48 protein-coding genes and 2 pseudogenes (2 of these 50 cut by a window edge) are annotated in these 57,671 nt (G+C 57.3%); 45 read left to right on the top strand and 5 right to left on the bottom strand.

Annotated features, from left to right (window positions below; translation table 11 throughout):
- The 7 genes from A6070_RS08740 to A6070_RS08715 form a co-directional block, all read left to right on the top strand.
- Positions 1-699, top strand: the 3' portion of a protein-coding gene (locus tag A6070_RS08740; RefSeq protein WP_072285406.1) for a polyprenyl synthetase family protein. Its footprint begins 270 nt before the window's first position; the window shows 699 of its 969 coding nt (coding positions 271-969); its start codon lies off the left edge, out of view; it ends in the stop codon at positions 697-699.
- Positions 700-1,028: 329 nt separating this feature from the next.
- Complete coding sequence (lon, locus tag A6070_RS08735; protein WP_072285405.1) at positions 1,029-3,419, top strand: endopeptidase La; 2,391 nt, start codon at positions 1,029-1,031, stop codon at positions 3,417-3,419.
- A gap of 110 nt (positions 3,420-3,529) precedes the next feature.
- Entirely contained in the window at positions 3,530-5,026 is a 1,497-nt protein-coding gene (locus A6070_RS08730) for a M16 family metallopeptidase (protein WP_072285404.1), read from the top strand.
- Positions 5,023-6,441: a M16 family metallopeptidase gene (locus A6070_RS08725; protein ID WP_072285403.1), complete on the top strand. Its 1,419-nt coding sequence runs from the start codon at positions 5,023-5,025 to the stop codon at positions 6,439-6,441. The genes A6070_RS08730 and A6070_RS08725 overlap by 4 nt, the downstream gene beginning before the upstream one ends.
- A 45-nt stretch (positions 6,442-6,486) precedes the next feature.
- Complete coding sequence (locus A6070_RS16095) at positions 6,487-6,711, top strand: hypothetical protein (RefSeq protein ID WP_083568958.1); 225 nt, start codon at positions 6,487-6,489, stop codon at positions 6,709-6,711.
- Positions 6,712-6,890: 179 nt separating this feature from the next.
- On the top strand, positions 6,891-7,022 hold the full coding sequence (locus A6070_RS16340) for a hypothetical protein (RefSeq protein ID WP_269085273.1): 132 nt from the start codon (positions 6,891-6,893) through the stop codon (positions 7,020-7,022).
- Between the two features lie 90 nt (positions 7,023-7,112).
- A complete protein-coding gene (locus A6070_RS08715) occupies positions 7,113-8,480 on the top strand; it encodes a YihY/virulence factor BrkB family protein (RefSeq protein WP_072285401.1) in 1,368 nt (455 codons plus the stop codon).
- Here A6070_RS08715 and A6070_RS08710 read toward each other — a convergent pair.
- Positions 8,468-9,178: a UDP-2,3-diacylglucosamine diphosphatase gene (locus A6070_RS08710; RefSeq protein ID WP_072285400.1), complete on the bottom strand. Its 711-nt coding sequence runs from the start codon at positions 9,176-9,178 to the stop codon at positions 8,468-8,470. The genes A6070_RS08715 and A6070_RS08710 overlap by 13 nt on opposite strands.
- 152 nt (positions 9,179-9,330) lie before the next feature.
- Between A6070_RS08710 and A6070_RS08705 the strand changes: the two genes are divergently transcribed.
- The 4 genes from A6070_RS08705 (at position 9,331) to A6070_RS08690 (ending at position 13,433) form a co-directional block, all read left to right on the top strand.
- Positions 9,331-10,140, top strand: a complete 810-nt coding sequence (locus tag A6070_RS08705) for a ZIP family metal transporter (RefSeq protein ID WP_407058535.1) — start codon at positions 9,331-9,333, stop codon at positions 10,138-10,140.
- Positions 10,141-10,231: 91 nt separating this feature from the next.
- Positions 10,232-11,539, top strand: coding sequence for a hypothetical protein (locus A6070_RS08700; protein ID WP_145926317.1), 1,308 nt, complete (start codon positions 10,232-10,234; stop codon positions 11,537-11,539).
- A 333-nt stretch (positions 11,540-11,872) separates the two neighbouring features.
- The gene (locus tag A6070_RS08695; protein ID WP_072285397.1) at positions 11,873-12,634 is read left to right on the top strand and encodes a DUF364 domain-containing protein; all 762 of its coding nucleotides are present in this window, start codon (positions 11,873-11,875) and stop codon (positions 12,632-12,634) included.
- Between the two features lie 160 nt (positions 12,635-12,794).
- Positions 12,795-13,433 (top strand): hypothetical protein, encoded by a 639-nt coding sequence (locus A6070_RS08690; RefSeq protein WP_072502066.1) that lies wholly within the window; start codon positions 12,795-12,797, stop codon positions 13,431-13,433.
- A 117-nt stretch (positions 13,434-13,550) separates the two neighbouring features.
- Here the strand turns inward: A6070_RS08690 and A6070_RS08685 are convergent, their stop codons facing one another.
- A complete protein-coding gene (locus A6070_RS08685; RefSeq protein ID WP_072287934.1) occupies positions 13,551-14,456 on the bottom strand; it encodes an OmpA/MotB family protein in 906 nt (301 codons plus the stop codon).
- Between the two features lie 192 nt (positions 14,457-14,648).
- Between A6070_RS08685 and nadC the strand changes: the two genes are divergently transcribed.
- The 10 genes and pseudogenes from nadC to A6070_RS08635 all read left to right on the top strand — a co-directional run bounded on the left by nadC (position 14,649) and on the right by A6070_RS08635 (position 25,520).
- Positions 14,649-15,473, top strand: coding sequence for a carboxylating nicotinate-nucleotide diphosphorylase (gene nadC, locus A6070_RS08680; protein ID WP_072287933.1), 825 nt, complete (start codon positions 14,649-14,651; stop codon positions 15,471-15,473).
- A 9-nt stretch (positions 15,474-15,482) separates the two neighbouring features.
- Positions 15,483-16,468, top strand: a pseudogene (locus A6070_RS16715) (biotin--[acetyl-CoA-carboxylase] ligase).
- 18 nt (positions 16,469-16,486) lie between these two features.
- Positions 16,487-17,254, top strand: coding sequence for a type III pantothenate kinase (locus A6070_RS08670; RefSeq protein ID WP_072287931.1), 768 nt, complete (start codon positions 16,487-16,489; stop codon positions 17,252-17,254).
- A 181-nt stretch (positions 17,255-17,435) separates the two neighbouring features.
- A complete protein-coding gene (fusA, locus tag A6070_RS08665) occupies positions 17,436-19,514 on the top strand; it encodes an elongation factor G (RefSeq protein ID WP_072287930.1) in 2,079 nt (692 codons plus the stop codon).
- Between the two features lie 98 nt (positions 19,515-19,612).
- Complete coding sequence (locus A6070_RS08660; protein ID WP_072287929.1) at positions 19,613-20,548, top strand: hypothetical protein; 936 nt, start codon at positions 19,613-19,615, stop codon at positions 20,546-20,548.
- Positions 20,549-20,687: 139 nt separating this feature from the next.
- Positions 20,688-21,149, top strand: coding sequence for an MOSC domain-containing protein (locus A6070_RS08655; protein WP_072287928.1), 462 nt, complete (start codon positions 20,688-20,690; stop codon positions 21,147-21,149).
- The gene (locus A6070_RS08650) at positions 21,146-21,643 is read left to right on the top strand and encodes a MogA/MoaB family molybdenum cofactor biosynthesis protein (RefSeq protein ID WP_072287927.1); all 498 of its coding nucleotides are present in this window, start codon (positions 21,146-21,148) and stop codon (positions 21,641-21,643) included. The genes A6070_RS08655 and A6070_RS08650 overlap by 4 nt, the downstream gene beginning before the upstream one ends.
- Positions 21,644-21,653: 10 nt before the next feature.
- On the top strand, positions 21,654-22,355 hold the full coding sequence (locus A6070_RS08645; protein WP_083558836.1) for an MgtC/SapB family protein: 702 nt from the start codon (positions 21,654-21,656) through the stop codon (positions 22,353-22,355).
- Between the two features lie 286 nt (positions 22,356-22,641).
- Positions 22,642-24,306, top strand: coding sequence for an AMP-binding protein (locus A6070_RS08640; protein WP_072287926.1), 1,665 nt, complete (start codon positions 22,642-22,644; stop codon positions 24,304-24,306).
- A gap of 8 nt (positions 24,307-24,314) precedes the next feature.
- Complete coding sequence (locus A6070_RS08635; RefSeq protein ID WP_072287925.1) at positions 24,315-25,520, top strand: M24 family metallopeptidase; 1,206 nt, start codon at positions 24,315-24,317, stop codon at positions 25,518-25,520.
- A gap of 236 nt (positions 25,521-25,756) precedes the next feature.
- Here A6070_RS08635 and A6070_RS08630 read toward each other — a convergent pair whose 3' ends face one another.
- Positions 25,757-27,139, bottom strand: coding sequence for a sigma-54-dependent transcriptional regulator (locus A6070_RS08630; protein ID WP_072287924.1), 1,383 nt, complete (start codon positions 27,137-27,139; stop codon positions 25,757-25,759).
- Positions 27,140-27,267: 128 nt separating this feature from the next.
- Between A6070_RS08630 and A6070_RS08625 the strand changes: the two genes are divergently transcribed.
- The 3 genes from A6070_RS08625 to A6070_RS08615 all read left to right on the top strand — a co-directional run bounded on the left by A6070_RS08625 (position 27,268) and on the right by A6070_RS08615 (position 33,060).
- Positions 27,268-28,674, top strand: a complete 1,407-nt coding sequence (locus tag A6070_RS08625; RefSeq protein ID WP_083558872.1) for an NfeD family protein — start codon at positions 27,268-27,270, stop codon at positions 28,672-28,674.
- Positions 28,671-29,420 (top strand): slipin family protein, encoded by a 750-nt coding sequence (locus A6070_RS08620; protein WP_072287923.1) that lies wholly within the window; start codon positions 28,671-28,673, stop codon positions 29,418-29,420. Before A6070_RS08625 ends, A6070_RS08620 begins: the two co-directional genes overlap by 4 nt.
- A 193-nt stretch (positions 29,421-29,613) precedes the next feature.
- Positions 29,614-33,060, top strand: coding sequence for a pyruvate carboxylase (locus tag A6070_RS08615; protein ID WP_072287922.1), 3,447 nt, complete (start codon positions 29,614-29,616; stop codon positions 33,058-33,060).
- 91 nt (positions 33,061-33,151) lie between these two features.
- Here A6070_RS08615 and A6070_RS08610 read toward each other — a convergent pair whose 3' ends face one another.
- On the bottom strand, positions 33,152-34,108 hold the full coding sequence (locus tag A6070_RS08610) for an AEC family transporter (RefSeq protein ID WP_072287921.1): 957 nt from the start codon (positions 34,106-34,108) through the stop codon (positions 33,152-33,154).
- 82 nt (positions 34,109-34,190) lie between these two features.
- Here A6070_RS08610 and A6070_RS08605 point away from each other — a divergent pair, with 82 nt between their 5' ends.
- The 7 genes from A6070_RS08605 to A6070_RS08570 all read left to right on the top strand — a co-directional run bounded on the left by A6070_RS08605 (position 34,191) and on the right by A6070_RS08570 (position 43,672).
- Positions 34,191-34,703: a PaaI family thioesterase gene (locus tag A6070_RS08605; protein ID WP_072287920.1), complete on the top strand. Its 513-nt coding sequence runs from the start codon at positions 34,191-34,193 to the stop codon at positions 34,701-34,703.
- A complete protein-coding gene (locus tag A6070_RS08600) occupies positions 34,703-35,437 on the top strand; it encodes a cytochrome c biogenesis CcdA family protein (RefSeq protein ID WP_072287919.1) in 735 nt (244 codons plus the stop codon). Before A6070_RS08605 ends, A6070_RS08600 begins: the two co-directional genes overlap by 1 nt.
- Before the next feature lie 88 nt (positions 35,438-35,525).
- A complete protein-coding gene (locus A6070_RS08595) occupies positions 35,526-35,957 on the top strand; it encodes a Fur family transcriptional regulator (RefSeq protein ID WP_072287918.1) in 432 nt (143 codons plus the stop codon).
- A 67-nt stretch (positions 35,958-36,024) separates the two neighbouring features.
- Positions 36,025-37,992, top strand: a complete 1,968-nt coding sequence (gene feoB, locus A6070_RS08590) for a ferrous iron transport protein B (RefSeq protein ID WP_072287917.1) — start codon at positions 36,025-36,027, stop codon at positions 37,990-37,992.
- Between the two features lie 178 nt (positions 37,993-38,170).
- The gene (locus tag A6070_RS08580) at positions 38,171-38,827 is read left to right on the top strand and encodes a metal-dependent transcriptional regulator (RefSeq protein WP_072287915.1); all 657 of its coding nucleotides are present in this window, start codon (positions 38,171-38,173) and stop codon (positions 38,825-38,827) included.
- 179 nt (positions 38,828-39,006) lie between these two features.
- On the top strand, positions 39,007-41,547 hold the full coding sequence (locus A6070_RS08575) for an ATP-binding protein (RefSeq protein ID WP_072287914.1): 2,541 nt from the start codon (positions 39,007-39,009) through the stop codon (positions 41,545-41,547).
- The gene (locus tag A6070_RS08570) at positions 41,531-43,672 is read left to right on the top strand and encodes an LVIVD repeat-containing protein (protein WP_072287913.1); all 2,142 of its coding nucleotides are present in this window, start codon (positions 41,531-41,533) and stop codon (positions 43,670-43,672) included. Before A6070_RS08575 ends, A6070_RS08570 begins: the two co-directional genes overlap by 17 nt.
- Before the next feature lie 16 nt (positions 43,673-43,688).
- Here the strand turns inward: A6070_RS08570 and A6070_RS08565 are convergent, their stop codons facing one another.
- Positions 43,689-45,977: a TonB-dependent receptor gene (locus tag A6070_RS08565; RefSeq protein WP_072287912.1), complete on the bottom strand. Its 2,289-nt coding sequence runs from the start codon at positions 45,975-45,977 to the stop codon at positions 43,689-43,691.
- 540 nt (positions 45,978-46,517) lie between these two features.
- Here A6070_RS08565 and kdsB point away from each other — a divergent pair.
- The 14 genes and pseudogenes from kdsB to A6070_RS08490 form a co-directional block, all read left to right on the top strand.
- Positions 46,518-47,270, top strand: coding sequence for a 3-deoxy-manno-octulosonate cytidylyltransferase (kdsB, locus tag A6070_RS08555; RefSeq protein WP_072287910.1), 753 nt, complete (start codon positions 46,518-46,520; stop codon positions 47,268-47,270).
- A 129-nt stretch (positions 47,271-47,399) separates the two neighbouring features.
- A pseudogene (locus A6070_RS08550) lies at positions 47,400-49,003 on the top strand (CTP synthase).
- Between the two features lies 1 nt (position 49,004).
- Positions 49,005-49,838: a 3-deoxy-8-phosphooctulonate synthase gene (gene kdsA, locus A6070_RS08545; RefSeq protein ID WP_072287908.1), complete on the top strand. Its 834-nt coding sequence runs from the start codon at positions 49,005-49,007 to the stop codon at positions 49,836-49,838.
- Positions 49,839-49,843: 5 nt separating this feature from the next.
- Complete coding sequence (locus tag A6070_RS08540; RefSeq protein ID WP_072288209.1) at positions 49,844-50,806, top strand: KpsF/GutQ family sugar-phosphate isomerase; 963 nt, start codon at positions 49,844-49,846, stop codon at positions 50,804-50,806.
- A complete protein-coding gene (locus tag A6070_RS08535) occupies positions 50,806-51,336 on the top strand; it encodes a KdsC family phosphatase (protein ID WP_072287907.1) in 531 nt (176 codons plus the stop codon). The genes A6070_RS08540 and A6070_RS08535 overlap by 1 nt, the downstream gene beginning before the upstream one ends.
- A 72-nt stretch (positions 51,337-51,408) precedes the next feature.
- Complete coding sequence (gene lptC, locus A6070_RS08530; RefSeq protein ID WP_083558835.1) at positions 51,409-51,984, top strand: LPS export ABC transporter periplasmic protein LptC; 576 nt, start codon at positions 51,409-51,411, stop codon at positions 51,982-51,984.
- A gap of 1 nt (position 51,985) precedes the next feature.
- Positions 51,986-52,483, top strand: coding sequence for a lipopolysaccharide transport periplasmic protein LptA (gene lptA, locus A6070_RS08525; protein ID WP_083558834.1), 498 nt, complete (start codon positions 51,986-51,988; stop codon positions 52,481-52,483).
- Positions 52,473-53,198: an LPS export ABC transporter ATP-binding protein gene (gene lptB / locus A6070_RS08520; protein WP_072287905.1), complete on the top strand. Its 726-nt coding sequence runs from the start codon at positions 52,473-52,475 to the stop codon at positions 53,196-53,198. Before lptA ends, lptB begins: the two co-directional genes overlap by 11 nt.
- A gap of 57 nt (positions 53,199-53,255) precedes the next feature.
- Positions 53,256-54,713, top strand: coding sequence for an RNA polymerase factor sigma-54 (gene rpoN, locus A6070_RS08515; protein ID WP_072287904.1), 1,458 nt, complete (start codon positions 53,256-53,258; stop codon positions 54,711-54,713).
- 94 nt (positions 54,714-54,807) lie between these two features.
- Entirely contained in the window at positions 54,808-55,353 is a 546-nt protein-coding gene (gene hpf / locus A6070_RS08510) for a ribosome hibernation-promoting factor, HPF/YfiA family (RefSeq protein ID WP_072287903.1), read from the top strand.
- Positions 55,354-55,437: 84 nt separating this feature from the next.
- Positions 55,438-55,899 (top strand): PTS sugar transporter subunit IIA, encoded by a 462-nt coding sequence (locus A6070_RS08505; protein WP_072287902.1) that lies wholly within the window; start codon positions 55,438-55,440, stop codon positions 55,897-55,899.
- Positions 55,900-56,095: 196 nt separating this feature from the next.
- Entirely contained in the window at positions 56,096-56,962 is an 867-nt protein-coding gene (rapZ, locus tag A6070_RS08500) for an RNase adapter RapZ (protein WP_072287901.1), read from the top strand.
- A gap of 6 nt (positions 56,963-56,968) precedes the next feature.
- Positions 56,969-57,370: a PTS sugar transporter subunit IIA gene (locus tag A6070_RS08495; protein ID WP_072288207.1), complete on the top strand. Its 402-nt coding sequence runs from the start codon at positions 56,969-56,971 to the stop codon at positions 57,368-57,370.
- A gap of 167 nt (positions 57,371-57,537) precedes the next feature.
- A protein-coding gene (locus A6070_RS08490; protein WP_072287900.1) for a PTS system mannose/fructose/N-acetylgalactosamine-transporter subunit IIB crosses the window boundary here: on the top strand, positions 57,538-57,671 show its 5' end (the start). It continues 349 nt past the right edge of the window; the window shows 134 of its 483 coding nt (coding positions 1-134); it begins with the start codon at positions 57,538-57,540; its stop codon lies off the right edge, out of view.

Raw genomic sequence — 57,671 nt, 5'->3', positions numbered from 1 at the left:
CGTCGCGGGCGGATTTCCGCCAATATCGCCTGGGGCAACCAGGCAGCGGTCCTGGTTGGTGATTATCTGTTCGCACGATGTTTCGAGATGATGGTTGATTTCTGTGACCGCCGTATTATGCGGGTGTTGGCGGAAACGACCTCGCTGATGGCTCAGGGCGAGGTAATCCAGCTTATGAACAGCGGCGATCTGATGCTGGACGAGGGGCGTTATCTGAGGGTAGTGCGCAGCAAAACAGCGGCGCTGTTTTCCACAACTTGCCGATGCGCGGCGATCCTCGGTCAGCTCGATTCCGACCGGGAAAAAAACCTGGCTGCTTTTGGCATGCATCTCGGCGTGGCCTTTCAGCTGGTGGACGATGCCCTTGATTATATTGCCGATCCGGATGAATCCGGCAAGGTTGTCGGCCGTGATCTTGCCGAGGGGAAAATGACCCTGCCATTGATTCACGCGCTGCGCTACTGCGATGAAAGCGAGCGGCGCATGCTCCAGCGGATATTTGTCGGAAAAGATCCGATCGAGGCGGATCTCGGTTTTGTTCAGGGCCTTCTTTCCCGATATGGAAGTATCGATTACACCCGGCGGCAGGCGGATCTCTCTGTGCGGCAAGCCTGTGCGCAGCTGGAATATTTCCCGGACGGCACGGCTCGAAAAGAGCTTGTCGCGCTGGCCCGGTCCGCTGTCCGGCGCCGTTGCTGAGTGCTGCTCCCGTGTTTCCCACGGTTTTCCCGAAATTCACAACTCCCCGGAATGATAAGCTATTCCCTGCCTTGACAGTCCATTAGCGGTTGCTATCATATAGTCAGTGCCTCTGAATCAAACCGTGCGCATAGCCGCCATGATCCGTGCCCGGCCATGACGTCTCGCGCAGGCAATCAATTCAACCTGTCTGCCTGGACTGTCTGTAACTACCCGCGGAACGAGATCCACAAAGGGGCCACATTACAAACAAGTCCGCTGATCGGCGCCGTTACGGTGGCAAGCCCGTGTGTGGATGATAACCGGTTCGCGCCGAAGGAGACATATCTATGAGCGGATCGCCTTTCGATAGCCTGCCTCCGGAACTGCCTGTTTACCCGTTGCATGAGCAGGTGATTTTTCCCCACATGACGTTTCCGCTGTTTGTCGGCAGGGAGCACATGGGGATTGTCGAAGAGGCTTTGCGCAAAAACCATCTACTGGTGATTCTGACGGTGCTGGCCGTGGATCCGATCACCGGGCGCGAACAGTATGCCCGGGTCGGCACCCTGTGCAGCATCAGTCAGATTCTGCGGTTTCCTGAAGGGGGCTGCAAGATTATGCTGGAGGGACGCAACCGGGTTCGCCTGATCAATACCCGTCAACTGACGCCCTTTGTCATGGCTTCGGTCAGCCTGATTCCCGATCGGGAAAACCGCAATTCCATAGCTCAGGCTCTGATGCAGAGCATCATCGCACTGCTGCGGGTGGCCCAGTCCCTCGGGCAGGCCATGCCTGACGATGTGAACAGTATGGTTGGCCGTCTCGATGAAGCCGGCCAGCTTGCCGATATTCTGGCTGTCTACCTGAATATGGAAGTCAAGGATCAGCAACGCCTGCTGGAAACCCTCGATCCCCTGGAGCGATTGAAGGAGGTTTATCTTTTTCTGACTTCCGAGATTCAGAAAATGCAGTCCCGTGGGCAGGGGGAAGGCGAAGTCTCCAGGAAGGCGGCTCGCAGTCAGAAAGAAAACCTGCTGCGCGAACAGCTCAAGCAGATCCAGAACCAGCTTGGAGAAGATGATCCGCAACAGGCCGAAATCCGTCAGTTCCGAAAGATTGTGGAAAATGGTGAAATGCCCAAGGTGGTGCGCTCGGTGGCCGAAAAGGAACTGGCCCGTCTTGAACGCATCAATCCTTCCTCGCCCGAATACACGGTGGCGCGCACTTATGTCGAGTATCTCTGCAACATGCCCTGGCAGCGAGGTACCGCGGATGTCCTCGACATCGATCGTGCCCAGAGAGTCCTCGATGAGGACCACTACGATCTGGTGGAAATCAAGGAACGGATTCTGGAGTTTCTGGCCGTCCACACCCTCAAGGCTTCTCTAAAGGGCCCGATCCTCTGCCTGGTAGGGCCACCCGGCGTAGGGAAGACCTCTCTGGGACGTTCCATTGCCCGCTCGCTGGGACGGAAATTCATCCGCATCTCCCTTGGGGGGATGAAGGATGAAGCGGAAATCCGTGGACATCGCCGCACCTATATCGGTGCCCTGCCCGGGCGCATTATTCAGGAAATCTGCCGTGCCGGTGCCAATAATCCGGTATTCATGCTTGATGAAGTGGATAAGATCGGCCAGGATTTTCGTGGCGATCCCGCCGCGGCTCTGCTGGAAGTCCTCGACCCGGAACAGAACGACACTTTTACCGATCACTACCTTGACGTACCTTTCGATTTGTCGCATGTGATGTTCATTACCACGGCCAACGTGATCGACACGGTTCCCCCGCCTTTGCGGGATCGCATGGAGGTGTTGCGCCTGCCCGGGTACAGTGACGAGGAAAAACTGCAGATCGCATTCAAATACCTGATCCCCAAGCAGAAGGCCGAAAACGGCCTGCAGGCGCATCCCCTGGAGTTCGAGGAAGATGCGGTGCTTAAAATCATAAAGGATTATACCCGCGAGGCCGGAGTGCGCGGCATCGACCGCAAGATTGCCTCCGTGTGCCGCAAGGTCGCCAAGGATGTCGCCCGGGGCGCTGCTGCCGCGGTTGTCATCAGCGCCGGGCAGGTAGAGGAAATGCTGGGGCCGCGCCGGTATTTTTCGGATGTGGCGGCAGAGGAGGACCGCATCGGTGTCGTGACCGGCCTGGCCTGGACCGAGTCGGGAGGGGACATCATATTTATCGAGGCCGCAGCCATGGCCGGCCGTAAGGAGCTGATCCTGACCGGCAGTCTCGGCGGCGTCATGCAGGAGTCGGCAAAAACGGCACTCTCTTACGTACGGGCCAATCATGCCGCCTTCGGCATCGATGCCAAAGTCTTCGAGCACAGCGATATCCATATCCATGTGCCGTCCGGGGCCATTCCCAAGGATGGCCCGTCGGCCGGGGTCACCATCGCGGCGTCACTCATTTCCCTGCTGACCGGTCGCCCGGCCCGGCGCAATGTCGCCATGACGGGAGAATTGACCCTGACTGGCCGGATCCTGCCAGTTGGTGGCGTGAAGGAAAAGGTGCTGGCGGCCAGACGGGCCGGGGTAACTACCGTCCTGCTCCCGGAACGCAACCGGGAAAATCTCAAGGAACTTGACGATCAGATTCTTTGTGAAATGACTATCATTCCGGTCGGCAGCATGACGGATGTCATGGCTCATATTCTGATCGCCGAGACGGAACACAAACCACATCTGTTTGTGGAGCATCCTTCCGTCCTGCTTGACCCGCGGCCCGGTTCATGATCTGTACGGCATGGTCTCGAAGTGTTGAATCTTGCTTTAGCTTCGGGGCTTCGGTATAGTCACGGGGAGGCCTTACTAAATCAGATCACCAGAGTCCGGGAGAGTTGGTTGTGTCGATCCTGAGCGGATGGCGGCGGGTGGCCGCCTTTTTTTTGTGTTTTCTGTGGGTATCCGTCGGCCAGGCTCAGCCCCTGGCTGAAAAGGTGCGGGAACATGTATTTGCCAACGGTTTGCGTTTGCTGGTGGTCGAGCGGAGCAACGCGCCGATCTTTACGGCGCATCTGACTGTGGGGGTCGGGTCGGTTGACGAAACCAACGGCAACCGCGGCGTGGCCCATTTTCTCGAACATTTGCGTTTCAAGGGCACCAAAACTCTCGGAACGCGCAATTATGCCGCCGAAAAGCCCCTGCTGGAAGCCATTGAAGAAACAGGCGAGACCCTCGATCGCCTGCGACGCGACCCACGGGCCGACCAACAGCAGATAGCCGCACTGGAAACCCGCCTGGCGGAGCTTCAGCACAAACACCAGGCCTTTGTGGTTTCGGATGAGGCCTCGAATATCTATGCCCGCAACGGCGGTGTCGGTTACAATGCCTTTACCAGCAAGGATTTGACAAGTTATGTCGTTTCCCTGCCGTCCAACAAACTCGAGCTTTGGGCGGCGGTTGAATCCGACCGCATGGCCAATACGGTGCTGCGGGAGTTCTATACGGAGCGCCAGGTGATTCTGGAAGAGCGGCGCCGGTCCTATGACGGCAATCCCCGCGGTTTGCTCTACGAGCATCTGCTGGCGACCGCTTTTATTGCCCATCCCTACCGGCATCCCATTATCGGCTGGTCCTCCGACATCGAAAATCTCAGTCCAGCGGATGTTCGCGGTTTCATGGATAAATATTACGCTCCCGCCAATACGGTCATTGCTTTGGTGGGTGATGTCGATTTCGACGCTTGCGTGGATACGGTTGGCAGGTATTTCGGGCATTTGCCCGCCGGCACTGTGGTGCCGCCGGTAGCGACTATCGAGCCTGTGCAGCGTGGCGAAAGGCGCGTCGAGGTGGTATTCGATGCACAGCCGATGCTGGCAATCGCGTACCATAAGCCGACCTTGCCGGCGGCGGATGATTACGTTTTCGATGTCATCGATCTGCTTCTGGGGTATGGCAGGACCTCACAGCTTTACCAACGTCTGGTGGTTGAAAAGCAGCTGGCTGCCGATGTCGCCACCTACGGGGCCCCCGGGGCACGTTATCCGAATCTGTTTGTCATTTCTGTTGTGCCGCGCTATCCGCATACGGTCGAAGAGCTGGAAAAGGCCGTCTATCAGGAGCTTGAACGCTTTGGCCGTGAGCCGGTCAGCGAGACGGACCTCGATCGGATTCGCCGGCGCCTGCAGGTGGATCAGTTGCGTTCATTGCAGGACAACGACGGTCTGGCGCGCACTCTGACGCACTTTCAGACCATTGTCGGCGACTGGCGTTATCTGACCGAATACGACCGCAGGATTGCGGCCATTACCCCCGCCGATGTCTCTGATGTCGTCAGAAGATATCTGACCGCCGAAAACCGCACGGTGGCAGTCCTCAAGCCAAAAGGGCAAACGCCATGATGACAGGGTTTCGCATGTTGTTCGTGGCAGGGCTTGTTCTGCTGTGCGGGTGTGTCGCCGGGCACGCCCCGCCGCATCCGAATACCCTGGAATTTGCAGAACTCGGCTTCGATCTGCCGAAAATCGACAGATTTCGTCTGGATAGCGGCGTCCGGTTTTTTTTGCAGGAGGACCAGGAATTGCCGCTGGTGACCATCACCATTATGTTCGAGGGCGGCAGTATTTGCGACCCGCAGGGTAAAAGCGGTCTGGCGTCGCTTCACGCCAGTGCATTGCGCGGAGGCGGTGCCGGTGACCGCCGTGCCTTGGATGTCGATCAAGCGCTGGAGGGCATCGCTGCCGATCTGTCGATAACGGCCGATACCTACGCGACGCTGCTGCGTTTTTCCGTCCAGAGTTCCGATCTGGCGGAAGGTATGGGCATTATTGCGGACGTGCTGCGTCATCCGCGCTTTGACGCCGATGGGGTCGCGCTGGCGCGTGAGCGTTTTCTGGAAAATTTGCGGCGCGAGCACGATCAACCCGCGTTGGTGGCGCGCAAGGCGCTGATTTCCACCCTTTATCAGGGGCACGTGTTGGGCGAGCTGCCCTCTTCTAAGTCCGTCTCGGCGATTCGACGCGAGGATCTCCTGGCCTACCATCAAAACGTCTTTATGCCAGGCAATATGTGGATGGCTGTTTCCGGGGATATTGACCGAACCTCGCTGTCAGCTCTGCTGAGCCCTCTTCTTGAGGATTGGCGTAACCACGCAAAACCACCGCTTTTTGCGGTCGAGCCACTTCCTGCCGCGCCTTCGCCATGCGTGATGCTGGTTCCCAAGGATCTTCCCCAGACTACCGTAGTGCTTGGGCAACGGGGGATCGACAAGGGCGATCCGGATCTTTACGCCCTGCGGGTTGCCGACTTTATTCTGGGAAGCGGCAACTTCAACTCGCGCCTCATGCAGGAAATCCGTACCCGGCGCGGGCTTGCCTACTCGGTTTATTCCCAATTCCAGGTCGGGCGTCGCCTGCCCGGATTGTTTGTGGCCGGCGCCGAAACCAGGAATGCCTCGGTCGCCGAAGTGGTCCGCCTGATGCGTCGCGAAATGGAAAGCCTGCGCAAAGAACGGGTGAGCGCAGATGAACTGGCTCTGGCCAAGGAGAGCCTGATCAACTCTTTTGTGTTCGGCTTTGCGGATTCCCACGAGGTGGTCAGCCAGAGCATGCGCTTGGCGTTTTACGGATATCCCGAAGATTATCTGGTCCGCTACCGCGACCGGATCGCCGCGGTTGATGCCGATGCCGTGCTGGAGGTGGCGCAACGTCGGCTGTTGCCTGGGCAGCAGACCTTGTTTCTGGTAGGAAACCCCGATCGGCCCGACCTTTTGTCGGACCAGCTCGGGATGCCGCTCAAGACGATATCTCCGCCGTGAACAGCATGATATGGGGCGCTTCGCAACAGCGGAGCGATTCGACGGATGCCAGAAACCAAAAATCTGCAAAATTATCATGATCTGCTGACTCGTGTGGATCAATTGTGCGCTGCTATAACCGCGCGACTAAAAGGGCACCTGGTCTGCCATAAAGGCTGCGACCTTTGCTGCCGGCATCTGAGCCTGTTCCCGGTGGAGGCCGAAGCGATGGCCGGGGCTGTCGCGGCGTTACCCGCCCCCAGCAAGAGACGCTGCGACTGCGTGCCCTGAATGCAGAACCCGATGGTCCATGCCCGCTGCTTGAGAATCATGCCTGCCTGATTTACCATGCGCGTCCCATCATTTGTCGCACCCACGGGTTACCTGTTCTCTCACGTATCAACGGGCAGGCGATGGTCGATTTCTGCCCGCAAAATTGCCAAAATCTCGATACTCTGTCCGGTGACAGAATGATCGATATCGACCGGCTCAATGCCGCTCTGGCGGCGGTTAATGCCGTTTTTCTCAAACAGGCCGATGATGTTCGGGTGGATCGGTGGCAACGCCTGACCATAGCTCGAATGATTCTAGATGTAACGTGATATCATACTTATTTTACATGCTTTTTTATTGTTTAAGATATTGTGAATTGGTGCGTTCGGTCGAGAAGGGTATTTTGGAAGGAGACTCAGGTGGCAAATCGGTTACGGGAAAAACTGCGTGTCTTCCTGCTGCATGATCTGTGGCATTTCGACCCCCGCGGCCTGACCCATTGGCGACTGTTTTTCCTGCGTCAGCTGCAGGTTGCCGCTATTGTCGCGCGTGGCTTCTTCTCGGATGGCTGCATGTTGCGGGCGTCGGCGCTGACTTACGCGACGATGCTGTCCATCGTCCCTTTGCTGGCTCTGATGTTTTCCCTGATCAAGGGCTTTGGCGGGCAGAACCTGCTGGAGCCGTTTCTCTTCAAACTGTTTACGCATGGCTCCGAGGAAGTGATCGCGGAAATCCTTTCTTATATTGAAAATACAAATTTCCGGCGTCTGGGTACTGTCGGGCTAGTGATTCTGATGGCAACCGTTCTGACCCTTTTGTCGAATATCGAAAAAAGCTTCAACCACATCTGGGGTGTGGCGGAAACCCGCTCTTTGGCTCGCCGTTTTGCGGACTATTTTTCCGTCGTACTGCTAAGTCCGCTGCTGATTGTCGCGGCCCTGTCCCTGACAACCAGCCTGCGTAGCCAGGCATTGGTGCAGCGGTTGCTGGAGACAGCGGTGGTCGGAGAGGCTTTGCTGCTGGCATTCAATATTCTTCCTTACCTGGCGGTCTGGGCGGCTTTTACCTTCATGTACCTGTTTATGCCCAATACGCGGGTTCGTCTGGGGCCGGCACTGGTTGGCGGCGTTTTCGGAGGGACTCTCTGGCAGTTGGCGCAATGGGCCTATGTCAATTTTCAGATCGGTGTTTCGCGCTATAATGCCATCTACGGAACCATGGCGGCCCTGCCTATTTTGATTGTGTGGCTGTATGTTTCATGGATGATTGTTCTGCTGGGGCTGGAGATGACCTACGCGACGCAGAATGTGACCATCCTTCGGGAAAAATACGGCGAGGAGAGGGTAAGTTTTGCCAGCCGGGAGCGCGTCGCGCTTACAATTTTGCTGCTCTGTTGCGAATCTTTCCAGGACGACGGCTCTGCGTGGTCCCATGCACGCTTCTGCGAGGATCTCAAATTGCCGCCGCGGTTGGTGCGCGCTGTGCTCAATGACCTGGTCAGGATCGGGCTGCTCGCCAGGGTGGAAAATCCTCCCGAGGACGATTTCGTCTACCATCCCGGGAGGGCACCCGAAACGATGGTTATTCGGGGTGTGCTCCGAATGCTGCGTGAAGACGGGGCGACCCAGCCGCGCAATTTTCGCATGCCGGGCCGGGAAATCATCCGCGAACTGGAAGAAACCCTTCGAAAGGCGGAAAATGTGGCACTGGGAAATCTGAACTATCGCGATCTTGTTCGGGAAAAACAGGCTGCCGCTTCCAGGACGACGAATGTTCAGCAGGAATAGAGAGTGAAATCGCCGTTTTCCAGAATGGCGTAGGATGGCTTTGTGCTCCAGTCTCCCAGGGCGATCAGGGTGTGCCGCTTCTCCCGATGCATCAGGGGAACATGGAAATGGCCGGTAATGACGGTGTCGTACCCTTCGGAAAACCGGCTCCGCGCAAAAGCCAACAAGTCCTCGCGGGGCAGGCGGTGGCGGTCGCGGCCGCCGTTTTTGCGGGCGCTTTTGGCGCTGGCCCAGCGGGCGATGCGCCACGCCGAATCGGGGGGGATCATCATCATCAGATGGCGGGTCCAGTTGTGGCGCAGGAAACGACGCAACAGCCGATACCCTTGGTCCCGCGGATTGATCAGGTCACCATGCGCGATGAAGATCTTGCGTCCATCGCGCTCCAGGCAGCCTCCATCAGGCAGGATGCGGCAGCCGAGCGTGTCGCGAAAGTAGGGGCCAAGATGAAAGTCGTGGTTGCCTTCGACGAAAACAAGTTCAGTGCCCGCCTCGGACAGGCGACGCAGGCTTTCGAGCAAGGGGATGTAAGCGGAAAAAACGCAGTGGCGATAGCCGATCCAGAAATCAAAGATGTCGCCAAGCATCACCAGACTGCGCAACTGCCCGCGGTTTTCGTCGAGAAACGTCAGCAGGCGGCTGTAGCGTTCATCGCGCGGATCGACCAGATGCGTGTCGGCCAGGAAAAGGTCTTTCATCGTATCTTGGCTTCCCAAGCAGGAATCGGCAGAGGGGGAATGTCAGGGGGCAATACGGCTTCCATTCGGAGTTTCCGAATGGGAAGCAACTATAAAATCCGCACTCGTGAAAGTCAAGTCGCACAACAATCGCAATTGGGGAGGGACGGATGCTGAACCTGTTTGGCAATATGCACCCTGTGGTACAAGCCTTGCTCGCGACATGTTTTACCTGGGGCGTCACATCCCTGGGGGCTGCTGCGGTTTTTCTTTCCCGCCAGCCCAGCCGCAAGACCCTCGACGGGATGCTCGGATTTGCGGGCGGGGTCATGATTGCCGCCAGTTACTGGTCCTTGCTGGCGCCGGCCATTGAATTGTCTCAAGGCCAGGCGCTGCCATCCTGGCTGCCTCCCGCTATAGGTTTTCTGCTTGGCGGATTGTTTTTGCGCGGACTCGATTTGCTCTTGCCCCATCTTCACAGAGACTTGCCGCGCAGTCGGGCCGAGGGGATCAAAACCCATTGGCCACGCAGTACCTTGTTTGTATTGGCCGTAACGTTACATAACATACCGGAAGGTTTGGCGGTCGGGGTCGCTTTTGGCGCCGCCGGTGCCGGGCTCGAGGCGACCGGTCTTGCGGCTGCCATCGCACTGGCCCTGGGGATAGGCCTGCAGAATTTCCCCGAAGGGGTGGCCGTGTCCATGCCTCTGCGAAGGGATGGTTTGTCGCGAAGGAAAAGTTTTTGGTATGGTCAGCTCTCCGGTTTCGTTGAGGTTGTCGCCGGGGTGATCGGCGCTGCTGCCGTTCTGCATGCGCGCCCCATATTGCCTTATGCGCTTGCTTTTGCCGCCGGTGCCATGATTTTCGTGGTGATCGAGGAGGTGGTGCCCGAGACGCAGCAGGGCGATTTTGGCGACTTCGCTACCTTGTGCGCCATGTTGGGGTTTGTGGCCATGATGACCCTGGATGTCGGATTGGGCTAGGCCAATCGGTTAACGTAGCGGCGGAATGTGTCGCCGGACAAGGATTTATTGCATGGATGGAGCATGAATATGAATCGGGAGGGAAAATAACTTGTTGGGTAACACATCGCCGGCATGGGTCCGGTTCGGGGTGGGGCGATTATCAGGCGCCCTGCTCGTAGTGGTGATGAGTGTTTCAGTTGTTCTGGCGGATGGTTATCGTACACCGAGGGCGGGGGACGGTTTTTCGACGGTGGTGCTTGGCGAGGCGGTGACGGTACCGCCCCGCGATCGCTGCAACGTTACGGCTCTCAACCTTGGTGTGCAATGGGTCGAAGATGCGCCGAGTGATTATGAGGTTTTGCCCTTCGGTGCGCTGTTTTTGTGGCGGAACAAGGACGGTGGTCGCCAGAGGTTGCGCGCGGTGCTGGCGGGATTTTACAATGAAGTGCGATATCATCTGAGTCCCGACCGACTCGGCAAGACTGAACTGGTCGTGACGCTGGACAGCATGACCGTTCCCATGGCGCGCCAGGAGTTTGTCGAGGGGCGTCGAATCGATCAGGAAGAACTGGAATGGCATCGCCTGCATTTCGGTTTCGGGTTTGGCTGGCGGACCCCGCTGGCTCCCGGACATCAGGACAATGCCCTGGAGGTCGCGCTGACCTACGAGCCGGGGTTTTTGTGGTTCAGCGACGGCGGCGATACGGCGGGAGATTTCCGTCAGCCCCGGGATACCTATGAGGGCAGGGTGCATTTTCGACTGCGCGCCGATGCATTGGAACGCAATGTCATGGAACTGCCTCATGCCGGGTGGGCCGCCGGAGTCGATGGTTTTTACGGCCACCGTGCCCGCTGGGACGATTGGGGAGGCGGGCGGTTTTCCGCTTGGCAGAGCGGGGCGGATCATGACACCTGGATTGCGGGGCGGTTTCACGCGCTCGCCGCCCTGCCTTTGCCCTGGACCAGCAGTGAGCGTCACCGCCTGGTGGCTTCGGTTTTCGCCGGCATGGGCGAGGATCTGGACCGCTTCAGCGCCTTTCGGCTTGGCGGCGAACCTGGCGGCGGCGAATGGGAGGCGCTTTCCAGGCCTAACCTGCTGGGTGCCATGTTCGATGAATTTTACAGCCGCGGTTATGCCATCGCCAATCTGGAATACCGGAGCGAACTGCTGTTTTTCTGCTATCTGCATCTGCGCGGGCAGTTGGCGTGGATCGATCGACCGCGTATCCGACATGGCAGTCTGGACTGGGAATCGGATATGCTGCCTGCGGTTAATGTTGCGGTGACCTGCGGTGCTCCCTGGAACTCGCAGCTCGAGTTGGGGTTCAATCACAATTTCGGGTTGTTGCGGGAAGACGGGATAACAAGCGGGTATGGTGGTTCTTCCATGAGTCTGGCATGGTCCAAGGAGTTTTAATATTTTATTAAAAAGGGGTTGCAACTTTCAGATATCTATGACAGTCTTCGCTATAGACGGTGCTATACAGCGGATAAGCCATGATTGAAGGCAAGCTTCGGTTACCGGAGCCGGTCGCCACCAAAAAAGTTTCAGGGCCTCCTTGTTGCACCTTACCCAACCTGGCCGTTGTATGGAGATGGAGCACATGCGCCATTTGATACAGCGGCACTTTTTTATTCGGCGAAGGCAGGCGCAGTTGCCGCTGGGGGGAAAACAGGTGCAGATCAAAAACAGTTGTGCTATAAGGGTGCGACAAACATCTAGATGAACCTTAATTTAAGGAGAAGTTTCATGTCCTTGGTTATGCAGGGAAAGCTGCAGGATTTCATCGCTGACAGGGTCGCCGGAGTCAAGATTGCCGAGGTTCGCATTGGCCTGGGTTATACGGCGGTTAAACTCGACAACGGGCAGGCGGGTCTGGCCTGGACTCCGAAGAGTATGGGCGGAGAATGTACTCATCTGCACAATGCCGGAACCCTTTGCGAAAAACCCGCCATGGAATTACTGGCAGGGCTGACGGAAGCACGTCCCTTGCTGCGTGCCTTGGGACTGGCCACCGCCAATGCGGCGCTCGCCGCTCATCCATGTCCCGGCGCGACCACCGTCAACGCCTTGTCACCGCTCGGTATCACGGCGGATAGCCGGGTTGCCATGGTCGGATATTTTGGTCCGGTGGTCAGTGATTTGGGCAAGGTCGGCTGCCATCTGGACATTATCGAACTTGATTCGAGCCGCCCTGGCGTTATTTCGCCGGAGCAGGGTAAAAAAGCCCTCAAGGCGTGTGATATTGCCATTCTGACCGGTACCAGCCTGATTACCGGCACCCTTGATGATCTGCTGAGCAGCCTCGGTGATCCGCGTGGTGTGCTGCTGCTGGGTCCGTCGGCACCCTTGTGTCCGGAGATTTTCGCCGACACGCCTGTCACCCAGATTTCCGGAGCCCGGGTGCTCGATTGCGACGGTGTGTTCCGGGTTGTCTCCGAAGGGGGCGGGACGCGTTTGTTCAAACCCCATGTGGCTTTTGAAACCGTGACGCTGAACCGTGGGAACTGACGGTTGCCGGATTTGGCCATCCTGCTCCCTGAAATTTCACAGTGTTCTCGGCGAATCCTGTCCGGTGTGCCGGTGTCAGAATCTTCTGGAGCATGTCATCGGGGTCTGGTATTATTGAATCGAAATCAACCATAACCCAGGCGACAAGGCGAGGGATGATATGGGATTTACCGAACCCGTCGGAAACCAGTCGGACCTGTTTGGAGCGGTTGTCGACAACCTTTCCATTATGGTCGAGATGGCGCGCAGCGCATTCAATCATCAGTGCCGCCAGATGCTGGATGAAATGGAGCACCAGAAAGGGATCATCGAGGAAGAATTTTCCCTGGCCACCGAACGGATAGAGAATCAGCTCAGTGGCCTTTCGGGTGAAGCTCATGTGCGAGTCCTTAAACTGCACAGTGTGTTGTCCCATTTGCAAATTGTCACCGAGGCCCTGAGCGAACTTACCCATCCCCTGCGGCGGCAGATCGGCGACGGCATACCTTTTTCACCCAAGGCCTGTAGCCAGGTGAATGAGCTTTTCCAGCGGCATCTCGACATTATCCGCACCCTGGCTGATATTCTCAAAACCGATAACGACATTCTTAAAACCTATATCATCGACGATAAGGGGCCCCATTTGTCCAACCTCTGTATGGAGTTTGCCACCGATCACGAGGCGCGCCTTATCGAAGGTCTCTGTACTCCGCACGCCGCCCCGCTGTACCTCGGTATTCTGGATTGTCTGAAAGTCATGGCCCAGCACGAAATTTCCGTTGCCAGACTGCTTCGCGAAATTTCCCATCAGGCGGGTTGAGCGGAACACGTGGCGCCGCGGGTTTTTTTTGCTGCAACGCAAAAGGCCGGACAGGGCATGTCCGGCCTTTTGCGTTGTGTAAGGTGTTTCTGGCACAGCGTCCGTGGAAAGCAGGGATCAGGGCGTTTTTCCCGGGTTTTCATCCACAGTTGTCAGAATGATGCGGATGCGGCGGTTCTGAGCCCTGCCCTGGGCGGTGGCGTTGCTCGCTGCAGGCTGATAGGGTCCAAAGCCGCAGACGGCCAGCCGTTCGCCGGCAATGCCCAGGCTTTCCTGCAGAAAATGCACGACGCTCGCGGCGCGAGCGGTGGACAATTCCCAGTTGGACGGGTAGATTTTTTTCAGTCGTGGACTGATGGGGACGTTGTCGGTATGTCCCTCGACACGAATGGTTTTGCCGGCAGCCTGTTTGAGTACGCTGCCGACACGTCTGAGGACGCCAAGGCCGGCGGGTTTGATTTCGGCCTGGCCGGAGTCGAAGAGAATCCTTTCCACCAGGTTCACAGTCAAGCGTCCCTGCAAGTCGGTGATTGTGATTTCACCGCGTCTGATTTCGTTTTCCAGTTTTCCCACCAACGCATCGTAGGTTGTTTTAAGTTCCGCGATGCGTGCCTGACGGGCCAGCTTTTCCTGCTGCAACTGCTCTGTGATGGCGCGTTTTTCCTCTTCCAGACGGTCAACGGCCTGTCGCAGTTCGGTCATGGCTTTTCCGGTTTCATGGCCTCTTTCGGCAAGGATTCCCTCCAGTCGTTCGATGTCGGCCTTGGCGCGCAGTTTCTCGTTGCGCAAGGCGGTCAGGGCGCTGCGGGCATCCTCCAGCTGACCTGCCATCTCATCGTAACGCAGTGCCGTTTGTTTCTGCTGTTCCAGCAGTTTGGCATAATCCTGCTCAAGGCTCTGGCTCAGGGCCGCGAAATGCTGCGCTTCGTCCGTTTTGCGTTGAAACTCGGAGCGGCTGATGCATCCGGACGCAAGAAAAACCAGCACCGGAATGGCTGCAATGGACAGAAAGGGCTTGTGCACGTCTTTTTCCTTTCAGTGTGGCAATTGACAGCTGGCAAAAGGGCCATTTCCGGATGGACACTAGCGAAAAGGTAAGTGTTTGTAAAGACCAAATGAGGCTTTATTGGTTGCGGGGTCTTCTTGGACCATGCTATATAAAAGGCTGATGTTACTGATGTAAAAATGTTTTAAACTCTCGCGTGGAGCATATGCATGTTCGAAATCGAGCGCATTATCCGGACCGCCCTGCAGGAAGATATCGGACTGGGCGACATAACCACCCAGGCAACCATTGCGCCGGGCACCATGGCCCGCGCCGAACTGGTCGCAAAGCAGGATTTTGTTCTGGCCGGTATCGATGTGGCCCGACAGGTTTTCGGGCAACTGGATCCTTCGGTCGCTTTTGAAAAACTGCGCGAAGACGGCCAACGGGTTCAGCGTGGTGACGTGCTGGCCTGGATCAGGGGCGATGCCGCCGTTCTGTTGCAGGGTGAGCGTGTGGCGCTCAACCTGCTGCAGCGCATGAGCGCTATCGCCACCCACGCGGCGGCATTCGTGAAGGAACTGGAAGGCACCGGTACGGCGGTGGTCGATACCCGTAAAACCACTCCGGGGTTGCGCGTGCTGGAAAAATACGCGGTTCGCGCCGGTGGCGGCCGCAACCACCGCACTTCCCTTTATGACGGGGTGCTGATCAAGGAAAACCATGTTGCGGCGGCCGGCGGCATCGCCGTGGCCGTGGCCCGGGCGCGGGAGATTGCCCCCCATACCCTGCGCATCGAAGTTGAAACGCGTAACCTGGTCGAGGTGGAGGAGGCCCTGGCGGCGAACGCCGATGTTATCATGCTGGACAACATGGACCTCGATACCTTGCGGCAGGCGGTGGCGCTTATCGATGGCCGCGCCATTACCGAGGCTTCGGGTGGCGTTACCCTCGAAACGGTGCGCGGGATCGCTGAAACCGGCATTGATTTTGTTTCCGTTGGCGCCTTGACCCATTCGAGTCCGGCGGTCGACATTTCCATGCTTTTTCAATAGCGGGTTGTCATGACCGTGCAGAATGCGCGCAGCACCATTCTCGAACTGTTTCGCGTCGCGGGTGACGGATTTGTTTCCGGCGCCCGAATCAGTCGCACGCTCGGGGTATCGCGCACAGCGGTCTGGAAAAAAATCGAACAGCTCAGGCTTCTCGGTTATGCCATCGAGGCGGTGCCCTCCAAAGGGTATCGCCTGCAGGGCAGTCCCGATCTGCTGTTGCCCGCCGAGGTGTCGAATGCACTGGGGACCCGGCATATTGGCCGCCAGGTGATATACTTTGCGCAAACCGATTCGACCAACCTGCGGGCCCACGAACTTGGAAAGTCGGGCGCTCCGGAGGGAACGGTGGTACTGGCCGACAGCCAGACGGCAGGCAAGGGGCGCCTGGGTCGCAGGTGGTCTTCTCCGGCAGGGGTCAATCTCTATGCTTCAGTGCTGGTACGCCCCCCGTGGCGCCGCGGCATGCCAGCCAGCTGACATTTTTGTCCGCTGCCGCTGTCGCCAGAACCGTTGCCGAAACGGCTTCGCTTCCGGTTTCGGTCAAATGGCCCAACGATGTGTTGGTGGCAGGTCGAAAAATCGCCGGTTTGCTCAACGAACTCGATGCCGAAACCGAGCGTATCCACTATCTGGTGTTGGGGATTGGCGTCAATCTCAATATGACGGCCGACCAGTTCCCCGAAGACTTGCGTTATCCTGCAACCTCCATGTTGCTGGCAACCGGCAGAAGTGTGTCCCGCATCGATTTCACACGCTGTCTGTTGCGCCACCTCGATGTTCTTTACGAACTTTATCTGACGCAGGGGTTTGTCCCGGTGCTGGAAGCCTGGATGTCTTATTTCGATCTGATCGGACGTGCCGTGGAGGTCGATTACCATGATCGCCGTGTGGTTGGCACGGTTGCGGGGCTCGACGATGACGGCGCACTGCTGCTGGTGCTGGGCGATGGTTCCCGGGAACGTGTTCTGGCCGGGGATGTGCGCCCCCTGAAATAGAAGGACTCGGATAGAAACATGCTTCTGGTTATCGATGTCGGCAACACCAATACCGTGGTCGGCCTGTATGACGGACAGACCCTGGCTCACAACTGGCGGATTACCACCGACAAGGGGCGTACCGGTGATGAATACGCCTTGCTGTTGCACGAACTGCTGCGCCTGGCCAATGTGAGCTTCGACCGCATCGGGGACGTCATGGTGTCCAGTGTCGTTCCGCCGACGCAGCACGCTATAGAAACGCTGTGTCTCAAATATATAGGTCGGCTTCCTTATGTGGTCGGTCCCGGCATCAAGACGGGGATGCCGATCCTTTACGATAACCCCCGCGAGGTGGGGGCCGATCGCATCGTGAATGCCGTGGCGGCTTTTGCCCGCTGGCAGCGCAGTTTGATCGTGGTCGATTTTGGCACGGCCACCACCTTCGATTATGTGACCGCCAAGGGGCAGTATCAAGGCGGCGCCATTGCCCCGGGGCTTAAAATCAGCGCCGATGCCCTGTTCGAAAAAGCCAGCAAACTGCCACGGGTGGAAGTCGCCAGACCACCCGCCGTGGTGGCAAAAAACACCGTCAACAGCATCCAGTCCGGACTGTTTTACGGCTATGTCGGCCTGGTCGACGGCATTGTCGGCCGCATGAAAAAGGAAACCCGCGATGATCCTCTGGTCGTTGCCACCGGAGGTCTGGCCGTTCTTATGGCCAACGAAACCCAAACCATAGACGAGGTGGACCCCGATCTGACCCTGGAAGGTTTGAGAATTCTTTATCTGCGCAACAAGGGGTAATGATGCCCGTTGAACCTGTCCGGCGGACAGGGCATAAAAGACAGTGTTCCTCATGCATAATCCGGCAGTGGCTGCCGGGACGATGTCATAAGCCGCGATGTTTTTATCGCAGCGTTCGTTGTTTCCTGTAGATGTGATTCTCACGCGCGTTCCCCCGGCGGGGAAAATGAAGGGAGAGACCATGGGAAAGTACGACACGGCTAGGTTGAGGAATTTTGGAGTTGTTGCACACGGCGGGGCGGGTAAGACCTCCCTGGTCGAGGCTATGCTGTTCTGCAGCGGGGTCACGGATCGGCTGGGGCGGGTCGATGACGGCAGTTCGTTGCTGGACCATCAACCGGAGGAGGTCAAGCGGACCAGTTCCATAGACGCCGGTTCCTGTTGTCTCTCGTGGAAAGAACATGAACTGAATATTCTCGATACTCCGGGGTACGCCAATTTCCTTCACGATACCCGCAACTGCCTGCGTGTCGTGGACGGTCTGGTATTGCTGGCTTCGGCCATTTCCGGGGTCAAATCCCAGACGCAGAAAATCTGGGAATGGGGCCGCCAGCGGCACCTTCCGGCCGTCGCTTTTGTCAGCAAAATGGATCGGGAACGAGCCAATTTCAGCAATGCCGTGGCATCCATGGCCGAAGCCCTGTCGATCCGCGCGGTCCCGCTGGTGCTGCCCATCGGGGCAGAGAGCGATTTTCGCGGGGTGATCGATCTGGTTGCGATGAAAGCCTACTTTTTCGCGGACGACACGAGCGGACGTATGGAGGAAGCCGATATTCCGGAGGAATTGCGGGAAGAGGCGCAGATCCAGCGCATTGCCCTGGTGGAGGCCGCCGCTGAGACCGATGAAGTGCTTATGGAAAAATACCTCGAAGAGGATGATCTCGGCGAGGAAGAGATCCGGATCGGGTTGCGCGCCGCTACTCTGGCCGGTGACATTGTGCCGGTGATGTGCGGCAGCGGGCCGGCCAATCGCGGTGTCGGCCTGCTGCTCGACGCCGTGACCATGTGCCTGCCATCGCCGGCGGATCGGCCTGCCGCCATTGGTGTCGATCCGAAATCGGAGGAGATGGATGAGCGACCAAATGCATCCGATGCACCGTTTTCGGCGCTGGTATTCAAAACCATCAGCGATCCGTATACCGGGAAACTTAATCTGATGCGGGTTTATTCCGGAGTTCTGAAATCCGATTCGACCATCTTCAATGCCGCCCGCGATTGCGCCGAACGCATCGGGCAGCTTTTCAAGATGGTCGGCAAAAAACAGATCGCCGTGGATCAGGCCATGCCGGGCGAGTTCGTGGCGGTGGCCAAACTCAAGGAAACCGTGACCGGCGATACCCTGTGCGATGGCTCCCATCCGATCCGGCTGGATTTTCCCGCCCCCCTCAAGCCGGTGATTTCCTTCGCTCTTGAGGCACACAGCAAGAACGACGAGGACAAGATTCATTCCGCTCTGCAACGCCTTGTCGAGGAAGATCCGACTCTGCAACTGTTGCGGGACGAGGAAACCCATGAACTGATCCTGTCAGGCATGGGCCAGATTCATGTCGAAGTCACGGTGGAAAAACTCAAGCGCAAATTCAACGTCGAGGTCGATCTCAGGGAACCCAAGGTACCCTATCGCGAGACCCTGCGCGGCAGCGCCAAACTTCAGAGCAAATACAAAAAGCAGTCCGGGGGCCGGGGTCAGTACGCCGATGTCTGGCTTGAATTCAGTCCGTTGGGGCGCGGAGAGGGATTCCAGTTCGAAGACAAGATCGTCGGTGGCGCCGTTCCGCGCCAGTACATCCCGGCGGTGGAAAAAGGTATTGCCGAAGCTGCGCGAAGCGGCGTGCTGGCCGGATTTCCGACCGTGGATTTCAAGGCGACGCTTTTCGACGGTTCCTTTCATACCGTGGATTCATCGGAAATGGCCTTCAAGATCGCCGGATCCATGGGATTTAAAAAAGGGGCCGAGATGGCTTCTCCGGTGTTGCTTGAACCGATTATGAAGATGGAAATCTCCGTGCCCGATGAATGTGTCGGGGATGTGATCGGCGACATGAACTCGCGGCGCGGCAAGGTTCTGGGCATGGATCCCAAAGGGGGGATCCAGCAGATCAACGTCATGGTGCCGCTGGCCGAAGTACTGAAATATTCGCCGGAACTACGTTCCATGACTTCGGACAGGGGGATGTTCACCATGGAGTTCTCCCATTACGAGGAAGTTCCCGGCCATCTGACCGGCAAGCTGCTGGCCGAATTGAAGCGCGAAGTGTAACCGCTAACCTTATTTTATTGCCAAAACCGCGATTAAGGCCGCCGGCGTGCGCCACCCGCCGGCGGCCTTGCCTTTCCGCTGGTTGTTCCACAAGGCTTATGAACGAAGTCACAGCACAAAAAACCGCACCGCGTCTGCGTCTTAAAGTTTCGTCCCGCGTCGCCCGCATCGCAGACGGTCAGGGCGGCACCGATGCACAGTTGCAGGCAATCCGGGGGCAGCTTGATCTGACCGATAGCGAACGCTTGACCCTGTTGATTTATTTTGAACAGAAACAACCGCAGATCCTGGCCGGCGAGGTACGCCAGGCTTTGGAAAAATTTCCGGTGCAGAGCCTGCGCGAATTGGCGGCAGACGCCACCCTGCCTCCGCTTCTGGTCGGTTTTCTGGCCAGGCGCTACGCGGCCCGGCATGCCTTGGAACCGTTGCTGCTGACCAACCCCAACCTGCCGGAGAATCTGCGCGGGCCTCTTGAGTCCTTGGCCTCGCGGCGCTCCATGGCAACGCAGGGCAACGCCTGTGCGTCGCCATCCGAGGCATCGGAAACGGCCGACAAAGAACACCATGACGGGGCTGAGACGGAGTCAGGTGAGGAAGAAACGCAGAAGGCCACCGAGCATCTTTCCAAATATCAGATGTCCCTGGAGATGGGCGTCGCGGACAAGATCAAGGCCGCCCTGACCGGAGACAAGGAATGGCGCGGGTTGCTGGTCAATGATTCCAACAGGCTGGTGTCGGCGGCGGTTCTGAAAAATCCGCGGATTACCGAAGGTGAGGTCAATGCCATAGCTCGCAACAAGTCGAGCAGCGAAGAGCTGATCCGTCTTATCCTGCTGAATCGGGAATGGACGAAAAATTATGCCATCAAGCTGGCCCTGATCATGCATCCACGCACGCCGATGGGCAATGCCCTGCGTTTCATGGGGGCCCTGACGGAAAAAGATCTCAAAAACCTGGTGAAAAGCCGTGAGGTTTCTCCCGTGATTGCAAACAATGCCCGGCGCATGCTGATGAGCAAAAACCGGCAGGGCTGATTCGGGTGGATGACCTCTTCGGTTTTTGCCGGAGGATGGCAGTGTTTTTCAAACTGACGTGAACAACGCCCGCGCAAGGCCCCGCCACCTATGGAATTGGTGCCGTCCGTGGGCCGTAGTCTTCAAGGAGAAGGGCTTTATGAGAGGAAGGATTGTAGCTGTGTGCGTCAGTCCGGAAAAAGGCGCGCGCAAGAAAAATGTGGGACACGGAACCCTTATTGAAGGCTTCGGGCTGGAGGGCGACGGTCACGGCGGCGACTGGCATCGCCAGGTCAGCCTTCTGGCGATGGAAAGCATTGCCTCCATGCAGGCCAAAGGGCTTGACGTCCATCCCGGGGATTTTGCGGAAAATCTCACCACCGAGGGGTTGGAACTGTTTTCCCTGCCCATCGGTACGCGCCTGCAGGTTGGTGCGGAGGTGCTGCTCGAGGTTTCACAGATCGGCAAGGTGTGTCACACCCGTTGTGCCATCTATTATCAGGCCGGCGATTGCGTCATGCCCAGGGAGGGCATCTTTGCCGTGGTACTCAGGGGCGGCCCGGTCAAAACCGGGGACGATATCCTGGTTCTGCCGCCCGTTGACAGAAAGGACCCTGCATGACCGAATACTCCTTTACCATAGGCATTCTGACCCTGTCCGACAAGGGGGCGCGGGGAGAGCGGGAGGACCTCAGCGGAGAGGTGATTCGCGAGATGATCGCTGCAGTGGGTGAAGTTACCCATTACCGGGTGATCCCCGACGATCTGGAGACAATCGTGGAAACCCTTGTCGACTGGGTGGATCGTGACGGCGTGGATCTTGTTTTGACCACCGGCGGCACCGGCCTCAGCCCCCGGGATGTCACCCCGGAGGCTACCGCCCGAGTTCTTGATTGGGAAATTCCCGGGATGGCCGAAGCCATGCGTGCGGCGAGCATGAAAAAGACGCCGCACGCCATGCTGTCCCGCGCTCGTGCGGGTGTGCGCCGCCAGTCCATAATTATCAATCTGCCCGGAAGCCCCAAAGGCGTGCGTGAAAACCTGGAAGTGGTGCTTCCGGCGCTGACGCATGGATTGAAGAAGCTCAAAGGCGACCCCACCGACTGCGCGCGATGAAAAAACCGGCATGAATACCATCGATCCCGGACTTCTGAACTACGATTTTTCCCTTATGGGCCGTTTGCTGCTCGCGGCACTGCTCGGGGGCATGCTCGGTTTCGAGCGGGAAATTCACGGCCGTCCGGCCGGATTCCGCACCCATCTGCTGGTTGCCCTTGGGGCCTGCCTGATGATGCTGGTCTCGGAATTTTTTTTCGTGAAGTATCACGGACTCACCAGCGGTGCGGCTATGCGCATCGATCCGGGCCGGATCGCGGCCCAGATCGTGACCGGCATCGGTTTTCTCGGTGCCGGTGCCATTATCAAGGACGGGTCGGCGATTCGCGGCTTGACCACCGCGGCTTGCTTATGGGTTGCTGCGGGGATAGGCATGGCCGTGGGCACGGGATTGTATGTGCCGGCGCTGGCCGTGACCGGCATGGCCGTGGGCGCCCTGATGTTCCTCAAACGCGTGGAGGAATCCATGGCCAAGGATTCCTACGCCACCCTGACGGTATATTGCGACGCCAATCCATCGGTCGGCACTCTGGTGGAAGCCTGCCTCGATGCCCAGGGACTGCGACGTGTCGATGTCGCCGTGGAAAAGGACAAGCAAGCAGGGGAGGTGCGTTACGATTATGTGGTCGTGCGCATCGGGCCCATGAGGTCCAGTACGCTTGTTGAGGATATTGCCAACCTGGAAGGGGTACGCAAGGTACGTTTTCGCTGATCTTGTCGCTGGCAGAGCGGCGCGGCATGAGGAGGGTGGCTGCCGAACGGGCCTGACCGCCACTATTTCGCGGAACTCGGCCAGATTGTCTATCGGGCCGCTGGTTGCTACCCGGCGGGGGGCGGCAAGGTGACGCTGAGGGTCGGTGCCATGGATTAGCGTTTGACCATATCATGGCTTTGTGGTATTCAACTCGCCCAATGGATACAATGTTTTATTTTCGTGGGTGTATCCCGGCCCGGCATATTTCGCAGGGCATTTTAAGCACGAAGGAAGGTATTTCGATATGAGCAACAGGCTGCATTTCACCATGGGGCAACTGCTGGACGACATCGCCAACCGGTTTCCGGACAACGATGCCCTGGTTTACGCGGATCAGGGACTGCGCTACTCCTATCTGGAATTCAACGCTCTTTGTGAGCGGGTGGCCAAAGGCCTGCTGGCGTTGGGCGTTCGCAAAGGCGACCATGTCGCCATCTGGGCCACCAATGTGCCGCAGTGGGTTGTTCTGCAGTTCGCCACCGCCAAGATTGGCGCTGTCCTGGTAACGGTTAACACCAATTACAAGTCCGTGGAGCTCGAGTACGTGCTGAAACAGTCGGATGCCACCACCTTGTTTCTGGTTTCGGGATTCAAGGATACCGATTATGTTGAAACCCTCTACAGTGTGGTGCCGGAGCTGCGCGATGCCGGGCCGGGACAGCTCTGTTCCGAGCGGCTGCCGTTTCTGAAGCATGTCGTGTTTTTGGGGGACCGGCAGTTTCCAGGCATGCGCTGCTGGAGCGAGATGGAATCCCTCGGTCGGGATATCGAGGATGCGCAGCTGGCTGCAATTGCCTCCAGCCTGGATGAGCATGAAGTCATCAATATGCAGTACACATCCGGCACCACGGGGTTTCCCAAAGGGGTGATGCTGACGCACCACAATATCGTCAACAACGGTTTCAATATCGGTGAATGCATGCGGTTCACCGAAAAGGACCGGCTGTGCATCCCCGTGCCGTTTTTTCACTGTTTCGGCTGCGTCCTCGCGGTGCTGGCCTGCGTAACCCATGGCAGCACCATGGTGCCGGTCGAGACCTTCAGTGCGGAGGTGGTTTTGCGGACCATCGAGGCCGAGCGCTGCACGGCGGTGCATGGCGTGCCGACCATGTTCATCGCTGAACTCGATCATCCCAATTTCGGTCGTTACGATCTGACCAGTCTTCGTTCTGGCATCATGGCCGGGTCGCCCTGTCCCATCGAGGTCATGAAGCGCGTCATTCGCGACATGAACCTGACCGAAATTACAATTGCCTACGGTCAGACCGAGTCTTCGCCGGTCATCACCCAGACCCGCACCGACGACCCCATCGAGTTGCGGGTTGCTACCGTCGGGCGGGCGCTGCCGGATGTCGAAGTCAAGATCGTCGACATCGAGAATGGCCAGACCCTGCCTCCCGGCCGCCAGGGAGAACTCTGCACCCGCGGTTATCTGGTCATGAAGGGCTATTACAAGATGCCTGAGGAAACCGCGCGGGTAATTGATGGCGAGGGCTGGCTGCATACGGGCGACCTGGCGGTTATGGATGAAAATGGCTATTGCAAGATCACGGGACGCATCAAGAACATGATTATCCGCGGCGGGGAAAATATTTATCCCCGTGAGATCGAGGAGTTTCTGTATTCCCATCCGAAAGTTGCCGATGTTCAGGTGTACGGCGTGCCGGATATCAAGTATGGCGAACAGGTCATGGCGGCCATCAAGCTCAAGGAAGATACGGTGGCGACGGCAGAGGAAATCCAGGATTTCTGCCGGGGCAGCATTGCCAATTACAAGGTGCCGCGCTATGTCAAATTTGTTGATGAGTTTCCCATGACCGCCAGCGGCAAGATTCAGAAATTCAAGCTGCGGGAGATGGCCATCAAGGAGCTGAACCTCGAGGCTGCCAATTCGGTGGAAACGGCCTAGGCGCGACCGTGGGCGGCGAATTCGAAGCGAACGTGCCATGCACCGAGCTTGAGGCGCGACTTGGCGCTCTGCAGCGGCGCATGGCCGTGGCCGGCCTCGATGCCGGGGTGGTCATGCAGAATGCCGATCTTTATTATTTTACCGGAACGCTTCAGAGCGGACTGCTCTACATCCCCGCGGCGGGCGAACCGGTTTATCTGGTACGACGGGATGCCGCTCGGGCTCGCCGCGAATCCTGCCTTTCGCGTATCATCACTTTTGGTTCCTTCCGGGAACTATCCGGTATCCTTCAAGACTTCGGCTTGCCTCCCGGTCGGCGGATCGGTCTGGAACTCGATGTGTTGCCGGTGGCTTTGTACCGGCAGCTGGACGCGGCTCTGGGAAACCCCCATATCCAAGATGTTTCGCCGCTGATCCGCCGGACGCGGGCGATAAAGTCTGCCTGGGAATTGCAGCAAATGCGGCGGGCCGCCATCGGTCTCGACGAAGTCTGGCGACTGGCGCTGCACCTGGCATGTGAGGGGCTTACCGATCTCGAACTGGCCGTTGCTCTGGAGGGGAGGGCGCGCAGCCTCGGGCACCCCGGCTATGCGCGCATGCGTGCTTTTAACGGCGAAGTCGCCATGGGCATGGTCCTGATCGGCGACAACGGCGCCGTGCCGTCCTTTCGCAACACTCCGCTGGGAGGCGTGGGGCTGCACCCGGCCATCGGTTTCGGTCCCAGCGGAAAGCCTTTGACCGCTGGCGTGCCGGTAACGGTGGATCTGATTGGCTACGGGGCGGGGTATTATGCGGATCAGACCCGCACCTTTGCTCTGGGTCACCTTGATAAAAAGCTGTGCAGGGCTTACGATGCCATGTGTCAAATACAGGCCTTGCTGGTTGAAACCGCCCGCCCCGGTGCGACGTGGGGCTGTTTGTACGATGAGTGTTGCCGCCTGGCCACCGATCTTGGGTACGCGGAGCACTTCATGGGGACCGTGGGTAACCAGGTGTCCTTTATCGGTCATGGCATCGGGCTTGAAATCGATGAATATCCTTTTATCGCCCGCAATATGCACGACCAGCGGCTGGAAGAAAACATGACCTTCGCCTTTGAGCCGAAGGCGGTTTTTCCGGGGCTGGGCGCGGTTGGCATCGAAAATACCTTTGTGGTGACCCGCGACGGCCTCGAATCCCTGACCCTGTCCGACGAGTCCCTGCGCATTTTATAAGCTTCGCATCTTTTGCGCTAAGGTTCCTACAGGCCAAAGACATTGGCCGGCGCCATGCCGTATGCCGCAATTTCCCGCCGGTTACAAAAGCATGATTCCGATCTCTTCCCCGCCGCCAGTTCTGTTGCCGTTTTATCTTCCGGGGCCTTCAATCCCCGGGTGCAGCTGATTGCCGCCGCTGTCATGCCCTACATCTGGAGCGGCAGCGCCCAGGTCGGAAAGCGCCGGATCCGGGCTCAGAGATTCAGTCGCTTGATTTTTTCAACCAGGGTGGTGCGTTTGATGTTGAGCAGTTCCGCGGCGCGGGCCTTGACCCCCTGGCTCAGGTCCATGGCGGAGCGGATCAGGCAACGTTCGATGTTGGCGATGATCTCGGGCATATCCAGCCCCGCTTCGGTCAGCCGGGGGCAGGAAATCTGAGGTTCTTCGTCCTCGCAGCTGCTGCCGCTGATATTGGCCGGCAGATCGCTTTTGCCGATGGCCAATCCTTCGGTGAGGGTGACGGTGCGTTCTATGACATTCTCGAGTTCGCGCACATTTCCCGGCCAGTGGTAGTTTTCCAGGCAGGACATGGCTCCGGGCGTGATGGACAGTAGCGGCCGGTTCAGTTCATTGCAGGTTTTCTGCAGAAAATAACGAGCCAGCAAGGCAATATCCTCGCGTCTTTCCCTCAGGGCCGGCAGCGTTATGGGGATAACATTGAGCCGGTAGTAGAGGTCGGCGCGGAAGCGACCCCGTTCGACTTCTTGTTCCAGGTTGGCGTTGGTTGCGGAGATGACCCTTACGTCCAGCTTTATTTTCTTTGATGATCCGACTTTTTCCACTTCCTGTTCCTGCAGCACGCGCAGCATCTTCATCTGCAGGTGCAGCGGCATGGTACCGATTTCATCCAGGAACACGGTTCCCTGATGGGCCTGCTGGAATTTCCCTGTCTTATCCGCCACCGCACCGGTAAAGGCCCCGCGAACATGGCCGAACAACTCGCTTTCCAGTAGCTCCGCGGGGATGGCGCCGCAGTTGATGGCCACAAACGGTTTTTCCTTTCGGTGGCCATTGTAGTGGATGGCTTTGGCGACCAGTTCCTTGCCGGTACCCGATTCCCCGAGAATCAGAATCGTCGAATCGGTGTGCAGAACCTTTTCCATGCGGGAGAAGACATGCTGCATTGCAAGGCTGTTGCCGATAATGTTGTCGAAGCGGTATTTGCCTCGCAGTTGCTGACGAAGGTACAGGTTCTCCGCGATGAGCCGGCTTTTTTCCAGGGCTTTGGCAATGATAACCTGCAGCTTTTCGAAGTGCAGAGGTTTGGTAATATAGTCAAAGGCCCCTTCTTTCATGGCTTCGACCGCCGACTCTGCTGAACCTTTGCCGGTGATCAGTATGACATTGGTGAAGGGCCACTGCTCCTTGACGCGCTTCAGGATCTCGATGCCGCTGACGCCGGGCAGAAAAAGATCGGTGAGGATGACCTCGAAAGGCGTTTTGGCCAGAATCTCAAGGGCTTTTTCGCCGGTTTCGGCGGTGGTCACCTGGTAGCCGGCGCTGCTCAACAGCAGGGCGATGGCTTCCCGGTTGGCGGCTTCGTCTTCGATAACCAGAATCTGTGATATGTTTTTCATGGCGTAACCTGTGAAAAAAAGGTGGCTTTGTCATCCGATTGACGCTATGCTAGGAAGCTACCATGTCCTGAAGGCTCAGGCAAGTGTTTGCGTTAAAAAATTGGCGCATTGATGGGGTGGTGATTCAAATGATTGACGCATGGGGCGCTCACAGAATCTTTGTATCGCCTGTCTGGATGCTGGTCCCGCTGCTGTTTATGCTGGTTGGCATGCCTGGTTCCCGGTCAGATGCGGCCGAGGTGCCGGTGTCTGCTCCGGTGGTCGAGGCAGTGCGCATCTCGGGGACCATCAACCCCGCCGTTGCTGCATTTGTAACGGAGCAACTCGATCGCGTCAACCGTGAAAAGCCCGCGGCTTTTCTTCTGGAGCTCGACACGCCTGGAGGCCTGGACCTTGCTATGCGCCAGATCGTCAAGGCGGTGCTCGGTTCGCAGGTGCCGGTGGTGGTGTTTGTTGGCCCCGCCGGTGCACGCGCCGCTTCAGCCGGCGCGCTGATAACCCTGGCCGCCGACTTTGCCGGTATGGCGCCGGGTACCAACATCGGTGCGGCTCACCCGGTATCCATCGGCGGCGGACGGGACAATGGTGACGATGTGTTGATGGGAAAGGTCGTGGAAGATGCGGCCGCCTATGCACGCAGTCTGGCAATGCGCCGGGGTCGCAACCCGGTATGGGCGGAGAAGATGGTGCGTGATAGCGTTTCCATCGCGGCCCATGAGGCGTTGCAGCGTCAGGTTGTCGATCTGGTGGCCGAGAACCGTACGGAACTGCTGCGGATGCTGCATGGGCGCACGTACCGTCGCGGTGATGAGATTCGTCAGCTGGTCTGCCAGGATGCCACGGTAAAGTTTTCCGGCATGGACTGGCGGCAGAAGATTCTTAATACCATAAGCGACCCGAATGTGGCCTATATGCTGCTCCTGCTCGGTTTGCTCGGCATTTTTTTCGAAATCAGTCAACCCGGGGTGGTGCTGCCCGGCGCCGTCGGCGCCATGGCGTTACTGCTGGCGCTGTTTGCCTTTCAGACCCTGCCGGTCAATTATGTCGGCATGCTGCTGATTGTACTGGCTCTGGTACTGTTTGTTCTGGAGGTGAAAGTGACCTCGTTCGGCATGCTTACCGTCGGAGGCCTGATCAGCATGACCTTCGGCTCACTGATGTTGTTTGAACATACCGAACCCTTTATGCGGCTTTCCAGGGCGGTTATCGCCGGGACGGCAGTGGTGACGGCCGGGTTCTGTCTGCTGGTGGCCTGGTTTGTCGTCCGCGCCCAACGGCGGCGTGTTGTGTCCGGGCAGGAGGGCATGGCCGGTCTGCGCGGCGAGACGCTTACCGAAGTATATCGAGATGGGCAGATTTTCGTGCGTGGCGAATACTGGTCCGCCTACGCCGACGAGCCGATTCCCGCCGGTGAGACCGTCGAGGTGGTGCGAATGGCGCAGGGCCTGCGCCTGGAAGTGCGGCGTCCGAAACCGGTTCACACCGTGGTGAATACACACCCAATGTCAGGTTCCGACAAGGAGAATATCCCATGATCTATCCCGTCATAGTCCTGGTTTTTCTGGTCCTGATCCTTTCCAGTGCCGTGAAAGTGATTTACGAATACGAACGTGGCGTGGTGTTTCGTCTGGGACGTTTTGCCGGAGTCAAAGGGCCGGGACTGCGACTCATCATTCCGGTGGTTGACCGCCTGATGAAAATCAGCCTGCGCACTGTGGCCATGGATGTCGCACCGCAGGACGTCATCACCAAGGACAACGTCTCCGTCAAGGTCAACGCGGTGCTTTATTTCCGGGTGGTCAGCCCGGAAAAATCGATCATCGAGGTGGAAAACTACCTTTACGCGACCAGTCAGCTGGCGCAGACTTCCCTGCGCAGTGTGCTGGGGCAGTCCGAACTGGACGAACTGCTGGCGCATCGCGAGAATATCAACCGGCATCTGCAGGAAATCCTCGATCGTCAGACCGATCCCTGGGGGGTGAAGGTTTCCAATGTCGAGATCAAGCATGTCGATCTGCCGGTGGAGATGCAGCGGGCCATGGCCCGTCAGGCCGAGGCCGAACGCGAGCGGCGTTCCAAGGTCATTCATGCCGAAGGGGAATTTCAGGCGGCACAGAAGCTCACCGATGCGGCCGGCATTATCTCTTCCCAGCCGGGCGCCCTGCAGTTGCGTTATCTTCAGACCCTGACCGAAATCGCCACGGAGAACAGTTCGACGGTAGTTTTCCCGTTTCCGGTGGATCTTGTCCGGCCGTTTTTGGGAGGCCCGCACAAAGAATGATCGCATGTCTTGGTCATGCTGACGGTCTGCATCGCTCCTGAATGACGGGGTGCCGCGGCGAGATGCGGCGTAAATGCTTTCGGGCAGTTTCGATATATCGGTTTTCTCGAATAAACAGATTGTTGTTTTGGACTTGTGATTTTGGTAAAGTAGCCGGCCGGTCCAAACACTTAGCACCAGGGAGGTTTGATTCATGGAAATAAAGACATTCAATAAAGTCATGGCGGCCAATCGTGGTGAAATCGCCATTCGCATCTTTCGCGCATGCATCGAACTGGGCATCAAAACGGTGGCCATCTATTCGGAAGAGGATCGGGTGGCCCTGCATCGCTACAAGGCGGATGAATCCTATCGCGTCGGCAAGGGCAAAGGGCCTATCGAGGCTTACCTCGGCATCGACGAAATTATCGATCTGGCCAAGAAGAAGGACGTCGATGCCATCCATCCCGGCTACGGCTTTCTGTCGGAAAACCCTGAATTTGCCGAAGCCTGCGAGAGGGCCGGTATCGCCCTGATCGGCCCGGGTGCCGAGATCCAGCGCAAGCTCGGCGACAAAGTGGCGGCGCGCAAGGTGGCCATCGAGGCTGGTGTTCCGGTGGTTCCCGGGACCGACAAGCCGGTGACCAGCGAAGAGGAAGCGCTGCTGTTCGCCGCCAAATGTGGTTATCCCATCATGGTCAAGGCCGCCGCTGGCGGCGGCGGGCGCGGCATGCGCATCGCGCGTAACCGGCAGGAGTTGGCCGAAGGTCTGCGGTCGGCATCCTCGGAAGCCAAGGCGGCATTTGGTAACCCGTCGGTTTTCCTTGAAAAATACATTGAAAACCCCAAGCATGTCGAAGTGCAGATCCTTGGCGACCAGCATGGCAGCGTGGTGCATTTCTACGATCGCGACTGTTCCATTCAACGCCGTCACCAAAAAGTCATCGAGGTGGCACCTTCGCCGAACCTGAGCGCCGCCAAGCGGCAGGAGTTGTGCGATTACGCCCTGCGCATCGCCAATCATGTCGGCTATGTCAACGCCGGTACGGTTGAATTCCTGATGGATGCCGAAGGCCATTTCTACTTTATCGAGGTCAATACCCGCATTCAGGTCGAGCATACCGTGACGGAAATGGTGACCGGGCGAAATCTGGTGCGGGCCCAGATCCGCGTGGCCGAGGGATACCGTTTGAGCGATCCGGAAATCAACATACGCGGCCAGAAGGATATTCAGCTCAACGGTTTCGCCATTCAGGCCCGTGTCACGACCGAAGATCCGACCCGGAACTTTTCCCCTGATTTCGGCACCATTACGGCCTATCGCAGCCCTGGCGGGTTCGGCGTGCGTCTCGATGCCGGCAGCGCTTTTCCCGGGGCGCGGATCTCTCCCCATTACGATTCGCTGCTGGTTAAAATCAGCGGTTGGGGATTGACCCTGCGCGAGGCGGCCCGCACTACCGACCGCAGTCTGGCGGAATTCCGGCTGCGCGGTGTCAAATGCAATATTGGTTTTCTGGCCAACGTCATCAACCACCCGACCTTTCTGGCCGGGGCCTGCGATACCAGTTTTATCGACACGCATCCCGAACTGTTCGAGATACCGGAAAAACGTGATCGTTCCAGCAAGCTGCTGTCCTATATCGGGCATGTGGTGGTCAATGGCTATCCAGGCATTAAAAATCCATTGCATTACAAGGATTTGCGCGACCCCCGCATTCCGGAAATCCGCTATGACGTGCCGCGTCCGAAGGGCTCACGGGACATCCTGCTCGAAAAGGGGGCCGAAGGCCTGGCGCGGTGGGCTCTTGAGCAGCCGCAGTTGCTGATCACCGACACCACCATGCGTGACGCTCACCAGTCGCTGATGGCCACCCGCTTCAGAACCCATGACCTGGCCAAGATTGCTCCGGCCACCAGTCACCTTGGCAGTGGGCTTTTTTCGCTGGAGATGTGGGGCGGCGCATCTTTTGATGTCGCCATGCGTTTTCTGCGGGAGGATCCATGGGAGCGTCTGGACCGGCTGCGCAGAAAAATCCCCAACATCCTGTTCCAGATGCTGCTGCGGGCCTCCAACGCCGTCGGTTACTGCAACTATCCTGATAACGTGGTGCGGGAATTTGTCGCCAAGGCGGCAGAGAGCGGCATCGATGTGTTCCGCATTTTCGATTCTCTGAACTGGACCAAGGGGATGCAGGTAGCCATGGATGCGGTACGCAAGTCCGGTGGTGTCTGCGAGGCGGCTATCTGTTATACCGGGGACATTCTCGATCCCAAGCGCGACAAGTATCCACTGTCCTACTACGTTAACATGGCCAAAGAGCTGGAAAAAATGGGTGCCCATATCCTTGGCATCAAGGACATGGCCGGGCTGCTCAAGCCGCTGGCCGCCGAAAAACTGGTGCGGGCATTGAAACAGGAGGTCGGGATTCCCATCCACCTGCACACCCATGATACCTCCAGCAACGGCGGGGCGACTCTGCTGCTGGCCGCCCAGGCCGGTGTCGATATCGTTGATACGGCCCTGTCGTCCGTATCCGGTCTGACCGCGCAGCCCAACATGAATGCGCTGCTGGCTGCTCTAAAAGGACATGATCGCGACCCCGGTCTGGACGAGGAAGGTATTCAGAAGCTGGCCAATTACTGGGAGACGGTGCGCACCTATTATGCGCCGTTCGAGTCGGAGCTGCGCAGCGGCACCGCCCAGGTCTACCATCACGAGATTCCCGGGGGCCAGTATTCCAACTACAAACCGCAGGTTGAGGGATTTGGTCTCGGCGACCGCTGGGAAGAGTGCAAGGAGATGTACCGCAAAGTCAACGACATGTTCGGCGACATCATCAAGGTCACGCCGTCATCCAAGATCGTCGGCGACATGACCATGTTCATGGTGCAGAACAATCTGCAACCGGAGGATGTTTACGAACGGGGGCAGGAACTGACTTTTCCGCAGGGTGTGGTTGATTTCTTCAAGGGCATGATCGGGCAACCTCACGGTGGTTTCCCCGAGAAACTGCAGAAGATCGTTCTCAAGGGCGAGGAACCTTTGACCTGCCGCCCTGGTGAATTTCTCGAACCGGTCGATTTCGTCGCCAAACGTCAGGAATTGGAGAACAAACTCGGCCATCCGGTTTCGGAGCGGGACGTGTTGTCGGCGGTGCTTTACCCCGGCGTTTTCGAGGAGTTCGATGCACATCGAACGGAATACCAGGACACGTCGGTGCTGCCGACGCCGGTGTTCTTCTATGGTCTGGATCTCGGCGACGAATGTACCGTAGAAATGGAGCCGGGCAAAAACCTGCTGGTGCAGCTCAATGCCATCGGCCGGATTCAGGATGACGGACATCGCGACATCTATTTCGAGCTCAATGGCGAACCGCGCCAGATCATGGTTCCCGACCTTTCGGTAGCCGACGATCAGATCAAGCATCGCAAGGCCGATCCGGACAATCTGCATCATGTCGGTGCGCCGATGCCCGGCAAAGTGTTCCGGATTCTGGTCGATGTCGGTTGTGTTGTGAAAAAAGGCGATATTCTGTTGTCTACCGAAGCGATGAAGATGGAGACCAATGTCAAAGCCGAAAAGGACGGCGTGGTTGCCGAGATTCTGATCAGGGAGGGAACCCAGGTGGAGCAGGGCGAATTGCTGCTGATCCTGGAATAGAGCTTCTGCTCGATAAATGTATGGACACAAAGAGCCGGACACCCTGTCTGGCTCTTTGTGTTTGGTACCCTTGTGCCGCTGCCGCGAACCGCTATGAGGCTGGCATGCCCTGCAGAAAGCTCAACAGCAGCAGCAGCAGTGTGACGCTCACCGCCGAAAACAGGGTTGAGAGGATGATAATGGAACTGGCCAGGCGGGGATTGCCACCCAGTTCCTGCGCCATGACATAACTCGCGGCGGCGGTGGGCGTGGCGGCAAGCAGCACGGCGATGCCGAGATCCATCGTGGACAGGTGCATCGGCAAGAGGATCAGCAGGTTCAGCATTGGAAACAGGACCAGCTTGAATAGGGTGGCGAGCCCGGCCTGTTTCAAGTCCCCCTGCAGCTGTCGCGGTGAAAACACGCCGCCGATGGTCAGCAGGGCCAGGGGCAGGGTTGCCGCCGTAACCATGTGCAGGCTTCGTTCGGCCACGCCCGCTACGGGCCATTTTGCCAGGTTCCAGAAAATACCCGCGGCAGCACCGAGGATAAGCGGATTGCACAGCAGTTGATGGCGGATCAGGCGCCAATGCCGTTCGGGTTGCTGGTGGCGCTGCGCCATGATATGCACCAGAATGGACCACACATTGATGATCGGAACCAGGCATCCCATGAGAAGTCCGGCCCGGGTGAAACCGGCGTCGCCGTAAGCGCTCATGATGATGGGCAGTCCTACATAGGCAAGGTTGCCGCGGAAACCGCCCTGACTGAAAGTGCCGCGATCCTCCGGCGGATAACCGAGCAGGTATGCGGCGGCATAGGACAGCAGGGCCCCCAGGCTCAATGTGGCAATCATGGCCAGGGTGAGCCTGGGGCTGAAGCTTGTCGCGAAGTCGGCCGTGCTGATTTTGTAGAAAAGCAGCAGCGGCAGAAAAACATAATACAGCAGTCGGTTGATCTGTTGCAGAAAAGTCTGGTCAATAAGGCCGATTCGACGCAAAATGACGCCGAGAGTGATGACGGCAAACACTGGCAGGATGATGTTCAGGGTGTTTAAAAAGTGCTGCATGGGAATTCCCCGCTGGATTTCCTGCGACCATACCCTGCCGCTTCGGGTGTTTGCAATGTTCTTTTAGCATGGAGTGTCCGCAATGAAAGTTCTGGTCGATGGCGACAGTCCGCGAAATCCCGCCGACTCTCAGTTCGAGATGGAAGGGTGGGTCGATCTGGCGCCGTTTGAAAAACTGGTGGGAATGTCCATTATCGAAGCCTGTGACGGGCGCGCTGTGTTGACGATGCCCTTTGTCGTAAAACTTTCTCAGGGGGGCGGCTTTTTGCACGGTGGTGCCTTGACCGCACTGGCCGATACGGCGGCCGCCATGGCGGTCAAAACCTGCTTGCCGGTCTCGACGCCTTTCGCGACCCGCAACCTCTCCATGCGGTTCCTCGCGCCGGTTCGCCAGGGTACGGTAACCGCTGCTGCCACGGTAAAGCAGATCGATGGCCGCCGGTACCTTGTCCACGTGGATCTTCAGGATGATCAGGACCATGCGGTGGCGGAATTCACTGCGGATTTCAGGCTGTTGCGGCCCGCTACGGGCGTGTGCGGCGATGCGGAAAGCTTGGTCGCCCCGGCAAAACCGATAACGGAAGGACGTTATTGATGCAGGCGGGCGATATTACCTTCTGGATTGCTTTTTCGGCAGGACTGGCTTCGTTTGTCTCGCCGTGTGTGCTGCCGCTGATCCCATCCTTTATCACCTATATTACTGGGTTGAGTTTTCAGCAATTGCAGCAATCTCATCCCGGAAGCAGGGTTCGCTGGCAGGTGGTTTTGCACTGCCTGCTGTTCATCGCGGGTTTTTCATTGGTATATACCGTCATGGGAGTGGTTGCCGGCAGTCTTTTCGGCCTTTTGCAGGATGGTTTGCGTTGGGTTCAGAAGCTTGGAGGACTGCTTGTTTTTCTGTTCGGCATACATTTGACCGGGCTTTTTCACTTCGGCATTTTGCTGGGTGAAAAGCGTGTCCATATTCACAACAAGCCGGCCGGCTATTTTGGTTCGTTTCTTGTCGGTCTGGTTTTTTCAGCCGGATGGACACCCTGTACCGGGCCGATCCTCGGATCGGTGCTGACCATGGCGGCGGGATCTTCCGGAAGTTCCTTGCGTGGCGGCATCCTGCTCGCCAGCTATTCTGCCGGTCTGGGGTTGCCGTTTCTGGTTTCCGGCCTGATGTTTCACGGATTTCTGCGGTTTTTTAATCGCTTCCGCAAGCATATTCGTCTCGCCGAGGTGCTCACCGGCATCATGCTCATGATTGTAGGGCTTCTACTATTTTTTAATGGTTTCAGCTATTTGACCGCCATTTTTTATCAATGGCTGCCGGTTGTCGGGTGATCTGGCTCAGGTGCCGCCGGCCCCGGTTGCATCTTGACATGCGCCGGTTGCCTCTGGTAATTTGATATTCAATTTCATCGGAGGTGCCATGGCCGACAAACGCGAGATGTTCCGAAATTATATCAGCCAGCAGGGACTCAAGCTTACGCGTCAGCGGGAAATCATTCTGGATGAATTTCTCCGTGCTGCCGCCCATCTGTCGACCGAGGAACTTTATCACCGGGTTCGAAAAAAGCATTCCCATATCGGCTATGCGACAGTTTACCGGACGCTCAAGCTGCTGGCGGAATGTGGCCTTGCCAAAGAGCGTGACTTTGGCGGCGGTCAGTCCCTTTACGAAGTCGCTCACCGCGGCTATCATCATGATCATCTCATCTGCGTTGAATGCGGTGAAATTATCGAGTTCGAGAATGCGCGTATCGAGGAACTGCAGAAACAGGTTGCACATGAGCATGGCTTCGTCATGACCGATCACCGTCTGGAAATATACGGCCGTTGCGCCAAGTGTTCCTCCTCCTGAAACTGGCCATCTATACAACAAGTTTTTCGTTTTTTTTCTTTGCAACCCCATCTGGAATGATTTCGTCATGGCAGGTCAAACAGAAGTTGCTTCCACCGTCCGCAAGATTGTGCTGGTCGGTAGTCCGAATGTCGGCAAAAGTGTTCTTTTCAACGCCCTGACCGGGGCGTATACGGTTGTGTCCAATTATCCCGGCACCTCCGTGGAGGTATCCCGGGGCAATTGTGAAATCGAAGGGGTTTCCTATCAGGTGCTCGACACGCCGGGCATGTATTCACTGTTGCCGATTACAGAAGAAGAACGTGTCGGCCGGGAAATTCTCCTGAAGGAAAAAGCCCACACCGTCGTTCATGTTATCGATGCCCGCAATCTCGAGCGCATGCTGCCCATGACCCTGCAGTTGGTGGAGGCCGGGCTTCCGGTGGTGCTGCTGGTCAATATTATGGATGAAGCCGAACGACGGGGAATGCGTATTGACATTCCGCTGTTGCAGGAAAAACTCGGCATCCCCGTGATAGGTGGGGCCATGGCGCGAAAACGTGGTTTGAGCGAATTGCGCCAGGTCATAGCCGACTACGATCCTGCCGTGAAAGCGGTGTTCGGCTATTCCCGTGAACTGGAAAAGGATATTGCCAAGGTTTCGGAACATCTCAAAGGCGATTACACCCTGGTGCCGCGTTCCATGGGCTTGCTGCTGCTGCAGAAGGACGAGGATGCCTGGAAGCTGGTGCGGGCCGCCGAATGTTGCGACAACCTGAAGACCATCGAGGCGGCGGTCAACGAAACGGTTTACGAGCGGCGCCTGGATCTGAACTTGCGCATCAGCCTTGAACGCAAAAGGATCTGTCGCGCCATTCTGGAAGAAGTCATTTATCAGCAGGCCGATCGAAAACCGGGCTTTTTCGAAAAGCTGGCGGCCTGGACCATCAATCCCTGGACCGGCTTCCCCCTGCTGCTACTGGCGCTTTATTTCGGCATTTATCTGTTTGTGGGCAGTTTCGGTGCCGGCACCCTGGTGGACCTGCTTGAAGGGCAGCTGTTCGAAAATTACCTGAACCCCTGGGTGATTGACCTGGTGCATCGGCTTACGGACTGGTACTGGCTGCGGGAACTGCTGGTCGGCGAATACGGTATATTCACCCTTGGAGTGCGCTATGCGGTAGCTCTGGTACTGCCGATCGTCGGCACTTTCTTTCTGGCTTTTTCCATCATGGAGGATGTCGGCTATTTCCCACGCCTGGCCATGCTTGTGGATCGGATCTTTAAAAAAATCGGGCTGAACGGCCGGGCGGTAATACCCATGGTGTTGGGTTTCGGATGCGACACCATGGCGACCATGGTAACGCGAACACTGGAAACGGTGCGTGAAAGGATCATCGTCACGCTGTTGCTGGCGCTGGCAATTCCCTGCAGTGCTCAGCTCGGAGTTATCATGGGCCTGCTTTCCGGCGTGCCGGGCGCCTTGCCGACCTGGATCGCCTGCATAACGGTTGTTTTTCTGCTGGTGGGCCTGCTGTCCGCCCGTCTGTTGCCGGGAGAGCGCCCCATGTTCTACATGGAGTTGCCGCCCATGCGGTTGCCCCAGGCCCGTAATGTTGTCATAAAGACGGTGAGCCGCATGCAGTGGTATTTTCTGGAAATCTTTCCGTTGTTCATCTTCGCTTCGGTTCTGCTGTGGGCCGGCAAGATGACCGGCGGACTGAATGCCCTGGTGCGGGGCATGTCACCTGCCATAGCCGCACTGGGGCTGCCCGCAAAAACCACCGCCGCCTTCATTTTCGGTTTTTTCCGGCGTGATTTCGGTGCTGCCGGACTTTACGACATGCACGCCCAGGGATTGCTGACGCCGCGCCAATTGACTGTGGCAGCCGTCACCATGACACTGTTTGTGCCTTGCATCGCCCAGTTCCTCATGATGAAGAAGGAGCGTGGCTGGAAGGTCTCCGCCGGCATCTTCCTGCTGGTTACCCTGTTGGCTTTCAGCGTCGGCTGGAGTCTCAATGTGGTCCTCGGTTTTACCGGGTGGCTGGTATGAAGTGCGGTTTTTGCGGCCGCGAGCTGCCGCCTCCCGACAAGTTGGAACAGAAACCTTGCGGAGCGTGCCCGGGAGGATGCCGGAAGATTCACTGTCCCTGGTGTGGTTACGAAAATCCCGTTGTTCCCGGCTTTTTGCGCCGATGGAGCGAAAAAGATAAATCCAAGGAGAACGATTGATGGAACGCTCGGAAAGGGCTGAAGATTTGCTGGAAGCCGTTTGGATCGCGGTCGTTGAAGAGGGGGACAACTCGGCCTCCTTCGAAGCGCTGAATGTCAAGGCCGACGATGCGGCGCTGCTGGATCTCGAACGTAAGGCCCTGGTTGAAATCAAGGGAGAGCGGGTCTATCTGCGCTCCGAAGGACGCCTGGCCGGCGAAAAAGTGGTGCGTCGCCACCGTCTGGCCGAGCGTCTGATGATGGATATTCTTGATCTCAAAGGCAGCAATGCCAATGCCAAGGCCTGTGAATTCGAGCATCTCCTCAACGAAGGGGTCGATACCCGAATCTGCACCCTTCTGAATCACCCCACAACCTGTCCCCACGGCCGTCCCATTCCTCCCGGTGAGTGTTGCCGGGCTGCACGGCGCGCGGCGGACATCGGCGTCGTGCCCCTCACCGAAATGAAGGTGGGGCAGGAGGGCGAGATTGCCTATCTAGCCACCAGCGATGCCAAAAAAATGCAGAAACTGATGTCTCTGGGCGTGTTGCCGGGCAATCGGGTACGGCTCAACCGACGGTTTCCTTCCTTCATTTTTCATGTTGGCAACTCTGAGTTTGCCGTGGACGAGCAGCTGGCGCGGGAGATTTTCATTCGTACCGGCAAAAGCGAATAGCTGTTTTGACGCAGCGGATGCGATGGCCCCGAAACTTCTGGACGGTTGCGGGGCCTTTGTTTTATCCGGAGGGCTTTACGCAGGAAAATAGACTTTGTTTTACATGAGCCCTTTGTTAGTATTTCGTACCGGCTGATCTTGTGTCAGAGGGGCGCCACCGTGTTTTGAGATCGGTGGTCATGCGCGGCAAAAGCACCGTTTTCGTATGGAAACAGGGTTGGGAGCAGATGTTCGGATTCCGTCACGCCACGCTCAAAAAGAAACTGACGGGCCTTATGATGCTGACCTGCGCCGTGGTACTGGTGTTGTCCGCCAGCGCATTCATGGCGGTGGAAATCGTCTCGTTCCGACGTAACATGGTAGAACATAATTACGCGCTGGCCGAGGTTCTGGCCGCCAATAGCACCATTGTTCTGACCCTCAGAAACAAACAGGTCGGCGACCAGGTGATGTCCTCGCTGCTGCAACAGCCGCATATCAACCGCGCCTACATCTTTACCCTGCGCTATCAGGTCGTAACCCATTATCTGCGCCCCCAGAAGAACCACGGCGCACCCGGACAATGGAGCGCCGGGATGGACCCTTCCACCTTCGAACTGCTCGCCCGGACGGTCGAGACGGATCAAAGAGTTCATTCTTTTTCTCCCCGCTCCCTGGCGGTTGTTGTTCCGGTGCGGCATATGGGCCGCACCATCGGCATGGTCTATCTGCAGTCCGGCCTCGGTGAGTTTTATCTGTGGCTGAGATCGTATGCCCTGAGCGTCCTGGCGGTGCTTGCCCTGTCATGCCTTACGGGCTATTTTGTCGCAAGGTATCTGCAGAGTCTGGTGTCCCGCCCGATCCTGCATCTTGCGAACAAGATGCGCGTGGTATCGGGCAGCCAGGATTTCTCCGTGCGGGTGGTCAATCCTGCCAACGACGAGGTTGGCGTTCTGTTCCAGGGATTCAACCGGATGCTTGAACAGCTCGAAAGCCGCGACAAACAGCTGGAAGAGTACCGTTACCATCTGGAAGAGCAGGTTCTGAAACAGACCCGGGAGTTGCGTGAGACCAACGATGAACTACATCAAACGGTCGAACAACTCGCCAGGGCGCGGCAAGCGGCCGAGGCTGCCAATCAGGCCAAATCAAGGTTTCTGGCCAATATGAGCCATGAAATCCGCACACCTATGATCGGTGTTATCGGCGTGTCCGAGCTTCTTCTGAAGACCGGACTGGATGGCCAGCAACGAGAGCTGGCGCATATGATACAGGGCTCCGGCGAATCCCTGTTGAACATTCTCAACGATATTCTTGACTTTTCCAAGATTGAAGCCGGGCGACTGGTGCTGGAGACGGTTCCTTTCAATCTGCTGGCAGTTGTCGAAGAACCGGTGGCGCTGCTGGCCAAGGCCGCCCATGACAAAAACCTGGAGCTGATATGCCGCATTGATCCCGGCACCCCCGTTTCCCTGCTCGGCGATCCAGCCCGCCTGCGGCAAATTGTGTTCAATCTGGTCGGCAATGCCGTCAAGTTTACCGAACGGGGAGACGTGACGGTCCGCTTTGGCTGCAGGGAAGAGGATGACTCCGGGGCTTGCATTTACCTGGAGGTAAGGGATACCGGCATCGGCATCGAGCCCGAGGCCCAGCAAAGGATTTTCGAATCTTTTTCGCAGGCGGACAGTTCGACCACCAGGCATTTTGGCGGAACCGGGCTCGGCCTGGCGATTGTCAAACAACTGATTGAGCACATGGGGGGACATATTCACCTTGAAAGCGCCAGGGGGGACGGGTCGGTGTTTACCTGCTGCATCCCTTTGCAAAAGCACGAAGACAGGTGCTGGCCGGGGACAGTTCCGCCACCGGGACAGGCTGCGGCAAAAGCGCTGGTGGCCGTGGCTCATACGGGGCTTCGCGATATGCTGGTGGAACAACTCGACGCCATGCATCTCGCTGTGGAGACCCTCTCCCTCAATGCTCCTTTGAGCGATGAAATGATTGCGGACTCATGTCGCGGGGCCAACCTGCGGCTGGTGCTGACGGATGCCTGTTTGCTGCGGGACAACCCTGTACTGCATGATCACTTCGAAAAAAACTGCCCAAAAAACTGCCGTCGGGTGGTGATGACCCCGCGTGGTCTTCTCTGCCCCGAAGGGGGCAGCGGTTCCCTGTGGGAGGTGCTGGTAAAGCCCGTATGTCCGTCACAATTGCACAGAATGGTTGCGGGGTTGCCGGTAGATGTTGTTGCATGCGAACCGGAGACGGCAGCGACGGTTTCAGGACTGGCGGAAAACGGGCAGAAGTTCGTCCAGAGGCCGCGCGTCTTGCTGGCTGAAGACAATCCCACCACCCGCCGCATGATTACCATCAGCCTGCAGAGTCGTGGTTGCCAAGTGGTTGCCGCGGAAAATGGCGAACAGGCGGTTGCTGAAGCCATGGAGCAGATTTTTGACTTGATACTGATGGATTGCCAGATGCCAATCATGGATGGTTACCAGGCCGCGGCGCAATTGCGTCATGCCGGCATCAAGGCTCCCATCATCGCTCTGACGGCTCACTCCCGAGGCGAAATCGATGACCAATGCCGCCAGTGCGGTATGGACGACTATCTGGCAAAGCCGTTCAAACACGAGCATTTGTTCCGGCTGATCCGGAAGTGGGTGCCCGGCAGCCCTGAAAGAAACGATGCGTCTTTGCTTGCTCCCGATGATTGGATAAATCATGCGCCCCGGAATTAATCGACTTTTTCTTGTGTCCGGCGGTTGTGCCCTGGCCTACCTGGCATTGGTCGGCTTTCTGCTCTTCAGCATTTTTAAACCCGTGCCGCTGCCTGAAGAGATCGTGGTTACTTCCCTGCAAAGCAGGAACAGAAAAACGGCGGACGGTTCGTTGATCACGCTATGCGGTCAGGGGTTTTCTCAGGACTTGAAGGCTTTTCTCAATCTGGATATCGGTAACCACTTCGCGATTGTAGGGAAGATGCCGAGTTGGGGGATCGCCAAAGCGGTCGCGGCTCGAGGTCATCTCGGTTTTCTCGGTGATACCATCCGTGGTCTGCAGGTCGTCGATCTGGCGGATGTCACCCGACCCAAAATGGTCGGAGCTCTCAAGCTGTCGGGATGGCCGTGGAAATTGGCGGTTCAGGATGCACGGGTTTATGTCGCGGCCTACAAGGATGGGGTGCATGTCGTGGACGTGGAACACCCGGAAAACCCACGATTGCTGGCATCCCTGGATACCCCGGGCACGGTCCTGGACATTATCGTGGAGGGGGACCGGGCCTATGTTGCCGACGGTCCCGCCGGGGTGCATGTTGTCGATCTGCGGGATCAGCCGCGTATCCTGACCACGCTGGATACTCCCGGCGTTGCGTCGGGGCTCTGGAAGGCAGGTCGCTATCTTTACGTGGCCGATGGTGAGGCGGGTTTTCAGGTGCTTCGGTGCTTGCCGAACGATGGCCTTGAAAAAGTATCCGTCGTTGACACCCCGGGGCAAGCCACCGCTATAGCGGTGCTGGACAACCGGGCCTATGTGGCCGATAAATCCGGGGGCATCCAGGTCATCTCGGTAGCACAACCTCAACGTCCGAGACACCTTGGGTCGACTCCGTTGCTCGGAAGCGCCCGCAGCCTTGAATGGATCGACGGGGTGCTGTGGGTGGCGGCGGATTTGGGAGGGATGCATGTTTTTCAGCCGGATGCCGACGGGGGTCTGCATTTTATGGGGGCGATCGATACGCCCGGTGCTTCCTGGGATGTTGCAGCCGTGGGAAGGCATGTTCTGGTGGCCGACGCCAAGCGCGGATTGCAGGTCTTATCACGGGACTGCGTTTCACATCTGGCCAGGCCCCGCGTTTTGACCCTGCCGGGCGTGGCTCAGGGGCTTTTGGCCAAGCGGGGTTGGATCTATGTTGCCGGAGGCCGGTCCGGCTTGCAGGTGCTGGAAAATCATCGCGACGGTTTGCGTCTGGTGGAGACTGTCGATACGCCGGGTCTGGCCATCGATGTCGCGGCGGACGACCAACGGGTATTTGTCGCCGATGGTGCGAAGGGCATTCACGCGATAACTCTCCGCGATAAGAAACACCGTATCGATGACTCTCTGCTCCTGCCGGGCAAACTGAAACGGCTGGTTTGCCGGCAGCACAAACTTTTTGTTGCCGATTTGAACGGCACCTTGCATGTCGTTGATGCGAAGCCGGGCGAAAAAATGCGGCCATTGGCAGCCATGCCGGTGACTCATCCATTCCTGGATATTGCCGTCAGCAACGATTACGCCTATCTTGCCTGTGGCTCCATGGGGATCTTTATTGTCGATGTGCGCCACCCCGAGCGCCCGGTCATGGTCGGCAAGGTTGCGCTTCCGGACTATCTGCTGCCGTTTGCCTGTGCCACCTCACTGGTTGTTGACGGACAACGGCTGTTTGTCGCCAACGGCCTGGCGGGTTTGCAGATCTACAATCTCGACAACCCGGAACAGCCACGACTGGTCGGCAGCCTCAGCACTGCGGGCAATGCCATGTCTCTCGCGGTGTCGGGACAACAAGTCTATGTGGCGGATACACGGGGTGGCCTGCAGGTGGTCGACTGCCGCAATCCGGATGCACCACAGACGCTGGGCTTGCTCGGCTTCAGCATCAAGACCAAGGGCATGGCGGTGGTTGGGGAGGAGTTGATTGCAGCAACCAACCTCGGCGGGGTGATAGCGGTACCTTTGCCCTTCCGGATTTCGCAAACGACCCGTACCGGCACGGATCGTGTCGAATTGTCCGTGCCTGAAGGGCTGAAGGCCGGAACTTACGCGCTGTGTCTCAGCGATGGTCGTAAAAATCTGGTTCTGCCCGATGCCCTTGTGGTTGATTGAGCTTCGAAGCCGTAAATCAGAAGAAATACTGAGCGCCCAACCAGAACTGGCGCCCCATCTCGTAGCCATCCCGGGGCTCGCCCACGGGATTTTTCTTGTTCAGCAGGTTCAGGATTTCCAGGCTCAACATGACCTTGTGCCCGGCCCACAGCCGGGTAGTCCAGTCGATTTTGCAGTCAGCGGTGATCCCCCCGCCGAGGCGGGTCTTCTCGTAAACGGGAATGCCAAGATCCTCGTGTAGTTCTCCCGATGCCTGCAGTGTCTGATATCCGCTGCGGTATTTCAGCAGGCTGCTGACACTGAAGTTGCAGGGAAGTTTCCCGATGTGCAGCAAACTGATAACCCAGGGGCGGTTGAAGTCCTTGCGGGGCAGGGCGCTTTTTGCAATGGCCCGGCCGTGGTACCAGATTTCCTCATCGAGGTCCTCGTCATCGAGCAGGTCGTTATAGGATTCGTTGGCGGATGTCGTTTTCTGATAGGTTGCGTTGATGCTGATAAAATGTTCGGGCCATTGACGTTCCCAGCTTAAACGATAACTTTCATGGCGGCTGCGGCCGTTGTTGTTCAGACTGTAATGGAATTTGCCGTCGGCCTGTCGGTCGCTCATGGTCCTGGCGAATTCGTCCCTGCCGTTGCGTTTCACGTAGGTGAGAGTGGCTCTGCCGCCCAGCAGTCGCTGCTCCAGGCCAATGACATATTCATCCGCGCAGGGTGTCCTCAGTGACGCAAAATCGTAGTCAGTGGAGCCCGTCTTCCAAAGGGTCCAGCCGGTTGTGTCGGAACCTTGTTCGATGTAGCTTCCCGGCATGCTTTCCAGAAGCCTGTAGGCCAAAAGGGTGTTGGCATAGTAACGGTTGATGCCGCCCGTAAGGATGGTCTGGCGGTTGCCAAGGAGATCGAGGGTGACGGCAAAACGCGGCGCCAGATTGAGGTTTTCCATGAAATCGTCATAAGACAGGCGCAACCCCGGCCGCAGTTCCAGCCGCTTGTAGCGAAGGATATCTTCCAGGTAGAGGCTGTACTGCTGTAAACGGGCTTCGGCGGCGTATTGCTCGTAAACGTTTCGCCTGTTGGTGCCATTGCTAAAAAAGGTGTAAAGATAGCTGGTCTCGTCCCGTCGGGAGGTGCCTTCGATATTCTGAAAATCGGCCCCGAGGTTGATTTTGTGGCTGAACGCTCCACTGCGCAAAGGGTCAAGTTCAAGGTCGGCTTTGCACTGCAGGGTCTGCTGTGTTTTTTCGATATCTCCGGGAAAGCCTTCCCTGTCCCAGCTGTTGTCCGGGTTCTGGGTCTGGCGCATATGGTCCGGAGCTTGCCGGGAATTTTCACTCTCCTTGTAGCCCGCCTGCAGATGCAGGTCGGCGAAGGGCAGCCCGGTGCGTAGCTCCGCATTGATCTGATAGGCGCCACCCAGGATGGTCATGTCGCTGTTCCGAAAATCCTTTTGAAAATATCTGCCTTTATAAGGGCTGTAAAGCCACGAAAGATCAAAGGTCGAGGCGGAACTGGCGGCCGGTGTTCCGGAAAGTTTCAGCAGAAAGGTTTCGTTGCGGCGCTGCTGTTTGCGGGTTTCGCCAAAATACTGAAGCGGGATGCTGGAAAGAAACAGCCGGTAGGCGGCCAGCATGCGCAGGCGCGGCGAGAAAGGGGCATGCACATCGAAGCCCGCCTGGTGTTTCTTGAATTCAGGCTGCCGGGAATGGTCTGCGGAATTTTCGAATTTTTCACGCTCGGATGCTGCAATATGGAATGAGGTCCAGGCATCCCGGGTGGTGCGGTAAAACAGGCTGCCTCCGAAATCGGCGGCGGGATCGATGGTTCTGGCATGAACAACCCCGCCTTTGAAATCTCCAAAACTGGCGGGAACGTTGTGATCGTAGACGGTTATATCTTCGACCAGGGACGCGTCGAGAAAGATTTCCTGGGCGTGACCTGGCACATTGTTGTGCTCAAGGGGGTTGTCGGCATCAGGGTCGAGCAGACTGTTGTTGCCCAGACCGTCGATGATGAAATTGTTTTCGAAAGCTTTTCCACCGCTGATGGAAACGGCCGCCGGCAGGATTTCTCCCCCATGCGAAGAAAGATTGGCGGCCTCGCCGTACTGTATATCCGGCAGAAAGGTCAGCATATCGCTGATGCTGCCGTTGCCGGCGGGGATGCCTTCGATGATTTTTCGCTCGATGGTTCGGGAGGCGGTGCTCAAGGGTTCATACGCTGCTTTTACCATGATCGGCGGAAGGACGGTGCTGACATTGCCCAGGGGCTCATCATCCTGCTGGCCGCATGGCGTGGTTTCGAAAGCCATGGCGACGGGACACCCTGTCAGCGTTGCGCAAAAAACGACCAACAGCGGCAGCCGCCTGAAAAAGAAAGGGCGACCTGGCGCAAAGAATGCCCTTTGACAGGGCTGCCGGGAGCATGCTGTTCGTGCGCAGCGGGTTTTTTGCAAATGCGGCCAGGGCGATGGTTTCATGTTCTCTCATGGGAAGTGTGAAAAAAAGACAGCCTCGATTTTTTATCATAAGAGAGTCTCGTGTAATAGAGAAATTCTTTAAAAAACAAATATTTACAATTTATTAATGAAAGGGGGGTATAAAGCCTTGGCGCTGCCGCCAAGGCCGTTTCCCGTATGCTGCACGATGATACTTCGATTTTCTGCCTGAGGTTATGCGCCGTTCTTGACAAGCCCGCCGCGTTTTCTTACCCTACGGGCGAATTTATGCCCTGAAAAGGACGATGGCGTCGCCAGGAACCAGATTCGGGGTGTTGCGGTGTTTGTTCAGGACGCCATTTTGTCTGGCTGTGCAGATGGTTTTTATGAGCGCAACAAAGGATGATAAACGCCATGTCCATCATTGCGGTAATTCCCGCACGTTTTGCATCGTCGCGGTTTCCCGGCAAACCGCTGGCGGTGATTCTCGGAAAAACCATGATCCAGCGGGTCTATGAACGTGCTGCCCAGGCCCGTTGCATTGACCGCGTGGTGGTTGCCACGGACGATTGCCGCATTGCCGAGGAAGTGCGGCGTTTCGGCGGCGAAGTCCGGATGACCCGGGCGGATCACGCCACTGGCACTGACCGTTTGGCCGAAGTCGCCGAAGGACTCGATGCCCAATTGGTTGTCAATGTTCAAGGGGATGAACCTCTTATCGATCCGCGTATGATCGATGCCGTCGTCGCTCCTTTGGTGGAAAACCCGAATATTCCCATGGGAACCCTGAAGACCCCGCTGTCAACCTGGCAGGAATACATGGATCCCAATGTCGTCAAGGTCGTAACGGATGGACAGGGGTTTGCCCTTTACTTCTCCCGCGCGCCGATTCCCTGCCCCAGGGATATTGAAATTCAGAATTCCGGCAGCTTGCCGGCATCTGTGGTATTGTTCCGCCATGTTGGCCTGTATGTTTATCGCAGGGATTTTTTGCTGGAGTTTGCACGTTTGCCGGCCACGCCTCTGGAAAACCTGGAAAAGCTCGAACAGCTCCGGGCTCTGGAGCACGGGCATCCCATCCGCGTGGTGGAAACCGAGCTGGTGAGTCTGGGAGTCGACACGCCGGAAGACCTGGCTCGTGTCGAACAATATCTGCTGGAGCATTGATACCCGGCCGGTGGCAGAGGCCGCGGGGATTTTGATGCTTTAAATCTCCATGTTTTCCGTGTAGAATCCGATTTTTCGTTTTGGTCCTTGAGGGCGGTGCGCTGCAGTGCCCGGACGGAGGAATTTCTTATGAAGACCAAGTTTCTGTTTATTACCGGCGGCGTGGTTTCGTCTCTTGGCAAAGGGCTGGCGGCCGCTTCCATTGGTGCCTTGATGGAGGCGCGGGGGCTGCGGGTTTCCATGCAGAAAATGGACCCCTACATCAATGTCGATCCGGGAACCATGAGCCCTTTTCAGCATGGTGAGGTTTTCGTGACCGACGACGGTGCCGAGACCGACCTCGACCTGGGTCATTACGAGCGTTATACATCCGCCCGTTTGAGCCAGAAATCCAATTTCACCACCGGCCAGGTTTATGATTCCGTCATCCGCAAGGAACGGCGGGGCGATTATCTTGGCGGAACCGTGCAGGTGATTCCCCATATCACCAATGAGATCAAGGCCAAGATTCTGGCCAACTCCCGGGATGTCGATGTCGCCATTGTCGAGGTTGGCGGTACGGTCGGCGATATCGAATCCCTGCCTTTTCTGGAGGCGATTCGCCAGTTCCGCGTCGAGCGCGGCCGCGAAAATGTCCTCTACGTTCACCTGACCCTGGTTCCCTATATCCCGACCGCCGGCGAACTCAAGACCAAGCCGACCCAGCACAGTGTCAAGGAGTTGCGGGAAATCGGCATCCAGCCCGATATCCTGTTGTGCCGCTGCGACCGGGAAATTCCGAGAGACATGAAGGCCAAGATAGCGCTGTTCTGCAATGTCAACGAAGAGGCGGTCATCACGGCGCGTGACGTCAAGTGTATTTACGAGGTCCCCATCACGTATCATGAGGAGGGGCTCGACGAGCGCATCATCGATTACCTGAATATCTGGACCAAAGCCCCCGACCTGACGGCCTGGGAGCGCATCGTGAAGCGTTTCCATGAGCCCGAATCCGAAACCACCATCGCGATTGTCGGCAAGTATGTCGAGCTGACCGAGAGCTACAAGTCGTTGTCCGAAGCGCTTACCCATGGCGGGATTGCCAACAACTGCCGGGTTAACCTGATCTATGTCGACTCCGAAGCTCTGGAACGTCACGGCATCGGCGATACATTCAGGAATGTTGACGGCATTCTGGTGCCCGGCGGCTTCGGTCACAGGGGCAGCGAAGGCAAGATTGCCGCCATTCGTTATGCCAGGGAAAACAAGGTGCCTTTTTTCGGCATCTGTCTCGGCATGCAGATGGCGGTGGTTGAATTCGCCCGCAATGTCTGCGGTATCGAAGACTGTTTTTCCTCCGAATTCAAGGAAGATGCCGCGAACCCTGTAATTCACATCATGGAACATCAGAAAAAGATCACGCGGAAGGGGGCACCATGCGTCTCGGGGCCTATCCCTGCCAGTTGGCGGAAGGAACCCTCGCTCGCCGCATCTTTGGAACCGGCGATGTGCAGGAACGGCATCGGCACCGTTACGAGTTCAATAACGCCTACCGTGAACGCCTGGAAAAAGGCGGACTGGTCATCTCCGGCATTTTCCGTGATGCCGATCTCGTGGAAGTTGTGGAACTGCAGGAGCATCCCTGGTTCCTGGGCTGCCAGTTTCACCCCGAGTTCCGGTCCCGTCCCATGGAGCCACATCCTTTGTTCGAGTCTTTCGTCGGCGCCTGCCTGAAGCAACGCACAGAGGGCTGAAATGACGAATCTTCTCCAGATAGGTGATGTCCGTTTCGGCGCCGGCTCGCCCCTGGCACTGATTGCCGGTCCCTGTGTCATGGAGGACGAGGAGCTAACTCTCGCCATTGCCCGGCAACTGCTGGAGGTCAAACGGGAACTCGGCATCGGCGTTGTGTTCAAGGCATCCTTCGACAAGGCGAATCGCACTTCGGTCACCTCGTTTCGCGGTCCGGGAATGGAGAAGGGGCTGGCCATTCTCGATACCGTTCGGCGGCAGACCGGATTGCCGATCCTGTCCGATGTGCATGATGTCGCTCAGGTTGAAGCGGCTGCCCGGGTTCTGGATATTCTACAGATTCCGGCTTTTCTGTGCCGACAGACCGATTTGCTGCTGGCCGCCGGCAACAGCGGCAAGGTCGTCAATATCAAAAAGGGTCAGTTTCTCGCCCCTTGGGACATGGCCAATGCCGTGGCAAAGGTTGTGTCCACCGGCAATGAGCGCATTCTGCTGACAGAGCGCGGTACCACCTTTGGCTACAATAACCTGGTGGTGGACATGCGCGCGCTGGCGATCATGCGCGAAACAGGGTGCCCGGTAGTCTTCGACGCCACCCATGCCGTGCAGCTGCCGGGCGGCAGCGGCACGTCGTCGGGCGGGCAGCGGCAGTTTGTGGCGGCTCTATCCCGGGCCGCCGTCGCGATGGGGATAGACGGCCTTTTCTGGGAAGTGCATCCGCAGCCCGAGAAGGCTTTGTGTGACGGGGCCAATTCGCTGCCCCTTGCGCAGATAAAAGCCATTCTCAGGGAAATCCTGGCTATAGATGCCATTGTCAAAGGACGTGTTTCACCGTGAACAACATGCTGGATACCGCAAAACGGGTTCTTGAAATCGAGGCCGAGGCCATCATGGCGCTTTGCCGGCGGCTGGACGGGCGTTTTGTCGCTGCCGTGGACATGATTCTCGCTTGCCGCGGGCGCGTCGTCATTACAGGCATGGGCAAATCCGGGCTTATCTGCCAGAAAATCGCCGCTACCATGGCTTCCACCGGGACTCCGGCGTTTTTCCTGCATCCGGCCGAGGGAATCCATGGCGACCTCGGCATGCTCATGAAAGGGGATGTGGTCATCGCCGTTTCCAATTCCGGCAACACCGAAGAAATCGTACGCATCCTTCCGGTCATCAAGCGCATGGGATTGCCGCTTATTGCCATGACGGGGCAGCCGGGCAGTGCTCTTTCCCGGGCCGCCGATGTGCTGCTCAATATCTCGGTGCGCGAGGAAGCGTGCCCTCTCGGCCTGGCCCCGACCGCCAGCACCACCGTCACCCTGGCCATGGGCGACGCCCTAGCCGTGGCGTTGCTGGAAAAACGCGGTTTTCGGGAGGAAGACTTCGCCCTGTTCCATCCTGGCGGCACTCTGGGGAAAAAGCTGCTGCTTAAAGTCGAGGATCTGATGCATACCGGCGACGAGGTTCCGCTGGCGACCACAGGTACCCTGCTGAAGGAGGCCTTGTTCGAAATCACCAGCAAGAAACTGGGCATCACCGGCGTTCTCGACGATGCCGGCAATCTGGTCGGTGTCTTTACCGATGGCGACCTGCGGCGCACCATGGCCAGGGGTTGCGATGTCCTTGATCTGCCCCTGAGTGAAGTGATGACGGCGTATCCGAAGCGAATTCTGCGGTCCAATCTGGCGGCCAAAGCCGTTCAGAAGATGGAGGAGTTTTCCATCACCTCCCTGTTTGTTTTCGACCGGGAAGACAGTACCGTGCCGGTCGGCATCATTCATCTGCATGATCTGCTGAAGGCGGGAGTTGTCTAATGCATGCACCGGGGAAAAACATCCGTTTGCTGCTGCTCGACGTTGACGGGGTCATGACCGATGGCCGCATTACCTACGACGCTCAGGGTGGCGAAAGCAAGAGTTTCGATGTCAAGGACGGGCACGGTCTGAAGCTGTTGCAGCGCGCCGGCATCCAGGTCGGCATCATAACCGGCCGTTGCTCCTCCATTGTGCAGCGGCGCGCCGAGGAGCTGGGTATCGAAATTGTCTACCAGGGGGCGAAAAACAAGCTGGAGCCTTTTGAGCAGATTCTGCGCGAACGGGGTTTTCGGGAAGACGAAATCGCTTACATGGGAGACGATCTTGTCGATTTGCCTGTCCTGTTGCGGGTCGGATTCTCCGCCACGGTGGCGGATGCGGTTGCCGAAGTCAGGGAGAGGGTGGATTATGTCGCGGCGTGTCCGGGGGGACGGGGCGCGGTGCGGGAAGTCTGTGAATTTCTAATGAAACAGGCCGGAGTCTGGCATCGTGTCACCGAGCGTTATTATGGCGGCGAACCGGTCTCCTGATCAAAACCCGTGCCAACTTTTTATGGAACCAGCTTTACAGTTTCAGGCGATGGTGATATACTGGCGCGACTTATGATTAGAAGGGTAACTATTCGAAATTTATTGCTTATTGCGATTCTGGCGCTGTGTCTGGCGCTGGGTTTTCGTATTTACAGCCATCGCCGGGAAACGCCTCCGGAGTCTGTCGTCGACGCGCTTCCGTCCGGCACGGATCTTTCCCTTCAGGACGTTCAATACACTGAAACAAGTCAGGGGATTCGGCGCTGGAGTCTGGCGGCCCGGTCGGCTGCCTACGATGCGGGGCAGGGCCAGAGCGCCGTGCAGGATATGCGGGTGGAGTTCTTCGACCGGGAAGGGCGACTGCAGATGGTTCTTACTGCCCGCGAAGGCCTGTGGACCCAGAATTCCGGCGACATTGTGGCCAAGGGAGACGTGGTCGTCAAGGCGGTCGAGGGCTACACGCTTAGCAGTGAAGAACTGCGCTATCAATCGGCGACCGATCAGGTATCCACCGACAAACCTGTGCGGCTCGAAGATAATAACCTGCAGCTTGACGCGCGGGGCATGCGGTATGGCCTCAAGGATCGCTCCCTGAAATTGTTTTCCGAGGTCCGGGCAACGCTGAACACTCAAGGAACGGGGTTCTGAGATGGTTTCTAGGATTTCTCTGGTTGCGGTTATTGTGGGGCTGGTCCTGGCGTTGCCGGTCTGCTCCGAGCCCATCGGCGCTGCAGGGAAAGGCATGCCGTTGCAGGTTACGTCCAGCTCCCTGGAAGCCGACGGTGGCTTGAAACAGGTCGTTTTTGTGGGTAATGTGGTTGCGGTGCAGGGCGCGTTGACCATGCACGCCGACAAGCTCATTGTACGCTACGAGGGAAAGAGCAACGATGTTTCCCAGATTGAAGCCCTCGGGAAGGTGCGCATCGAGAAAGATGGACGGGTTGCCACCGCCGGACGTGGGATTTACGAGGTGGGCAAGGGCGTTGTGGTTCTGACCCGGTCTCCCAGGGTTCAGCAGGGCGTCAACTCGGTGGAAGGGGACGAAATCATCTTTTACCTGAACGAAGATCGCAGCGTTGTCAAAAGTCAGGCCGGCTCGCGGGTCAGGGCGATATTGACGCCCAGGGAGAAAAGCGTTGAGCCGTAAACTGGAAGCCTGCGGCCTGTGCAAAAGCTACCGCGGACGACAGGTCGTATGCGGGGTCGATCTGACCATTCGGTCCGGTGAGGTTGTCGGTCTGCTGGGTCCGAATGGCGCCGGGAAGACCACATCCTTCTACATGGTGGTAGGGCTTGTGCGACCGGACCAGGGGAAGGTGCTTCTCGACGCTCAGGACCTTACCGGCATGCCCATGTATCTGCGGGCCCGGGCGGGGATTTCCTACCTGCCGCAGGAAGCTTCGGTTTTCCGGAAATTGAGTGTCGAGGAAAACCTTCTGGCCATTCTTGAAAATGTCGCCAGCGCAACCGGTCGGCAGAGGGCTCGCGCCCACGACCTGATCGAGGAATTTCGGCTGCAGCATGTAGCGCGTTCGCCGGGTTACGCTCTGTCCGGGGGGGAACGCAGAAGACTTGAAATAGCCCGCGCCCTCGCTATCGATCCGGGGTTTATTCTTCTGGACGAGCCGTTCGCCGGTATCGACCCGCTCGCCGTGCACGACATTCAGAACATTGTGCGCCGGTTGCGTGACAAAGGGATCGGAATTCTCGTTTCCGACCACAACGTCCGTGAAACGCTTGGTGTTTGTGACAAGGCATATATTCTCAGTGACGGGCGGATTCTGGCCTGCGGCAACCCGGAACAGATCGCCAGTTGTCCGGAGGTCCGAGCCGCTTATCTTGGGGAGAATTTCCGCCTGTAACCGCAGCGGAAAAGGCGCGTTGTTTTAGGGGATCTTGTTGTCAAAGATTGGGGAAACATGGCATTAGAAATTCGGCAGCAGCTAAAATTGAGTCAACAGCTTGTTATGACCCCTCAGTTGCAGCAGGCCATCAAACTGCTGCAGCTTTCACGGATTGAGCTTGAGGCGGTCGTCCGGCAGGAACTGGAGGAAAACCCGGTTCTTGAAGAAGGCGGGGATCAGGCCGAAGACAAGGAGCTTGCCGCCGAGACCGCGGAAATTTCAGAAGTTCCCGAGACATCCGCCGGCTCCGAGGAGGTCAAGGAACTGCAGGGCAGCATGGAGGAGTTCAATCAGGCGGACTGGCAGAACTACCTTGATGGCTACCACTCCAGCGGCGCGACCGCCGATACCTACGAAGCCGATGAAGATCGCCCCAGCTTCGAAAGTCTTCTGACCAAAAAAACCTCCCTCGCCGATCACCTTCTCTGGCAGTTGAACCTCAGCCGCATTCCCCAGGATGTACGCCTTGCCGCCGCCGAGGTCATCGGCAATATCGACGAAGAAGGTTACTTCAAGGCCTCGCTCGAAGAAATCTCGAAGGCTACAGGTGTCGATCCGACGGTTGCTGAGCGGGCGCTGCATGTGGTCCGTGAATTCGATCCCGCAGGGGTAGGTGCCAGCAATTTGCGCGATTGCCTTCTCAAGCAGGCCGAAGTTCTGGGCATGGGAGACACTCTGGTCGGCATCATACTGCGCGACCATATCGCTGAGCTGGAAAATCGCAGATATCAGGCGATTGCGAGGACGTTGAATGTGCCGCTGGACGACATTCTGGGGGCTGCCCGTCTTATTTCAGGGCTGGATCCGCGGCCCGGTCGGGCGTACAGCCAGGAAGAGATTCAGTATATCACCCCCGATATATTCGTGCATAAGGTGGGCGAAGAGTACATCGTGGTGCTCAATGACGAAGGATTACCCAATCTGCGCATCAATTCTTTCTATCGCAACGCCTTGTCCGGTGGTCACAAGGTGGACGAGGCTGCGGGTGAATACATCCAGGAAAAATTACGCGGCGCTCTCTGGCTGATCAAAAGCATTCATCAAAGGCAACGCACCATTTTCAGAGTGACCAAAAGCATCGTCAAGTTCCAGCGGGATTTTTTTGAAAAGGGGATTGAATATCTCAAGCCTCTGGTTTTGCGTGATGTTGCCGAAGATATCGAGATGCACGAATCGACGGTCAGCCGCGTGACGACCAACAAATATGTACAGACTCCGCGAGGCCTGTTTGAGTTGAAGTATTTTTTCAACAGCGGTATAAATACGACGGTAGGTGATTCAATTGCATCCGAAAGTGTAAAGAGTAAGATCAAGGACATTATTTCTGAAGAAAATCCCAAAAAACCGTATTCGGATCAGAAAATTGTCGATATTCTCCGGCAGGAGGGGATCGATATCGCCCGTCGTACGGTAACAAAGTATCGAGAAATGCTTAATATCCGGTCGTCTACCGAGCGCAAGAGGCTATTTTGAGCGGTACCCGAAACTTTGGGTATAATTGGTAACAAGACCTGTAAGCGAAAAGCCTCGACACTCTACATAACCCGTTTTTAGGAGGTTTACAAGCATGCAGATTGCCGTAACATTTAGACACATGGATGCAAGTGATGCGCTCAGAATGTATCTCGAAGAAAAACTTGTGCGGGTAAAGAAGTACATCGATGAGCCGATCGACGCCCAGGCTGTGCTGTCGGTGGAAAAAAAGATCCGGCATTGTGCCGAGGTGACCCTGGTTGCCAAGGGCATCACCATCAAGGGTTCCGACGAGACCAACGACATGTACGCCGCCATCGACGGCATGGTGGACAAGATCGAGCGCCAGTTGAAGCGCTACAAGGAAAAAATCAAGAATCACAAGCCTGCCAATGAGCGGGCTCGTCAGGTGGAAAAGACGGTTTTTGCCGCTGAAAGTATCGACACGGGCGCCGCGGAGCCCATCGTCATTCGCAGCCAGAGTTTTTCCGTCAAGCCCCTATCCGTAGAAGAGGCCGTAATGCAGATGGATCTTTTGAACAAGACATTCCTGGTTTTTTCGGATGCTTCAACAGAAGAAATCAGCGTTGTGTATCGTCGCAAGGACGGTAATTACGGGCTTATCGTTCCCCGCAAGTAACGGCGTGTTTTGTTGCCATCAGGAGGAGGAGAAGACGGGCCCGGCAATACTTTTGCTGCCAGAAACCTGTCCACCGGTTGTATTATGAAAATCGTCGATCTGCTTAATCCCGCCGCCATAGTCGCTGATCTGAGTGCGGTGGACAAGGATGCCGTGCTTGAGGAACTGGCCAAAGCCGTGGTCCAGGTCGAGAAGAGTCTGGACCATGGTGATGTGGTCAGGGTGTTGCAGGAGCGGGAAAGGCTCGGGAGTACCGGCATTGGCGATGGGGTAGCCATTCCTCACGGCAAGCTCCGGACCATTGACCAGTTGGTGCTGTCTTTTGGCCGTAGCGGCAAAGGCGTTGAATTCGACTCCCTGGATGGCAAGCCTGCGCAGCTTTTTTTTCTTCTGCTGGCGCCTGAAGAATCTGTCGGGATGCACCTGAAAACTTTGGCGCGCATCTCCAAACTGCTCAAAAGTTCCGCGGTGCGCCAGCGTTTGCTGAGTGCCGACTCCGAAGCGGAGCTGTATCGCATCATCGGGGAAGAGGAAGAACGGCTTTAACCGGCCCCGGAGTGGCACGTCTGCTGTGTCGCTCCGGGTTAAAACAGTTGCCGCCTGCAGCGTGAGTATCTGTTCCGAAGGGTGTCCCGGTGGCCGCGGTATCCGTCCCGAACGACCGGGAGTGTTTTTGTGCAGTTGAGTCCGGGTCTGATTTTTCGGCACTGGAACGGCATCGCTGATCTTTCTCTGGAGTCGCATGAAACGTGCTCGGTTGATTATCATTACGGGGCTGTCGGGATCCGGAAAAACCACAGCGGCCCGCTCCCTGGAAGATGAAGGTTTTTTCGTTGTCGACAATCTCCCGTTGGTGTTGCTGCCTGAATTTCTGAAATTGCATGTCTGTTCGGGGCCGGGAAACTCCAATGTGGCAGTGGTCGTCGATGTGCGCAACAAACCCTATCTCGAGGGTTACCGGCAAACCCTCGATGAGATACGTTCCGCCGGGCATCTGGTCGACATCTTCTTTTTTGATTCCTGCGAGGAAGTGCTTATCCGGCGCTATTCAGAAACCCGGCGGCGCCATCCCCTGTCCCGGAAACAGGGAATCGCCGAGTCGATCCGTCAGGAGCGGGCGCTGTTGTCCGGCATCATGGATCTTGCCACGGAAATTATCGATACATCCTGGTTGACCCCCCATCAACTGCGTGCCAAGGTTGTGCAGATGGTGGCCGGCGATCAGAAGGGGATTCCGCTGGCAGTTCTTGTGCAGTCCTTCGGTTTCCGTTATGGCATTCCTCCCGGCTCCGATCTTGTCATGGACGTGCGTTTTTTGCCCAACCCTCATTTCGTACCTGATCTGCGCCCCTATACGGGGCTTTCTCCAGGCGTCCGGAATTTTGTTCTGGAACAGGATGCATGCCAGGAATTTCTGGGTCGTTTCAGGCACCTTCTCGATTATCTTTTGCCCTGTTACCGTCGGGAAGGTAAAAGTTACCTGACCATCTCTATCGGATGCACCGGAGGGCGGCATCGCAGCGTTGCCATTGCAGAGTATCTGCGGCATGCCATCCACGGCGATAATCTCGTCGTTGAAGGGGTGCACCGCGATGTGGCGAAGGAGTAGGTGACCGTGGTAGGTCTGGTCCTGGCGACACATAGCGGCCTGGCGGGTGAACTTGTCAGGACGGCTGAAATGATTCTCGGACCCTTGTCCCGTGTCGCGGTGGTGCATATCGGGCGCGGTGAAGGCCCCGACGAGATTCGCAAACGTTTTCAGCGGGCCATCGAAGAGGCGGGACGGGATGGTGACGGGGTGCTGGTGTTAACGGATATGTTCGGCGGAACGCCTTCCAACATCGGTTTTTCGTTTCTCGAGCAGGGGGTTGTCGATGTGCTCAGTGGCGTGAACCTCCCCATGCTTCTCAGAGCTTCCCAGGAGCGTCCTGGTCGTTCCCTGGGGGAACTTGCGGTGCTCTTGAGGGACTGCGGGCAGCAGAGTATTTTACTGGCAAGCGATATTCTTGCCAGATAGTATCCATGTGGGAAACGAGCCTTTTTTCGTTGCGGCCAGGAAATCAAGGGGTTGCGCGAAGGCGTACATCGGTACGCCGCGCAAGCAAGCCTGCGGATGGACGCCGCCACGGTGGAAAAGGGTCGTTTCCGGATGAAAACCAGATAGCCTTGGCGGATGGTTTGTTTATGAGCTTGGTACTGGCACGTATCGACAATCGACTGATCCACGGTCAGGTTCTTGAAGCCTGGATACCCGACACTCGTGCCAATTGCATCGTTGTCGCCAATAACGAAGTGGCCGCCGAAGATATCCGCAAGCG

Source organism: Syntrophotalea acetylenica (genome assembly GCF_001888165.1).
Classification (GTDB): domain Bacteria; phylum Desulfobacterota; class Desulfuromonadia; order Desulfuromonadales; family Syntrophotaleaceae; genus Syntrophotalea; species Syntrophotalea acetylenica.
Note: the sequence above shows the minus strand (reverse complement) of the source record. Positions and strands in the feature narration are given on the sequence as shown.

Bases quoted from the DNA above. Each gene is read 5' to 3' on its own strand.
- A6070_RS08570 (WP_072287913.1), top strand. From the start codon at position 41,531: ATGCGCCCCGGAATTAATCGACTTTTTCTTGTGTCCGGCGGTTGTGCC.
- nadC (WP_072287933.1), top strand. From the start codon at position 14,649: ATGTTCGAAATCGAGCGCATTATCCGGACCGCCCTGCAGGAAGATATC.
- lon (WP_072285405.1), top strand. From the start codon at position 1,029: ATGAGCGGATCGCCTTTCGATAGCCTGCCTCCGGAACTGCCTGTTTAC.
- A6070_RS08575 (WP_072287914.1), top strand. From the start codon at position 39,007: ATGCGCGGCAAAAGCACCGTTTTCGTATGGAAACAGGGTTGGGAGCAG.
- A6070_RS08655 (WP_072287928.1), top strand. From the start codon at position 20,688: ATGAGAGGAAGGATTGTAGCTGTGTGCGTCAGTCCGGAAAAAGGCGCG.
- A6070_RS08595 (WP_072287918.1), top strand. From the start codon at position 35,526: ATGGCCGACAAACGCGAGATGTTCCGAAATTATATCAGCCAGCAGGGA.
- A6070_RS08565 (WP_072287912.1), bottom strand. From the start codon at position 45,977: ATGGCTTTCGAAACCACGCCATGCGGCCAGCAGGATGATGAGCCCCTG.
- kdsA (WP_072287908.1), top strand. From the start codon at position 49,005: ATGACGAATCTTCTCCAGATAGGTGATGTCCGTTTCGGCGCCGGCTCG.
- rapZ (WP_072287901.1), top strand. From the start codon at position 56,096: ATGAAACGTGCTCGGTTGATTATCATTACGGGGCTGTCGGGATCCGGA.
- A6070_RS08535 (WP_072287907.1), top strand. From the start codon at position 50,806: ATGCATGCACCGGGGAAAAACATCCGTTTGCTGCTGCTCGACGTTGAC.
- A6070_RS08505 (WP_072287902.1), top strand. From the start codon at position 55,438: ATGAAAATCGTCGATCTGCTTAATCCCGCCGCCATAGTCGCTGATCTG.
- A6070_RS16095 (WP_083568958.1), top strand. From the start codon at position 6,487: ATGCCAGAAACCAAAAATCTGCAAAATTATCATGATCTGCTGACTCGT.
- A6070_RS08650 (WP_072287927.1), top strand. From the start codon at position 21,146: ATGACCGAATACTCCTTTACCATAGGCATTCTGACCCTGTCCGACAAG.
- A6070_RS08605 (WP_072287920.1), top strand. From the start codon at position 34,191: ATGAAAGTTCTGGTCGATGGCGACAGTCCGCGAAATCCCGCCGACTCT.
- A6070_RS08625 (WP_083558872.1), top strand. From the start codon at position 27,268: ATGATTGACGCATGGGGCGCTCACAGAATCTTTGTATCGCCTGTCTGG.
- A6070_RS08670 (WP_072287931.1), top strand. From the start codon at position 16,487: ATGCTTCTGGTTATCGATGTCGGCAACACCAATACCGTGGTCGGCCTG.
- kdsB (WP_072287910.1), top strand. From the start codon at position 46,518: ATGTCCATCATTGCGGTAATTCCCGCACGTTTTGCATCGTCGCGGTTT.
- A6070_RS08640 (WP_072287926.1), top strand. From the start codon at position 22,642: ATGAGCAACAGGCTGCATTTCACCATGGGGCAACTGCTGGACGACATC.
- fusA (WP_072287930.1), top strand. From the start codon at position 17,436: ATGGGAAAGTACGACACGGCTAGGTTGAGGAATTTTGGAGTTGTTGCA.
- A6070_RS08600 (WP_072287919.1), top strand. From the start codon at position 34,703: ATGCAGGCGGGCGATATTACCTTCTGGATTGCTTTTTCGGCAGGACTG.
- A6070_RS08610 (WP_072287921.1), bottom strand. From the start codon at position 34,108: ATGCAGCACTTTTTAAACACCCTGAACATCATCCTGCCAGTGTTTGCC.
- A6070_RS16340 (WP_269085273.1), top strand. From the start codon at position 6,891: ATGATCGATATCGACCGGCTCAATGCCGCTCTGGCGGCGGTTAATGCC.
- A6070_RS08645 (WP_083558836.1), top strand. From the start codon at position 21,654: ATGAATACCATCGATCCCGGACTTCTGAACTACGATTTTTCCCTTATG.
- A6070_RS08690 (WP_072502066.1), top strand. From the start codon at position 12,795: ATGGGATTTACCGAACCCGTCGGAAACCAGTCGGACCTGTTTGGAGCG.
- A6070_RS08580 (WP_072287915.1), top strand. From the start codon at position 38,171: ATGGAACGCTCGGAAAGGGCTGAAGATTTGCTGGAAGCCGTTTGGATC.
- lptC (WP_083558835.1), top strand. From the start codon at position 51,409: ATGATTAGAAGGGTAACTATTCGAAATTTATTGCTTATTGCGATTCTG.
- A6070_RS08710 (WP_072285400.1), bottom strand. From the start codon at position 9,178: ATGAAAGACCTTTTCCTGGCCGACACGCATCTGGTCGATCCGCGCGAT.
- rpoN (WP_072287904.1), top strand. From the start codon at position 53,256: ATGGCATTAGAAATTCGGCAGCAGCTAAAATTGAGTCAACAGCTTGTT.
- A6070_RS08725 (WP_072285403.1), top strand. From the start codon at position 5,023: ATGATGACAGGGTTTCGCATGTTGTTCGTGGCAGGGCTTGTTCTGCTG.
- feoB (WP_072287917.1), top strand. From the start codon at position 36,025: ATGGCAGGTCAAACAGAAGTTGCTTCCACCGTCCGCAAGATTGTGCTG.
- hpf (WP_072287903.1), top strand. From the start codon at position 54,808: ATGCAGATTGCCGTAACATTTAGACACATGGATGCAAGTGATGCGCTC.
- A6070_RS08540 (WP_072288209.1), top strand. From the start codon at position 49,844: ATGCTGGATACCGCAAAACGGGTTCTTGAAATCGAGGCCGAGGCCATC.
- A6070_RS08695 (WP_072285397.1), top strand. From the start codon at position 11,873: ATGTCCTTGGTTATGCAGGGAAAGCTGCAGGATTTCATCGCTGACAGG.
- A6070_RS08630 (WP_072287924.1), bottom strand. From the start codon at position 27,139: ATGAAAAACATATCACAGATTCTGGTTATCGAAGACGAAGCCGCCAAC.
- A6070_RS08615 (WP_072287922.1), top strand. From the start codon at position 29,614: ATGGAAATAAAGACATTCAATAAAGTCATGGCGGCCAATCGTGGTGAA.
- lptA (WP_083558834.1), top strand. From the start codon at position 51,986: ATGGTTTCTAGGATTTCTCTGGTTGCGGTTATTGTGGGGCTGGTCCTG.
- A6070_RS08620 (WP_072287923.1), top strand. From the start codon at position 28,671: ATGATCTATCCCGTCATAGTCCTGGTTTTTCTGGTCCTGATCCTTTCC.
- A6070_RS08660 (WP_072287929.1), top strand. From the start codon at position 19,613: ATGAACGAAGTCACAGCACAAAAAACCGCACCGCGTCTGCGTCTTAAA.